Source organism: Reyranella sp., assembly GCF_965229815.1.
Lineage (GTDB): Bacteria > Pseudomonadota > Alphaproteobacteria > Reyranellales > Reyranellaceae > Reyranella.
Genome location: NZ_CBDDJN010000006.1, coordinates 1,178,421 through 1,235,694 on the forward strand (window position 1 = coordinate 1,178,421; position 57,274 = coordinate 1,235,694).

The 57,274-nt window shown below is 69.4% G+C and carries 47 protein-coding genes and 1 tRNA gene (2 of these 48 only partly in view); 24 read left to right on the forward strand and 24 right to left on the reverse strand.

Annotation, left to right across the window (positions count from 1 at the left end):
• Positions 1-1,466, forward strand: partial view of a DHA2 family efflux MFS transporter permease subunit gene (locus tag ACO073_RS17050; RefSeq protein ID WP_421998875.1) — the 3' portion only. Its footprint begins 76 nt before the window's first position; only the last 1,466 of its 1,542 coding nucleotides appear in the window; the start codon falls outside the window, past its left edge; its stop codon occupies positions 1,464-1,466.
• Positions 1,467-1,472: 6 nt separating this feature from the next.
• Here the strand turns inward: ACO073_RS17050 and ACO073_RS17055 are convergent, their stop codons facing one another.
• The 6 genes from ACO073_RS17055 to ACO073_RS17080 all read right to left on the reverse strand — a co-directional run bounded on the left by ACO073_RS17055 (position 1,473) and on the right by ACO073_RS17080 (position 6,361).
• Positions 1,473-1,814 (reverse strand): hypothetical protein, encoded by a 342-nt coding sequence (locus ACO073_RS17055; protein WP_421998876.1) that lies wholly within the window; start codon positions 1,812-1,814, stop codon positions 1,473-1,475.
• Positions 1,815-1,896: 82 nt separating this feature from the next.
• Entirely contained in the window at positions 1,897-2,622 is a 726-nt protein-coding gene (locus tag ACO073_RS17060; RefSeq protein WP_421998877.1) for a CBS domain-containing protein, read from the reverse strand.
• 164 nt (positions 2,623-2,786) lie between these two features.
• On the reverse strand, positions 2,787-3,329 hold the full coding sequence (locus ACO073_RS17065) for a hemerythrin domain-containing protein (RefSeq protein ID WP_421998878.1): 543 nt from the start codon (positions 3,327-3,329) through the stop codon (positions 2,787-2,789).
• Between the two features lie 84 nt (positions 3,330-3,413).
• Positions 3,414-4,364, reverse strand: coding sequence for a hypothetical protein (locus ACO073_RS17070; protein WP_421998879.1), 951 nt, complete (start codon positions 4,362-4,364; stop codon positions 3,414-3,416).
• Positions 4,365-4,568: 204 nt separating this feature from the next.
• Positions 4,569-4,952 (reverse strand): hypothetical protein, encoded by a 384-nt coding sequence (locus ACO073_RS17075; protein WP_421998880.1) that lies wholly within the window; start codon positions 4,950-4,952, stop codon positions 4,569-4,571.
• A 182-nt stretch (positions 4,953-5,134) separates the two neighbouring features.
• Positions 5,135-6,361 (reverse strand): SLC13 family permease, encoded by a 1,227-nt coding sequence (locus tag ACO073_RS17080; protein ID WP_421998881.1) that lies wholly within the window; start codon positions 6,359-6,361, stop codon positions 5,135-5,137.
• Between the two features lie 245 nt (positions 6,362-6,606).
• On the opposite strand from ACO073_RS17080, the gene ACO073_RS17085 reads away from it, so the two are divergent.
• From ACO073_RS17085 to ACO073_RS17105, 5 genes are all read left to right on the forward strand, one after another.
• Positions 6,607-7,812 carry an MFS transporter gene (locus ACO073_RS17085; RefSeq protein ID WP_421998882.1) on the forward strand — a complete coding sequence of 402 codons (1,206 nt, stop codon included), beginning with the start codon at positions 6,607-6,609 and terminating at the stop codon, positions 7,810-7,812.
• Between the two features lie 548 nt (positions 7,813-8,360).
• Entirely contained in the window at positions 8,361-9,080 is a 720-nt protein-coding gene (locus tag ACO073_RS17090) for a hypothetical protein (protein ID WP_421998883.1), read from the forward strand.
• Positions 9,081-9,222: 142 nt separating this feature from the next.
• Complete coding sequence (locus ACO073_RS17095) at positions 9,223-10,146, forward strand: class I SAM-dependent methyltransferase (RefSeq protein WP_421998884.1); 924 nt, start codon at positions 9,223-9,225, stop codon at positions 10,144-10,146.
• Between the two features lie 308 nt (positions 10,147-10,454).
• Positions 10,455-11,426 (forward strand): AraC family transcriptional regulator, encoded by a 972-nt coding sequence (locus ACO073_RS17100; protein ID WP_421998885.1) that lies wholly within the window; start codon positions 10,455-10,457, stop codon positions 11,424-11,426.
• Positions 11,427-11,627: 201 nt separating this feature from the next.
• Positions 11,628-14,417 (forward strand): autotransporter outer membrane beta-barrel domain-containing protein, encoded by a 2,790-nt coding sequence (locus tag ACO073_RS17105; RefSeq protein ID WP_421998886.1) that lies wholly within the window; start codon positions 11,628-11,630, stop codon positions 14,415-14,417.
• A gap of 63 nt (positions 14,418-14,480) precedes the next feature.
• Here the strand turns inward: ACO073_RS17105 and ACO073_RS17110 are convergent.
• From ACO073_RS17110 to ACO073_RS17120, 3 genes are all read right to left on the reverse strand, one after another.
• A tRNA-Glu gene (locus tag ACO073_RS17110) sits at positions 14,481-14,556 on the reverse strand.
• A gap of 45 nt (positions 14,557-14,601) precedes the next feature.
• Entirely contained in the window at positions 14,602-16,422 is a 1,821-nt protein-coding gene (gene recJ / locus ACO073_RS17115; protein ID WP_421998887.1) for a single-stranded-DNA-specific exonuclease RecJ, read from the reverse strand.
• 59 nt (positions 16,423-16,481) lie between these two features.
• Positions 16,482-17,255 (reverse strand): SDR family NAD(P)-dependent oxidoreductase, encoded by a 774-nt coding sequence (locus ACO073_RS17120; RefSeq protein WP_421998888.1) that lies wholly within the window; start codon positions 17,253-17,255, stop codon positions 16,482-16,484.
• Between the two features lie 70 nt (positions 17,256-17,325).
• Here ACO073_RS17120 and ACO073_RS17125 point away from each other — a divergent pair, with 70 nt between their 5' ends.
• A complete protein-coding gene (locus tag ACO073_RS17125) occupies positions 17,326-18,621 on the forward strand; it encodes a tetratricopeptide repeat protein (protein WP_421998889.1) in 1,296 nt (431 codons plus the stop codon).
• A 239-nt stretch (positions 18,622-18,860) separates the two neighbouring features.
• Entirely contained in the window at positions 18,861-19,307 is a 447-nt protein-coding gene (locus ACO073_RS17130; protein ID WP_421998890.1) for an SH3 domain-containing protein, read from the forward strand.
• 44 nt (positions 19,308-19,351) lie between these two features.
• Here the strand turns inward: ACO073_RS17130 and ACO073_RS17135 are convergent, their stop codons facing one another.
• Together ACO073_RS17135 and ACO073_RS17140 are read right to left on the reverse strand one after the other, a co-directional pair.
• Entirely contained in the window at positions 19,352-19,492 is a 141-nt protein-coding gene (locus ACO073_RS17135; protein ID WP_421998891.1) for a hypothetical protein, read from the reverse strand.
• Positions 19,493-19,521: 29 nt separating this feature from the next.
• Complete coding sequence (locus tag ACO073_RS17140; RefSeq protein WP_421998892.1) at positions 19,522-22,704, reverse strand: WD40/YVTN/BNR-like repeat-containing protein; 3,183 nt, start codon at positions 22,702-22,704, stop codon at positions 19,522-19,524.
• Between the two features lie 121 nt (positions 22,705-22,825).
• On the opposite strand from ACO073_RS17140, the gene ACO073_RS17145 reads away from it, so the two are divergent.
• The gene (locus tag ACO073_RS17145) at positions 22,826-24,214 is read left to right on the forward strand and encodes a class-II fumarase/aspartase family protein (RefSeq protein WP_421998893.1); all 1,389 of its coding nucleotides are present in this window, start codon (positions 22,826-22,828) and stop codon (positions 24,212-24,214) included.
• 147 nt (positions 24,215-24,361) lie between these two features.
• Positions 24,362-24,928 (forward strand): hypothetical protein, encoded by a 567-nt coding sequence (locus ACO073_RS17150; protein WP_421998894.1) that lies wholly within the window; start codon positions 24,362-24,364, stop codon positions 24,926-24,928.
• 191 nt (positions 24,929-25,119) lie between these two features.
• Here ACO073_RS17150 and ACO073_RS17155 read toward each other — a convergent pair whose 3' ends face one another.
• The gene (locus ACO073_RS17155) at positions 25,120-25,869 is read right to left on the reverse strand and encodes an SDR family NAD(P)-dependent oxidoreductase (RefSeq protein ID WP_421998895.1); all 750 of its coding nucleotides are present in this window, start codon (positions 25,867-25,869) and stop codon (positions 25,120-25,122) included.
• Between the two features lie 112 nt (positions 25,870-25,981).
• Between ACO073_RS17155 and ACO073_RS17160 the strand changes: the two genes are divergently transcribed.
• Positions 25,982-27,103 carry an amidohydrolase family protein gene (locus ACO073_RS17160; RefSeq protein WP_421998896.1) on the forward strand — a complete coding sequence of 374 codons (1,122 nt, stop codon included), beginning with the start codon at positions 25,982-25,984 and terminating at the stop codon, positions 27,101-27,103.
• Positions 27,104-27,191: 88 nt separating this feature from the next.
• On the opposite strand, the gene ACO073_RS17165 is transcribed toward ACO073_RS17160, so the two are convergent.
• Positions 27,192-28,301, reverse strand: a complete 1,110-nt coding sequence (locus tag ACO073_RS17165) for an amidohydrolase family protein (protein ID WP_421998897.1) — start codon at positions 28,299-28,301, stop codon at positions 27,192-27,194.
• Between the two features lie 101 nt (positions 28,302-28,402).
• Here ACO073_RS17165 and nthA point away from each other — a divergent pair, with 101 nt between their 5' ends.
• The 4 genes from nthA to ACO073_RS17185 are packed head-to-tail and all read left to right on the forward strand — an operon-like array spanning position 28,403 to position 31,117.
• Complete coding sequence (nthA, locus tag ACO073_RS17170; protein WP_421998898.1) at positions 28,403-29,035, forward strand: nitrile hydratase subunit alpha; 633 nt, start codon at positions 28,403-28,405, stop codon at positions 29,033-29,035.
• Positions 29,032-29,688, forward strand: coding sequence for a nitrile hydratase subunit beta (gene nthB, locus ACO073_RS17175; protein ID WP_421998899.1), 657 nt, complete (start codon positions 29,032-29,034; stop codon positions 29,686-29,688). The genes nthA and nthB overlap by 4 nt, the downstream gene beginning before the upstream one ends.
• On the forward strand, positions 29,685-30,050 hold the full coding sequence (locus ACO073_RS17180) for a nitrile hydratase accessory protein (RefSeq protein ID WP_421998900.1): 366 nt from the start codon (positions 29,685-29,687) through the stop codon (positions 30,048-30,050). The genes nthB and ACO073_RS17180 overlap by 4 nt, the downstream gene beginning before the upstream one ends.
• Positions 30,051-30,052: 2 nt before the next feature.
• A complete protein-coding gene (locus ACO073_RS17185; protein ID WP_421998901.1) occupies positions 30,053-31,117 on the forward strand; it encodes an Ldh family oxidoreductase in 1,065 nt (354 codons plus the stop codon).
• Between the two features lie 38 nt (positions 31,118-31,155).
• On the opposite strand, the gene ACO073_RS17190 is transcribed toward ACO073_RS17185, so the two are convergent.
• From ACO073_RS17190 to oxlT, 4 genes are all read right to left on the reverse strand, one after another.
• Positions 31,156-31,917 (reverse strand): hypothetical protein, encoded by a 762-nt coding sequence (locus tag ACO073_RS17190; protein WP_421998902.1) that lies wholly within the window; start codon positions 31,915-31,917, stop codon positions 31,156-31,158.
• A gap of 169 nt (positions 31,918-32,086) precedes the next feature.
• Positions 32,087-33,622: an MFS transporter gene (locus ACO073_RS17195; RefSeq protein WP_421998903.1), complete on the reverse strand. Its 1,536-nt coding sequence runs from the start codon at positions 33,620-33,622 to the stop codon at positions 32,087-32,089.
• Positions 33,609-35,213 (reverse strand): GMC family oxidoreductase, encoded by a 1,605-nt coding sequence (locus ACO073_RS17200; protein WP_421998904.1) that lies wholly within the window; start codon positions 35,211-35,213, stop codon positions 33,609-33,611. The genes ACO073_RS17195 and ACO073_RS17200 overlap by 14 nt, the downstream gene beginning before the upstream one ends.
• 153 nt (positions 35,214-35,366) lie before the next feature.
• Entirely contained in the window at positions 35,367-36,641 is a 1,275-nt protein-coding gene (gene oxlT / locus ACO073_RS17205; protein WP_421998905.1) for an oxalate/formate MFS antiporter, read from the reverse strand.
• Between the two features lie 159 nt (positions 36,642-36,800).
• On the opposite strand from oxlT, the gene ACO073_RS17210 reads away from it, so the two are divergent.
• Together ACO073_RS17210 and ACO073_RS17215 are read left to right on the forward strand one after the other, a co-directional pair.
• Entirely contained in the window at positions 36,801-37,691 is an 891-nt protein-coding gene (locus ACO073_RS17210) for an alpha/beta hydrolase (protein WP_421998906.1), read from the forward strand.
• 54 nt (positions 37,692-37,745) lie between these two features.
• Positions 37,746-41,108: a carboxyl transferase domain-containing protein gene (locus ACO073_RS17215; RefSeq protein ID WP_421998907.1), complete on the forward strand. Its 3,363-nt coding sequence runs from the start codon at positions 37,746-37,748 to the stop codon at positions 41,106-41,108.
• A 290-nt stretch (positions 41,109-41,398) separates the two neighbouring features.
• Here ACO073_RS17215 and ACO073_RS17220 read toward each other — a convergent pair whose 3' ends face one another.
• Both ACO073_RS17220 and ACO073_RS17225 read right to left on the reverse strand, forming a co-directional pair.
• Positions 41,399-41,920, reverse strand: coding sequence for a Zn-ribbon domain-containing OB-fold protein (locus tag ACO073_RS17220; protein ID WP_421998908.1), 522 nt, complete (start codon positions 41,918-41,920; stop codon positions 41,399-41,401).
• 14 nt (positions 41,921-41,934) lie between these two features.
• On the reverse strand, positions 41,935-43,191 hold the full coding sequence (locus ACO073_RS17225) for a thiolase C-terminal domain-containing protein (protein ID WP_421998909.1): 1,257 nt from the start codon (positions 43,189-43,191) through the stop codon (positions 41,935-41,937).
• A gap of 102 nt (positions 43,192-43,293) precedes the next feature.
• Here ACO073_RS17225 and ACO073_RS17230 point away from each other — a divergent pair, with 102 nt between their 5' ends.
• On the forward strand, positions 43,294-44,247 hold the full coding sequence (locus tag ACO073_RS17230; protein WP_421998910.1) for an SMP-30/gluconolactonase/LRE family protein: 954 nt from the start codon (positions 43,294-43,296) through the stop codon (positions 44,245-44,247).
• 144 nt (positions 44,248-44,391) lie between these two features.
• On the opposite strand, the gene ACO073_RS17235 is transcribed toward ACO073_RS17230, so the two are convergent.
• The 3 genes from ACO073_RS17235 to ACO073_RS17245 all read right to left on the reverse strand — a co-directional run bounded on the left by ACO073_RS17235 (position 44,392) and on the right by ACO073_RS17245 (position 48,532).
• Positions 44,392-46,065 (reverse strand): thiamine pyrophosphate-binding protein, encoded by a 1,674-nt coding sequence (locus ACO073_RS17235; RefSeq protein ID WP_421998911.1) that lies wholly within the window; start codon positions 46,063-46,065, stop codon positions 44,392-44,394.
• A gap of 78 nt (positions 46,066-46,143) precedes the next feature.
• Complete coding sequence (locus ACO073_RS17240; RefSeq protein ID WP_421998912.1) at positions 46,144-46,776, reverse strand: nitroreductase family protein; 633 nt, start codon at positions 46,774-46,776, stop codon at positions 46,144-46,146.
• Between the two features lie 82 nt (positions 46,777-46,858).
• Complete coding sequence (locus ACO073_RS17245) at positions 46,859-48,532, reverse strand: N-acyl-D-amino-acid deacylase family protein (RefSeq protein WP_421998913.1); 1,674 nt, start codon at positions 48,530-48,532, stop codon at positions 46,859-46,861.
• Between the two features lie 184 nt (positions 48,533-48,716).
• Between ACO073_RS17245 and ACO073_RS17250 the strand changes: the two genes are divergently transcribed.
• From ACO073_RS17250 to ACO073_RS17265, 4 genes are all read left to right on the forward strand, one after another.
• Positions 48,717-50,714 carry a mechanosensitive ion channel domain-containing protein gene (locus ACO073_RS17250; RefSeq protein ID WP_421998914.1) on the forward strand — a complete coding sequence of 666 codons (1,998 nt, stop codon included), beginning with the start codon at positions 48,717-48,719 and terminating at the stop codon, positions 50,712-50,714.
• Between the two features lie 81 nt (positions 50,715-50,795).
• Positions 50,796-50,963 (forward strand): hypothetical protein, encoded by a 168-nt coding sequence (locus ACO073_RS17255; protein WP_421998915.1) that lies wholly within the window; start codon positions 50,796-50,798, stop codon positions 50,961-50,963.
• Between the two features lie 430 nt (positions 50,964-51,393).
• Positions 51,394-52,377, forward strand: coding sequence for a TAXI family TRAP transporter solute-binding subunit (locus tag ACO073_RS17260; RefSeq protein WP_421998916.1), 984 nt, complete (start codon positions 51,394-51,396; stop codon positions 52,375-52,377).
• A gap of 13 nt (positions 52,378-52,390) precedes the next feature.
• Positions 52,391-54,268 carry a TRAP transporter permease gene (locus ACO073_RS17265; RefSeq protein WP_421998917.1) on the forward strand — a complete coding sequence of 626 codons (1,878 nt, stop codon included), beginning with the start codon at positions 52,391-52,393 and terminating at the stop codon, positions 54,266-54,268.
• Positions 54,269-54,355: 87 nt separating this feature from the next.
• Here the strand turns inward: ACO073_RS17265 and ACO073_RS17270 are convergent, their stop codons facing one another.
• Complete coding sequence (locus ACO073_RS17270) at positions 54,356-55,126, reverse strand: class I SAM-dependent methyltransferase (RefSeq protein ID WP_421998918.1); 771 nt, start codon at positions 55,124-55,126, stop codon at positions 54,356-54,358.
• A 98-nt stretch (positions 55,127-55,224) separates the two neighbouring features.
• Between ACO073_RS17270 and ACO073_RS17275 the strand changes: the two genes are divergently transcribed.
• On the forward strand, positions 55,225-55,878 hold the full coding sequence (locus ACO073_RS17275; protein ID WP_421998919.1) for a 2OG-Fe(II) oxygenase family protein: 654 nt from the start codon (positions 55,225-55,227) through the stop codon (positions 55,876-55,878).
• Between the two features lie 378 nt (positions 55,879-56,256).
• Here ACO073_RS17275 and ACO073_RS17280 read toward each other — a convergent pair whose 3' ends face one another.
• Complete coding sequence (locus tag ACO073_RS17280; protein ID WP_421998920.1) at positions 56,257-56,616, reverse strand: hypothetical protein; 360 nt, start codon at positions 56,614-56,616, stop codon at positions 56,257-56,259.
• Between the two features lie 117 nt (positions 56,617-56,733).
• Here ACO073_RS17280 and ACO073_RS17285 point away from each other — a divergent pair, with 117 nt between their 5' ends.
• Positions 56,734-57,274, forward strand: partial view of a LysR family transcriptional regulator gene (locus ACO073_RS17285; protein WP_421998921.1) — the 5' portion only. The gene runs 344 nt beyond the window's last position; only the first 541 of its 885 coding nucleotides appear in the window; its start codon is at positions 56,734-56,736; its stop codon lies beyond the right edge, outside the window.

Consider the following 57,274-nt stretch of genomic DNA (forward strand, 5'->3'; position numbering starts at 1 on the left):
TGATCCTGATCATGGTGGTGCTGGGATCGACCCTCTACGCCACGACCCTGCTGATCGCCTCCACCCTGCTGCCCCAGATGCAGGGCACGATGTCGGCCACCCAGGACGAGATCGCCTGGACCATGACGTTCAACATCCTGGCCACGGCGGTCATGACTCCGATGACGGGCTGGCTGGCGGGGCGCTTCGGCCGGCGCCAGACGATGACCTGGTCGGTCCTGCTGTTCACGGCGACCACCTTCATGTGCGGCGCCGCGACCTCGCTCGAGACGCTGATCCTGTGGCGCGTGCTGCAGGGCGCGCTCGGCGCGCCGGTGATCCCGCTCTCCCAGACGATCCTGCTCGACGCCTTTCCCAAGCGCCAGCAGGGCCTGGTGACGTCGATCTTCGGCATGGCCGTCGTCATCGGTCCGGTGATCGGGCCGACCCTGGGCGGCCTCCTGTCGGAACTCTACACGTGGCGCTGGGCCTTCTACATGATCGTGCCGGTGGGCGTGATCTCCTTCATCGGCCTGCGCTTCACCCTGCCCCACGACCGCCCGACCGGACGGGTCGCGCTCGACTGGACGGGCTTCCTGTCCCTCGCCGTCGCCATCGCCGGGGTCCAGCTCGTCCTGTCGCGCGGGCAGCGGCTCGACTGGTTCGACTCGGGCGAGATCGTCGTCGAGGCGGCGATCGCCGCCATCGCCTTCTGGATCTTCCTCGCCCACAGCCTGACGACGCCGCGGCCGTTCCTCAACCTCCGGCTTCTCAGGGATCGCAACTACGCACTCGGCCTCATCCTGGTGCTGATCTACGGCATGCTGAACTTCACGCCCATGGTCCTGCTGCCGCCGTTGCTGCAGCAGCATGCCGGCTTCCCGGATTCGCTGATCGGAGAGATCATCGCCGCCCGCGGCGTCGGCGCCACGATCGGCTTCTTTCTCGCGATCTTCGTCGGCAGGATGGATCCGCGCATCGGCATCGGCGGCGGCTTTGTGCTGCAGGCCGTGTCGGGCATATGGCTGATGTCGCTCGACCTGAACGTCGGCACGGCCACGCTGATGGCCAACAGCCTGGTCCAGGGCATCGCCATCGGCGTCATCTGGGTGCCGCTGACGCTCGCCACCTTCGCCACCACCAGCTCGGCCAACCTCGCCGAGGGGACGGCCGTCTACCACCTGCTGCGCAACATAGGCTCGAGCTTCTTCATCTCGATCTGCGTCGCCGAGGTCGTGCGCGCGACCAGCGCCAACTACAGCCGGCTGGTCGAGCTGGTGAACCCCTTCAACCGGTCGCTGCTGATGCCCTGGGTGACGGGCGCCTGGGACCCGGAGACGGTGACGGGGCTTGCCAAGCTGTCCAAGGAGATCGCGCGCCAGTCGGCGATGCTGGGCTACATCAACGCCTTCGGGCTCTACACGCTCGCCTCGGCGCTGGCAGTGCCGCTGGCCCTCCTGGTCGGCAGCCGCTCGCGGGCGCGCTGACTGGCGTCAGGGCTGCGCCGGCAGCTCCTTGAGCGCCTTCTCGGCGACCGGGGTCATCTCCTTGCAGAAGGCCACCTTGTCCTTCTCGACCTCGTCCTCCATCTTCGCATAGGCCTTGTCGAGCTTGCGGTCGGCGATATCGAGCTTCTTCTCGGCCCATTCGATCCAGTAGTCGAGCCGGTTCTCCTGCTCCTTGGTCAGGTCGAGGTCGCAGGCGTCGATGGCGATGGAGACGATGTACAGGCCGAGCAGCATCTCCTCGGCTTCCTTCCGGGTCTGCGCCGAGGCAGGCGACAGCAAGGCCGGCAGCATCCCGAGGCCAACGACAGACGGCAACCAGCGACGCATGAATGTCTCCCCGGCGGCCCCCCGCCGCGGCTGCCACTGTATCACGGGGCGACGTGAGCCCGCCGGCCATTCTTGGTGGGAACTACCGCCGGCGCCATGGCTGCCGACGGGAAGCTGGTACGACCTGCATGTGGTTGTTGACGTCCGTCACGCCCTCGACGCGGCTTGCAGCCGTTGTGCAGGCGTGGTGCGCCGTCTCGTCCACCACCTCGCCCCAGAGGTGGACGACGCCGCCCCGCAGGACCACGTCGAAGCTTCCGCCGAGCGGCACCCCGACCCTGCGAACCGCAATCGTCACCGCTTCGCGGAGGCTGTCGTCATCGACAGACTGTTTCGCCGGCGGCGGCGGCGGCGTCCTGCCCGCCTGGGGCCGCGACATCAGCGCCATGACGAGATCCGCGCGACTGACCAGGCCCACCAGCGCCGAGTCGCGGACGATCGGGATGCTCCGGGTCTTGTGCTTCACGATGAGGTCGGCAATGACGTGAAGCTCGGTGTCCTCGGCCGCCGTGACGACGTCCCGCGTCATGAGGCTCGACACGGCCTGCGCCAGGATCCTGGCATAGTCCTCGGCCAAGGCGCCCTCGTCCTCGAGCTGCGCCCGGAACGTCGACAGTGCGCTGCTGTCGCTCCCCACGACGTGACGGATGAGATCGAATTCCGTCAGCACGCCGACCAGTCCGCCTTGCGCATCGGTGACAGAGATCGTTCCTGCGCCGCTGTTGACCATCATCTTCAAGGCATCGAGAAGCGAGGCCTCCGGTCGGATGGCCGCCGGCTGACGATCCATCACCTCTCTGGCCTTCATCTGCCCCTCCCCTGGTTCTGCCCGCGCCGGCGACATCTACCGCGCCGTGGCGCGCCGATCATGGCGTAATTTTGCCGGCCTGGGGCTTTTCGCAGTCGGGGGACCCAAAACGAAGCAGCCCCGGCCAGAGGCCGGGGCTGCGGAAGCCGGGTGCGGAGTACCGGTCAGGCTGCCGGGGCGTCCAGCGGTTCGCCCTGCACCAGCTTGTGGCCAGTGAAGCTGCGCGTCTGCGGCGGCGGGAGTCGACGCTCGAACTGCGCCATGAGCTCTTCCTTCCGCGCCATCAAGCGCTCGCCGAGGTCGTCGACGTCGAGGCCGGCATCGCGCGCCTGCGCGAACAGGCCCTCGCTGCGACGCTCCTCCTCCTTGACGTGGTGCTTGATCATCTCGGACAGGACCTTGACCTTGGCGTCGTAGAATTCCCCGTCAGCCTTGCTGTCCATGAGCTCGGCGATCAGCACCTTGGCGCCGTCATGCTCGACATAGCCCTCGTCGAGCAGGTCCTCGTCCTCGATCTTGCCCTTGCAGGCCGGATAGAAGATTTCCTCCTCGATGGTCGAATGGACCGACAGCTCGGTGCAGATCTGTTTGACCAGCGCCGCCTTGCGGTCGCTGCGCGCCTTCTCGAACTTCTCGAACAGCTCCTCGACCTTGCGGTGATCGGCCTTGAGGAGAGCGATGGCGTCGGGCTTCTCTTGCGAAGACATGGGGGCCTCTTTCGATCATGGATGGAATGCGGCCGATCAACGGTGCGGAGCGCCAGGCGTTCCGCACCGCCGATCGACTTTCATTCACCAGAAGCGTCGCGAACCGAACAGAACGATCAGCGTGTTCTCGTCGCGATGACGCGCTCCCAGAGCCGCACCGGCACAGGCGGCGGCACAGCCGATCGCCAGCGTCGCGGCAGCCAGGAACGCCGCGATCAGCGTCGCCTTGCGCGCCTGGTCGGCGGCATCGCGCACCTTCTGCTCGGCCGTCTTGAGCTGGGCGTAGGCTTCGTCGACACGCTTCTCCGCCTCGGCCTGAGGCAGGCCGGTCTGCTGCGAGATCAGCTGCGCGAGATAGGTGCGGTCCTTGGCATCGACGGAGTCGTTGCGGGCCGCGAGATTGGCCGCAAGGGTCCGCGCCATCGGCGCCGCCACGTCGGCGCGCGTGACGCGGCCGGCGCCGTCGGGAGCGGCCGCCGCCCCGGGTGCGGGCGCGAGCAGTCGATCGACGGCGTAGTCGGTCGACGAGAGCTGGTTGACGGCCGCCTGACCGAGCGCGGGGTTGGACGCGGCCCCCGCCGTGCCGGCGGCGGCGATGGCCGTCGCCGACTTGGCCGCTGCGTTGACGATGCCGGTCACGCCGGACACGGCCAGGGCCGCGCCGACGACGATACCGATCGCCCAGACGGCGAAGCCGTGACTGCCATCCCGGAAATGCTGCTCGACGCTGTTGCCCTCGACCCACGGACTACGCGTCCGGCCGGCGAGGTAGCCGCCGGCGCCGAACGACGCGACGTGGACAATGGCGATGTAGACGGCGGTGAGGATCAGGACGGCCTTCGCCGAAAGCCCGGCATACGGGTGAGGCGAAACGACGGTCAGGCCGAGGGCGGCGCCAAAGGTGAGCAGCACGACCGAGATCGCGACGGCGGCAAGCGCCCCCAGGATCACCGGCCCCCATTCGAGATAGCGGAAGGCGATCCGGGGCGCCGAGGCTGCCACCGGTGCGATGTCGGTATTTGTGACCACGGCCATGTCAGCCTCCCTCTAGCGCAGGCCAACGAGGGACAGGATGAACATGACGACGACCACGAGGCCGACCAGGTAAATGATGGCGTTCATGACGGTATCTCCTTGTGCGCCGCCGTCGGGGGTGACGCGGCCGCACCCGCCTAACGGACCGCCATTCGCCAAGGTTGCACGATGCGGGCGGGCTCGCCGGCGCTGCCCCGACGATCGTCAGGCCCGCTTCTTCCGCGAAGCGCGGTTGCCGCCACCCGTCGCCGCCTCGCGCAGCGCATCGCGCATCGCCTCGTCGATGACGAACCGGCGTTCCCCGGCGCCGTCACGCGCCGGTTGCGCGTTGACCCAGGCGGCGAGCTGGCCGGCGTCTTCCGCCTTCTCGAAGAGGCAATGGATCTCCGTGGTCTCGGCCGTGCGGACCAGGCCCGTGGCGTAGGTGCCGCGGACGTTCAGCGATTCGATCAGCCGGCGGATGTGGCGCCGAAGCGCCGACAGCTCGGCACCCGACACCTCGTCCGGGAGCAGCCCCGCCACCAGATGACCGCCGGGATGGGCATCCGTGAAGGTCACGAGGTCGAGATGCTGCGCGGCGGGATCCATAAACTGCTCTCCGGGCAAATACACACCCCTTCAACGGGTCGCCCCCTCGTGCCGTTCCGCCCCGATTACCGGACCGGTTCCATGTCACGGCAGTTCGGCGAGGCGCATGCCGGGCGCCGGGCCGTCTTTACGGCGTCCAGATTCCCGCGGGTGCCGCCAGCCTGACCTGTCCGGCGGCCCGCTCACGCGAGCAACAGCAGCCAGCCGGCCGACAGCAGCATGTTCAGGATCGACACCGGCACGCCCGCCCGCGAGAACTCGGCGAGCGAGATCGGCGCGCCGCGTCGGCCCGCCTCCTCGACGACGATGATGCCGGCCAGGCTGCCGAACACCACGATGTTGCTGGCCTGACCCGTGCCCAGCGCCAGCGCCGCGCCGATCAGTTCGGGGTCGCCGCCCTGCACATAGGGAAGGATCAGCAGCACCGCCGGATTGTTGCCGACGATGTCGCTCAGCACGCCCATCGACAGAAACAGGGACAGCGGATGCTGCAGGTCGAGACCCCACGCCCGAATCTCGGCGATGGCGTGCTGCGGCAGGCCGGTGGCGGCCAGCGCGGCGTTCACCACGAACAGGCCGCCCAGCAGGATGAACAGGTTGCCGTCGACATGCTTCATGACGTCGGCCGAGGCGATGCGGCGGTTGAGCAGCAGCAGGGCGCCGGCGCCCAGCGCCACCAGGTCGCGCGGCCAGCCGGTCAGGCAGAAGGCAGCGACGACCGCGACCGTGACGGCCGCCGCCTTGGCCGTCTCCATGAGATCGAGCGGCACGGCCGGCGGCGGCTCGTCGGGGGTCTCGCCGGCCGGCAGCGACCAGCGATTGCGATAGAGCAGGACGAGCACGGCCCACACCGGAACGAGCGAGAGCAGCGACGGCAGCGCCGCCGCGCGCAGGAAACCCACGAACGACAGGTCGAGCGCCTGGGCGATGATCATGTTCTGCGGGCTGCCGATGATCGTGCCCGAGGAGCCCGCGTTGGCGGCGAAGGCGAAGCCCAGCAGGAACGGCGTCGGGTTCAGGCTGCGCGCGAGGCAGAGCTGGACGAGCAGCGGCACCATCGCCACGACGACGACGTCGTTGGTGAGCACGGCGGACAGCAGGCCCGAGACCGCGACAAGGACGGCGAGCAGTCCGGCCGGGCCGACCGGGAGCGCGGCCGCCCGCGCCGCCGCCCAGGCATAGAAGCCCGAGACTGCGAAGGCGCCCGACACGATCATCAGGCCGAACAGCAGGGCCATGGTGGGAAAGCTGACCGCCGCCCACGCCGCGTCCGGCGTGATCTCCCCGAACACCAGCATGGCGATGGCGCCGAGCAGCGCCGCGCCCGTGCGGTCGACGCGAAATCCCGGCAGGCGTCCGACCGCCATGGCGAGGTAGGTCGCGAGGAAGATGACGACGGTGAGGGTCACCGTTCTCCCCGTCCGGCCACGCCGCAGTCGGCGCGACAGGCTTGCAAGAGCGTCGTCATGGGTTCGTTACAGTGAGACGGTTCACGAGACTGCAGACACGATGAAGGACCCTACCACGCCCAACAGGGTCGATCACGGCACCTCGCCGGGGAGCGTGACGCGGCCGACGGAACCCGGAGCGCGCCGCGCCGATCGGTGCCAACGCACACATTCCTGGCGGGCCTTTTGCCTGTAGGTTGCGGGCGATGGAGGTCGGCAGAGTGGTTCTTTCGCGCATCGATCCCGGGAAGTACGCCGTCGGCGCATCGGCCGCGATGCTCGCGGTCATCATCGGCGTCCTGGCCAACGGTCTCACGGCCTTCGTCGTGCCGATGGAGCAGGCCGAAGGCTGGACGCGCGCCAGCATCACCGGGATCAATTCGGCGGGGCTTGTCGGCCTGGCGGTCGGATCCGTGGTCATGCCGCTGCTGGCCAGAAACTGGACCATGCGCTCCATCGCCATGGTCTCGGCCGTGACGACGGGCTTCTGCCTCATCCTGTCCTCGCAGGCGACCGCGCCCTGGCTCCTGTATGCGCTGTTCTTCGTGGCAGGCGCGCTGGGCAGCGGGACCGTCTTCGCCCCGATCTTCGTCTATGTCGGATCCTGGTTCCCGCGGGCGGCCGGACTGGCCATCGGCATCACCGCGGCCGGCCAGGCTCTGGGCCAGGGCGGCGTGCCCTTCGTTGCCGCGTGGCTGATCGAAGCCGGTGGCTGGCGTCAGGCGATGCTCGTCCTGGGCCTGTTCGCGTGCCTGCTGGTCCCCCTCGGCGCCTTCCTGCGGCAACCACCCGCGGCGTCAGCCGCGGCCTCCATGCCCGAGCCGCCGATCGCCGGCGAGGTCGCGGTGCCCCTCCTCGCGCTGGCCGTGTTCCTGTGCTGCACCTGCATGGCGGTGCCCCTGATGCACGCCATGCCGCTGATGATCGGCTGCGGCATCGCGCCGATCGATGCCGGATCGGTCATGCTGGTGATGCTGGTGGCCGCGATCGCCGGCCGCATCGCCTATGGAAAGCTCTGCGACCTGATCGATGCCAAGCTGTCCTGGCTGCTGGCGTCGGCGCTCCAGACGGTGGGCGTGCTCGCCTTCCTGCACTTCGAGAGCCTCGGCGGCTTTCTGGTCTTCGGCATCGTCTATGGCTTCGCCTACGCCGGCGTGATGACCTCGCTCCTCGTTGCCACGCGGGTGCTGACGCCGGTCGAGAACAAGGCGCTGTGGATGGGCGTGGTCATCTCCGTGGCCTGGCTCGGCCATGCGTTCGGCGGGTTCCAGGCGGCCCTGAGCTTCGACATTGCCGACGCCTACGGGCCAGGCTTCGTCATCGGCGCTCTCGCGGGCGTCGGCAACCTTCTCACCGTCGGCCTGCTGCTATGGCTGGCCCGTCCGCCCGCACGGCCGCCGGCCCTCGCCTAAAGCACGATGAGATTGGCTGGAAACAGCCAATCTCATCGTGCCCTCCGGCAACCTACGACAGTCGTGCGCGCGGATGAGATGAGGTGGAATCGCACGCGATTCCACCTCATCTCATCCCGCTGTAGAGGCGCGGGCGGGCAACGACCAGCCGCTCAGGCTGCGGCTCAATTCACCTCACAGTCCCGTGTTGCGAAGGCTCGTCGCCTTGTGGAGGGGAGTCGCCGGTGGGATGATTGAGACCAGGCCAGCAAATGGTTGAGCCGAAGGCGGCTGCAACCCGGGGACATCGATGATTGTAAGGTTTCTGCTGTTGGCGCTGCTCCTGGGGACGGCCGTTGGCTGCGGCCCGCCGGAGCCTTGCCCCTGGGACTGCACCCGCCAACGGGCGCCCTGAGATCGGGCCATAGCGGGCGAACGACGTCGACGCTCCGGCCCGCATGATGGGGTGACAATCGGCTGCGCGCCGGCCGGCGTTGCCGGGCCCAGGGTCGCCATTCGCCGGATGTTGCCCCGTGAGCGCCGCCCGACCGCCCGCTATGGTCGCAGCGATGAGCCTTCTGCTCGCTCTTCTCGCCGGCGCCGCGGGCTGCGGCCTCGGCTTCCTGGCTGGCGCAGCCGCCGCCTCCGTGCTCGCTCCGCTGCTCGGCATCACGGGCTTCGAAGGAGCGTCGGGCTATTTCGCCGTGTTCATCGGCGGGCCGATCGGCGCCATTCTCGGCTTCGTTGCCGGCGCCGTGCTTGTCCTGCGCCGCCGGAGCCCCACGGGCCGCGGTGCGATAGCCGGACGACTGGCCCTCGTCGCGGCCGGTTTCGTGGGGCTGGCCGCCGCAGGGCTCGGCGCGATGTGGTTCATGCGTCCGGTCATCGAAACCAATGGGCCGGCCCCGCAACTGGCCTTCGAGATCCGGCTGCCGCCCGGCACCGACCCGCCCGGGGCCAAGGGCTATGCGATCGAGCTGCAGACCAGCCGGAATCGCATGCCCGGCCGCCTCGAACCGCCCCGCCGGCAGGACGGCCGCGCCGTGATCGTGGGCAACGTCGAGATTTACTACCGCACCTGGCAGCGCACGCTCGTCCTCACCACGCCCGACAGGACCGATGTGCTGTTCGAGATCAGGCTTGGGCTGAGCCCCGCCTCCAGCGCAGCCTTCGGCGCCTGGCAGCCAGCGAGCTATGTCGCCGAGCCCGGCAAGGACACGGCAAGACCCGCCCGCCCCTCCGACGGCTACGAAATCCGCTACCGCACCGTTCGGACCGGCGAGGAGTGAGGGCGCAACCGGCGAGAGGACCGCCGGTCCTGCAAGAGCCAACGACTGCACGCGGGTTAGCCAAAGAAGATTTCCTCTCCCTCTCCGGGACTGGAGACTGGCGCCATTCCGCAAAGAGGTCGGGCCCGGTTGGGTTGAAATCATGCTACTGCCAGCGCGCTCCAGGGATCAGCAGGACGATGAAGGCGAATGCCCCGCCTGCGCGTCGCGACAAGGTCGGGTCAGGAGCGGCGGGCGTGATGAACCGGTCATCCTCTGCGAGCAGTGCGGCACGACATTCTACAAGAGACCGATCAAGCAGAAGCACGACTACGGGACCTACTACCCCTATCTGGACGGCTATGACGACCGCGAGTACCTCGCGCAGCTCGACCTCAGGCGATCGCGCTTCCTGTCCCAGCTTCGGGAGATCGAAGGCCTGAATCCACCCGGACGGCGGCTCGTCGACTTCGGTGCGGGGCCCGGATATTTCTGTGCCATTGCCCGAGAGGCGGGATGGGATGCCGCGGGGATCGACAGCTCCCATGTGGCCGCCGACGCCGGCAGCACGGCGTTCCAGGTGCCCTTCGTTTCCCTGGAAGACCTCGAAGATGGCAGCTGTTCGGTCATCACCGCCTTCCACGTCATCGAACACCTGGACGATCCAGCGGCGATCCTCAGGAAGCTGCACGGCAAGCTCAAGCCCGGCGGCATTCTCGTCGTCCACGTCCCGAACCGCGAGAGCTTGAGCTCGCTGATCGGCTTCTGGTGCAAGCGGATGCTCGGGCGCCCGGTGACCCGGTCGGGCTGCCTGTACTATCCCGAGCATCTCACGGGGTTCACGGAGTCCGGCCTGATCGCCTGCGCGTCACGCGCGCGATTCGCGGCCGTGCGCATGCGCGAGTGTTCCCTGTTCAGCCGACACTACGATTCATGGCTGATTCCGACATACCTGTCGGGGCTGAAGCGGCGCCCCCTGATGGGAGCGTGGCGCCTGTCCAGACTGATGCTGAGCGGCCTTATCGATCTGATCGGGGAGCCCATCGGCCGTGGCGACTGGCTGGTCGCACATTTTCGGTCGCAGTAGCCCCTTCCAAGTGTAATCGCTTCGTTCACGGTTAATCGACTCTCTCCAAGAGTCTACTTTCTTGAAGAACCCTGATCGTCCGCGAGATCGTGGTGCCCCTCTCGCGCTGGCTGTGATCGCGTGGCTGGCTCGCCCGCGCGCCGGCCGACCCTCGCTTGGTGTTACCGAGGCCTGCGCGCGACCTCGGCAATCGACCGCGCTCACCCCCATGCCCGTCAGCCGCATTCAAGGTCGACATCTTTGCCCTGACAGGGCAGCATTCTCGCGCTGACAAGGCAAGAAAATGCCAAAGTGATCCGGCGCCACCAATGTCGATCTTCATCAGAAACGAAGTCCGTGGCGGAGTGGCACGACCCTCCGGCAACGCAAGGATGTTTCAGCTCACCGAAGCTTTCCGGTTCGACCATGCCAAGCACGGAAAGATGGTCGAGGACATCGCGACGATTGGGAATCTCGAGGTCGCGCGCGTTCGTTCCACCGGTCACTTCATTTCCCTACGCGAGGCTGAAAAGCTTACCGTACTGCTGCCCATATCCGGTCAGCTCGAGGTCGAAACATCGAAAAGGTCATGGGTCGCCGAACCACAAGCGGGTCTTCTTTTTGCGCCCAATCGCCGCGCGACCCGGGCTCGATCCGCCCACGGTGCCCATTTCGAGGCAAACGTGCTGCTGCTGCCGGAATTCGTGGTCCGCGAAGAAGTCCGCCGGGCGGGAATGCGCGTTGTCCGGCCGGACATTGAATGTCACTTCGAATCGACGCAGCCCTCTCAAGGCTTCCCCAGCCTTCAACGTTACCTCGGCTACCTGATTCAGGAATTGTCGCGTCCGGGAAGCCTGCTGGCCCAACCAAGAGTCCAGCACATCGCAAGCGGGCTCGCACTCGAGCAGTTGATCGCGGTGCTGAAGGATTGCGGCGCCCTATCGGATGGCAATAGCTCGCCGTTTTCGTCCCTCCGGCAAGTCAAAGCGGCAGAGAGCTATATTCGCGAGCACTACGCGACAATTGGATCGATGAACGAGGTCGCCCAGGCTGTGGGCGTCGGCCTCCGCAGCCTACAAGTTTCGTTCCAAAGCGCGATAGGCATGACTCCGAGGGAAAGGCTCATGCAAGTCCGTTTAGACCATGCCCGGCAGGCTCTGCTGCGGTCCGAAGCTGGCATCACAGTCGCCAGCGTGGCCATGCAAGTGGGCTTCACGCACCTGGGTCGCTTCTCGACGCTCTACCGGAGGGTCTTCGACGAAAGTCCGTCCACCAGCCTGAAGCGCTCGCTAACCCGGTGATCAGCCACTTCGCATTCGCAAGGCGGATAGATCGCTTGCTGTGTTGGAAGTAAAGGGGGCTGCGGGCGACGCGCCAAAATCAAGCGGTTGAAAGTAGTGGATGACCTAGTGGGCGGGCAGAGGCGACGATCCAGGGCTGTACGCCACGAGTTGCTTGCCAGTGCGGCATTCACGGCGGCGGCCGCGCTCTCCTGGCCCGTCATGGCGCAAGATGCGACCTGGAATGCCACGGCTACCGTGGCAGGCCCCGTGGCCGGAACGTTCGACTTCAACGCCGCCGCCAACTGGACACCAGGGGCAGTGCCGACCGGAACCGCTTCCTTTGGCGCAACTACCACGCCGAACCTGTCCTTCTCGACCAGCACGACTCTCGGCGGTTTGACGTTGAATGCCGGCGCATCGGACTACACGTTCACCCATACAAACTCCGTTCCATCCGCTTCGGTTCGCATCGACGGAGCCGGCATCGTGGTCAACGGCGGCAGCGTCACGATAATCAACGATGTTGGCTCCGGGGCGCACGTCTTCACCTTCGCCGGCTCAAGCACGGCTGGAAACGCGAGCATAACAAACAATCGCTTATTCAACTTTACCAACTCGGCAACGGCGGGGAACGCCACGATCACGAACAACGGTACTATGGCTTTTGCGAGCGCTGCCACAGCGGGCAATGCGAATATCATAAACAACCAGTTCCTCAATTTCACGGGATCAGCGTCGGCAGGCAGCGCATTCATAGCAAACAGGTCGGGCGGGACAGTCCGTTTCTCCGTCTCGTCCACGGTCGACAATGCCACCATTGTCAATGATGGCGGATCGACCATCTTCGTCGACACTTCATCAGGGGGAACGGCACGACTTATCGCCAACGGCGCGGGCTCGGTGGATTTCTCAGGCCTGACTGCGACCGGCACGACGGCCGGCTCATTCGAGGGTTCGGGTAGCTTCCTGCTCGGAGCTAAGTCGATCACGGTCGGCGGCAACAACCTTTCAACCACGGTGAGCGGCGTCATTCAGGACGGTGGCATCGGCGGCGGCACCGGGGGCTCGCTGACCAAGATTGGGTCGGGCGCGCTCACGCTGACGGGCGCCAACACCTACTCGGGCGGCACGACGATCAATTCGGGACTGATCAACTTTTCAGCGTTGAACAATTTCGGCAGCGGCCCGGTGACGTTGAACGGCGGCGGGCTGCAATGGGCGCCCGGCAACACAACAGACATATCCTCGCAGCTTGCCCCCCTTGGCGCGGGAGGCGGCATATTTGATACCAACGGCAACAACGTCGTCCTGGCCAGTGTGCTTAGTGGCGCCGGCGGCCTTACAAAGCAGGGCAGCGGCGTGCTATCGCTTAACGGCGCCAACACCTACACCGGCCCGACGACCGTCAATGCCGGAACGCTGGCGGTGAATGGGAGCCTCGCGAGCACGGTGACCGTCAACGGCGGCGGTACGTTGGGCGGCACTGGCACGATCGGCGGCGTGGCAATGAGCGGCGGCGTGATCAACCCGGGAAACTCGATCGGCTCGCTGACTGTCGGCGGCAACTTTGTGCAGAACGGCGGCACCTACCAGGTCGAGGCCAATGCTCAGGGCCAGAGCGATCGCATCAACGTCGGCGGCACGGCGAGCATCGGCGGCGGGGCAACCGTCCAAGTGCTGGCGCAGCCCGGCAGCTACAATCCCAGCCGTAGCGGCACGACCTACACCATCCTGCGGGCGAACGGCGGCGTCAGCGGCACCTACTCGGGTGTAACCAGCAACTTCGCCTTCCTGACACCCGGCCTCAGCTACGACGCCAACGACGTATTCCTGACTTTGGTACTGAACAGCTTCTTCATCGGCGGCGCCACCTCCAACCAGCGCGCCGTCGGAACTGCCCTCGACCAAAGCATCGGCGCGGCCAGCGGCGACTATCTCGACGTGCTCCACAGCGTCGCCAGTCTCAGCACTAGCCAGGGGCCATTGGCGCTGGACGCCATCAGTGGCCAGCAATATGCCGGGTTCGCAAATGCCATGGTGCAGGGCGCGCAGCTCTTCATGAGCAACTTCGCCAACCGCGCCCGCGCCCCCGCCGGCGGCGGCAGCACCAGGGTGGCCTTGGCCGAGGCCTGCGACATCGCCTGCGACGTCACCACACCCGCCTTGTGGAGCGCCTGGGGCGGCGCCGTCGGCGGGACCGGCACCATCGCTGGAAGCAACAATGCCGGAACGTTCACCTACAGCGTCGGCGGCTTCGCCGGCGGCCTCGACCGCAAGTTCACTGAGAACTTCCTTGCCGGCGTCACCGTCGGCTACCAGACTGGTGGTCAGTGGACCGGCGGCTTAGCCGGCCGCAGCGTCACCGACACTGTTCTGGCCGGCCTCTACGGCAGCTTCACCCAAGGCCCCGTCTACGTGGATGCGCTGGCGGCCTATGCCTACAACTCCAATCAGATGTGGCGCAGCATCGGCATCCCAGGCCTGCAGCCACGGACCGCCTATGGCAAGACAGGAGCCAACCAGTTCCTGGGCCAGATCGAAGGCGGCTATCGCTTCGAGCTTGGCGGCGCAGCGAGCTACTACGTAACGCCGTTCGCCCTGCTGCAGGGATCGACGGCCAGTCAGAATGCCTTCACCGAGACCGGTGCCCAGTCGCTCAACCTGAGCGTGGCGCAGCAAACGTCGGGTTCACTGCGCACCATATTCGGCGCACAGCTGGGCGCCGATCTCGACGTTGGGCTGCGCAGCAGGATTGCCTCGCAACTGCGCTTGGGCTGGAGCCATGACTATGCCGATACCGGCCGCCCGGTGACGGCTTCCTTCGCGGGGGCGCCTGCCACGCCCTTCACGGTGCTCGGCGCATCGCCCACGCGCGATGCTGCCGTGATCGGCTTCTCCGCCAGCACCGACATCGCCGAGGCTCTGGGAGTCTATGTCCGCTATGAGGGCACGATCGGCGGTCAGGACTCGAGCCACGCCCTGATCGCCGGTCTGCGCATGACGTGGTGAAACCCCTGCCGCCGTGATCCTGTGGGCGACCATCGACGCCCCCTGCGCCTTCTGCAACTCTCTTGGCGTCCCCAACGGGATTCGAACCCGTGTTACCAACGTGAAAGGCTGGTGTCCTAGGCCTCTAGACGATGGGGACGAGGCGGCGGAGAGCGGGTGCTAGTAGCGGCTCGCGCCCGGCAAATCAAGCCAGCACGGAGCCGGCGGCGGCCGCGGCATCGTCGATCTGCAGCCGGACCCCTTCCCGCCCGCCGTAACGGTCGATTCGCAGGGCGCCCGCGACATGCAGGATGGGCCGCGCCGGGTCCATCAGGGCGGACCCGAGAGGCGTCTGGCCGGCCCGGAAGGCGATGGCCTCGACGCGGCCGCGGTCGGCGCCGACCAGCGTGCAGCGGATGTGCCCCTCGCCCACCGGCTGGGCGTGCGCCACGCGGACCGAGGTGAGCGCGAAGCGCGGCAGGGCGTTGCCCGCCCCGAACGGCCCGGCCTGCTCGATCATGCCGATCAGGTCCAGGGTCGCCGCGCCGGGCGACAGGGCCGCGTCGATGCCGAGCTCGCGGACCGGCGGCGCCTGCCCAAGCTGGGGAGCGATGCGCGCGTCGAGGAAGCGGGCGAGCTCCGGCAGCGCCGTGCGGGTCACTGTCAGCCCGGCCGCCATGGCATGGCCGCCGCCGTTGACCAGCAGCCCGGCCTGGCGGGCCGCGATCACCGCGGCGCCGAGGTCGACGCCCTTCACCGAGCGTCCCGATCCCTTGCCCACCTCGCCGTCGAGGCCGATCACGAAGGCCGGCCGGCCGTAGCGCTCGACCAACCGGCTGGCGACGATGCCGATGACGCCGACATGCCAGCCCTCGCTCTCGACCACGAGGGCCGAGGGCAGCCCCTCGCGGTCGGGACCGTAGAGGCCCTCGATGCGGGCGATTGCCTGGTCGAGCACCGACCGCTCAATGGCGCGGCGCTCGGCGTTGAACTCGTCCAGCCGCAGCGCCAGGGCGCCGACCTCCTCGAAATCGTCGCTGGCCAACAGCCGCGCGCCGAGATCGGCCTGCCCGACCCGCCCGCCGGCATTGACGCGCGGTCCCATCATGAAGCCGAGATGATAGGCGCCGGGCGGCTCGCGCAGGCGCGCGATGTCGGCCAGCGCCGCAAGGCCGACGTTGCGCCGCTCGGCCATGACCTTGAGGCCCTGGCGCACCAGGGCGCGGTTGACGCCGGTGAGCGGCACGACATCGCAGACCGTGCCCAGCGCCACCAGGTCGAGCCACTGGCGCAGGTCGGGCTCGGGCCGCGCCTCGCCGTACCATCCCGCCGCGCGCAGGGCGCGGTTGACGCCGACGGCCAGCAGGAAGGCGACGCCCACGGCGGCCATCTGCTTGTGCGGGCTGTCGTCGTCGAGCCGGTTGGGATCGACCACCGCGATCGCCTCGGGCAGCGCCGCCTCGGCCATGTGATGGTCGATGACGATCATGTCGAGGCCGGCCCGGCGCGCCTCGGCCAGCGGCTCGAAGGCGGTGACGCCGCAGTCGACCGTCACCACGACCGACGCGCCCTCGGCCTTCAGCCTGAGCAGCGCGGCGGCGTTGGGCCCGTAGCCTTCCTTGCGGCGGTCGGGGATGTAGGTCGTGATGGTCGCGCCGACGGCGCGGAAGAAGCGCATCAGCAGCGCCGCGGAGGTGGCGCCGTCGACATCGTAGTCGCCGAACACGACGATCCTCTCGCCCCCGCGCACGGCCGTCACCAGACGCTCGACGGCCGCGTCCATGTCGCGGAGATGCGACGGATCGGGCAGGAACCTGCGCAGCGTCGGCTCGAGGAAGTCGGGCACGTTCTCGAGCGCGACCTCGCGGGCGGCCAGCAGGCGGCAGACCGCGTCGGGCAGTCCGTGGCGCTGGGCCATGGCCAGCGCCGTGCGCTCGTCGCCGAGCCGGGCCGCCCAGCGGCGCCCGGTCAGGGACCGTTCGATGCCGAGGAAGGCGGCGCGCGGCGCGCGGGAATCGACAGACATGGCGGCACCATAGCCTGCCCGCCTGTGGACACCATGATCCGTGTCAGGCGGGCGCTGTATCAGGCGGCCTTGCCCAGCCCGACGCGGCCGCGGAAGGCGTCGTCGCGCATCGAGGCGTCCTGCCCCGCCAGGTCGTCGCCGGCCGGGGTGCAGAGATAGACCAGGCCGCGCACGGCATCCGCCACGGGCGACAGCTCGCCGCGCGGGATGCGGCTGATGACGTTCATGCCGGAAGCGCGAATCTTCACCTGCATGTCGGTGTCGATGGTGCCGGGCGAGAAGCCGAAGGCGCGGATGCCCCTGCCTTCCGTCTCGAGCGCGATGGCGCGGGTGAACATGAAGAGCCCCGCCTTGCCCGAGCAGTAGGCGCTCCAGCCCTCGAGCGGCCGGTAGGCGGCGCCGGAGGAGACGTTGACGATCCGGCCGCCGCCGGCCGAGAGCATGCCCGGCAGCACCGCGCGCACCGCATTGTAGGCGCCGATGAGGTTGATCGAGATGTTCTGCGCCCAGGCCGCCGGATCGGACGTCGCGATCTCGGCGATCGGATCGATGACGCCGGCATTGTTCACCAGGATGTCGAGACCGCCCAGGCGCTTGCGCGTGTCGGCCGCCAGCGCCTCGACCGCGGCATAGTCCGCCACGTCGCAGGCCGCGGATTCGGCGCGACCGCCCTGCGAGACGATCTCGCACGCCACGCTGCCCGCCAGCGCGCCGTCGCGCGCCACCAGCATGACCGATGCGCCGGCCTTCGCCAGCGCCCGCGCCACGCCCTCGCCCAGGCCGCGGCTGGCGCCGGTCACGAGGGCCACCTTTCCCTTCAATTCGCTGGACACGCGACTTCCTCCCCCCGATGACTGAGCGGTCAGCAATAACATCGGCGTTCGGCCGGAGGAAACCGCCATCATGCTTACCGACCGCTACGGGTTGCCCCTGACCACCACCTCCACCGCGGCGCGCGACGCCTATGTCGCGGGCGTCGACTGCGTGCTATCGGCTGCATACGGCGATGCCGCGCACCTGGCGCGCGCGATCGAGGCCGATCCCGACTTCGCGCTGGCCCATGTCGCCCTCGCCCGGGCGCGCTTCCTGGTGGCCGACGTGGCGACGGCGCGCAAGGAAGCCGCGCGGGCGCGCGAGCTGGCCGCCGGCACGACCGAGCGCGAGCAGGCCCATATCGATGCGCTCTGCCTCGCCATCGAGGGCAAGCCCGTCGATTCGCTGGCCGCGACGCGCGCCCATCTCGCCAGGCATCCGCGCGATGCCATGGTGGCGGCGCCGGCGACCGGCGTGTTCGGCCTGATCGGATTCTCAGGCCGCCAGGAGCGCGAGCCCGAGCAGGTGGCGTTCCTCGACGCCCTCGAACCGCATCTGCGCGACGACTGGTGGTTCCAGGCCGTCCATGCCTTCGCCCTCGAGGAGATGGGCCGCCTCGACGAGGCGCTCGACCTGATCGAGCGCAGCATGGCGCAGAACCCGGCCAATGCGCACGGCGCCCACATCAAGGCGCATGTCCTCTACGAGCGCGGCGAGGATCGAAAGGCGCTCGACTATCTCGACGCGTGGCTGCCGACTTACGCCCGCGAAGGGCTGATGCACTGCCACATCTCGTGGCACGTCGCCCTGTCCGCCCTCGTCCTCGGCGAGACCGACCGGGCCTGGCAGGTCTACCGGGAGCAGGTCCATCCTGGCGGGGCCTGGGGTCCGGCGCTGAACGTCGCGACCGACGCGCCGGCCTTCCTGTGGCGCGCCGAGCTCGCCGGCCTGCCGCGCCGCCCCGACCTGTGGCGCGAGGTCCGCGACTACGCGAGGACCTCGTTCCCCAAGTCGGGCATCGCCTTCGTCGACGTCCATCGGGCGCTGGCGCATGTCGCGGCCGGCGACAGCGAGGGGATCGCCGCCATCGTGAGCGACCTCCGGGAACGCGCCGCCGCCGGCCGCTCGCCGGCGGGCGACGTCGTCCCGCGGCTCGCCGCCGGCCTCGACGCCTACGGCCGCGGCGACTGGGCCGCCGCCATCGCCTCGCTCGAGCCGGCCCTGGCCGAGACGGTGCGCATCGGCGGCAGCCGCGCGCAGCGCGACCTCGTCGAGAACACGCTGCTCGCCGCCTACCTCAAGGCCGGACGGACCGACGATGCGCGGCGCCTCGTGGACGCGCATCTCGACCGCCGCCCGTCGGTGCCGGTGAGCGGCCTGTCCTGAGCGAACCGGAGCGGGCCGCGACCTATGCGCGGTTGACGCCGCGCCGGCAGGCAGGGCATTTTTCACCATCAGCGTAACGAGCCGCGGAAAACGCGGCCGGCCCGCGTGGCCGACGAGCGGCGATCCAGTCGTCGTCGGCACGCAAGCGGCATTCAGTCGATGGTTCCGTGGGCCGTGGCCTCGCAAGGGCGCCGCGGTCGCGATCCCTTCCTGTCCCCCTCCGAGAAAGGATCCAGACGATGACTTTCCTCCGTCGCCCCCTGCACCTCGTGTCGGCCCTTCTGCTGATGATCTCCCCGTCGGTGGCAGCGCAGCAGATGGTCAGCGTGGCCGGCAAGGAGGTGAACCTGCGATCGGGCCCCGGCACGAAACATTCCGCCGAATGGATCCTGAGCCAGGGCTATCCGCTGCGCGTCGTCAGCCGGCGCGGCGACTGGCTCCAGGTCAGCGACTTCGAGAACGATCGCGGCTGGATCTTCCGCAGGCTGACCAGCAGCACGCCCTACCACATCGTCAAGGTGAAGATCGCCAACCTGCGCAGCTCGCCCACCACGCGCAGCCGCATCCTGGCCAAGCTGAGCTACGGCGACATCGTCAAGACGCTCGGCCGCCAGAGCGGCTGGGTGAAGGTCCAGCGCGAGGGCCGGCGCGGCTGGGTGTCGCGCAACCTGCTCTGGGGCTGGTAGCGGCCGCGATCAGCCGCGCGGCCGAGTCGTCGGGCCGTCCCCGATCAGCGGCGCGGTCGCCGGCGCGCGATGCGAACGTAGACGATCACGGCGAGCACCGCGGCGAGTGCGGCCAGCCACAGGATCTCGGTCGACCCGTCGCCATTGTCCGGCGACAGGCCGAACAGCTTTTCGATGAAGTCCACGCGTCCTCCCTTTCCTCTCTTGCGTCATCCTATCCTGTCGCCACACGGCCCACACCAGCTTTGGCGCAGGCCGCATCGAGCTCGGCGATGTCGCCGGCGACCAGCGCCTCGAACCGTGCGACCTCGCGGTCCACCCGGTCCATGACCTCGCGCGACACCGCCCGCGTCTGGCTGGTCGGCGCGGCGTCCGCGGTGGTCGTCATGGAGATCATGTCGAACAGCGTGTCGTTGAGGCCGGCCGGATTGCGCAGCACGTCGCGCACCGACTTGCGCTGCGGATCGACCATGATGCCCTCGATCGCCGCCAACTTGCGGTCGATGGCGGCGGCGCGGCGGCGCAGCGCCTGGCCGGCCTTGCCGGTGCCCCCGGCGATGGCGGCCAGCCCCCGCCGGGCCCGGCGCAGCCGGTTGAGCGCCTCCTTCAGCCGCGACAGCGAGGCCACCAGCTCCTTGTGCAGGGCGAACTGCGCGGCGTAGTCGGCCTCGCTCGCCGGCAGGCGCGGATCCTTGACCACCTCGAACCGCGCCGAGTGGACCCGGCCGCCCGCGGCGAGCTCGACCCCGTAGCTGCCCGGCACCACGGTCGGACCCGGCGGGTTCTCCGGATCGGGCACCAGCGGCTTGGGGCGCGGCGGCGCCAGCGCGTAGTCGATCCGGGTCGGCCCCGGATACTTCATGTCCCAGACGAAGCGGTTCAGCCCCGCCCTGGTGCCCGGCCGCCGCGCCGGCGCCAGCGCCTTGTCGTCGCTGGCGAAGGACGCGATCTTCCGGCCGGAGGCCTCGCGGAACGTCAGCACGACCGGCTCCTCGGGCTCCTTCGCCAGCCAGTAGTGCACGATCGCGCCGTTGGGCGGGTTCTCGCCGACGTCGAGATGCTCGCGCGTCCGCGTACCGTCCGGCCGGTCGACCATCACCGTGCTGCCGTCGATGCCGAAGGCCGGCCCGTAGGCGATGCCGGTGCGCACGTTGGCGCCGGCGCTCCAGTGCAGCTTGGTCCGCACCGTGCGCCGCGGCGCGAACAGCCGAGTCGTTCGCCGCCCGTCGGCCAGGCCGCGCAGCGCCGTCACGTCGTCGAGGATCCAGAACGAGCGCCCGTGGGTGGCGGCCACCAGGTCGCAGTCCTTGAGCTTGAGGTCGTAGACCGGCACCACCGGCAGCCCGCCGCCCATGCGCGTCCAGGTCGCCCCGTCGTCGAGGCTGAAATGGATGCCCGTCTCCGTGCCGACATAGAGCAGGCCGGGCGCCCCCGGATCGGCGCGGACGACGCGCGTGATCTCGTCGGCCGGCAGGTTGCCGTTGATCGCCTTCCAGCTCCGGCCGCCGTTGCTGCTGCGAAAGAGGTACGGGCGGTAGTCGCCCAGCTTGTAGCGCGTCGCGGCGAGATAGATCGTGTCCGGGTCGTGCGCCGAGACCTCGACGCAGCCGACATAGGCCAGTTCGGGCATCGCCTTCGGGGTGACGTTCTTCCAGCTCTCCCCGCCGTCGCGGGTCACGTGCACGAGCCCGTCGTCGGTCGAGGCCCAGATCTCGTCCCGCCGATTCGGCGATTCGACGACGCAGGCGCAGGTCGCATGGACCTCCGCGCCGGCGCTCTCGCGGGTGATCGGGCCGCCGGAATGGCCCTGCCGCGTCCGGTCGTTGAGGCTGAGATCGGGCGAGATGCGCTGCCAGCTCATGCCTTCGTCGCGGGTTCGGAACACGCAGTTGCCGCCGGCATAGAGCGTGCCGGGATCGTGGGGCGAGAAGACGATCGGGAAGGTCCAGGCAAAGCGGTACTTGAGGTCCTTGGGCGCGATGCCGGTCGATTCCTCGGGCCACACGTTGACGAGCTGGATCTGGCGCGTGCGATGGTCGTAGCGCTGCAGCGCGCCGGCGCCGCCCGGGCTCGAGCCGATCGCGCCGACATAGACGATGTTGTGGTCGCGCGGGTCGACGGCGATGAAGCCCGATTCGCCGGTGCCCGGATAGGAGCAGTCGGCCAGGGTGATGACGCCCCACTCCGAGGCGCTCGGCACCGAGATCGAGGTATTGTCCTGCTGGGTGCCGTAGACCCGGTAGGGATACTGGTCGTCGATGTCGATGCGGTAGAACTGCGCCGTCTTCTGATTGTAGATCGTCGACCACGACTCGCCGCCGTTGAACGACACGTTGGCGCCGCCGTCGTTGCCCTCGATCATGCGCGTTGAATCGCGCGGGTCGATCCACAGGTCGTGATTGTCGCCGTGCCGCGTCGTGACCTCGGCGAAGCTCGCCCCGCCGTCGGTCGACTTCCACATCTGCAGGTTGGTCACGTACACGGTGTCGGCGTGGCCGGTGTCGGCGAAGACGTGCGTGTAGTACCAGGGCCGATGCATGAGATCGCGGTTGGCCGAGACCTGGGTCCAGCGCGCCCCGTGGTCGTCGGAGCGGTAGAGGCCGGTCTTGTCGCCCTCGGCCTCGATCAGCGCCCAGACGCGGCCGCTGCGCACCGGCGACACCGCGACGCCGATCTTGCCCAGCATCCCTTCCGGCAGCCCGGCATGGCGGGAGATCTCCTGCCAGGTATCGCCGCCATCGTCGCTGCGGAACAGGCCGCTGCCCGGGCCGCCGCTCGAGATGTTCCAGAAGTTCCGCCGCGCCTCCCACATCGAGGCGTAGAGGATGCGCGGGTTCGCGAGATCCATGCTGAGGTCGATCGCGCCCGCGACGTCGCTGCGGTAGAGGATGCGCTCCCAGGTCCGGCCGCCGTCGCGCGAGCGGTAGACGCCGCGTTCCTCGTTGGGACCGAACACGTCGCCCAGGGCGGCGACGTAGACGAGGTCGGGATCGCGCGGATGGATGCAGATGCGGCCGACGAACTTGCTGCCGCGCAGCCCGACATTCGTCCATGTCCGGCCGGCGTCGGTCGAGCGGTAGACGCCGTCGCCCCAGGACACGTCGAGGCGGATCGCGGTCTCGCCCGTCCCGGCATAGATCACGTTGGGATCGGAGGGCGCGACGGCGATCGAGCCCACGGCGGCGCTGCCCATGAAGCCGTCGGAGACGCAGCGCCAGAACACGCCGCCATCGACCGTCTTCCAGATCCCGCCGGCGCAGGCACCGAAATAGAAGACCATGCGGTTGACGGGATCGCCGGCGACGGCGACGACGCGGCCGCCGCGCGGCGGGCCGATGCAACGCCATTTGAGTGCGTCAAAGCTCGCCGCGTCTGGCGAAGTGTCCCTCGATGTCATGGCGGCGGCTTTGTCTCTCGTCCGGTTTCGTCCGACCGTAGCAGGCGGGCACGGACATGCAATCGGCTTTGACACCCCGCCGCGGCCCGGCATCCTGTCGGGCGGAGGAGCTTCACCCGAGATGACAACCCCGCAGGACACGCTGCCGACCGCGACCCGGGTCGCCGACCCGGGCATCCGCGCCCTCTACGCCCAGGAGAATCGCTGGCAGGCCTGGCTCGATGTCGAGGCGGCGCTGGCCCATGCCCAGACCGAGCTGGGGATCGTCCCGCCCGACGCCGCCACAGCGATCGCGGCCAAGTCGCGCCTCGACCTGCTCGACCGCGGCCGCATCGACGAGGGCTTCGCCCGCACCGGCCACACGCTGGTGCCGCTGGTGTGGGAACTGGCCCGCGTCGTCGGCGAGCCGCACGGCGGCTGGGTCCACTGGGGCGCCACGACCCAGAACATCACGCAGACCGGCGACCTCCTGGTGCTGCGCCAGGCGCACGGCATCATCCTGCGCCAGATCGGCGAGCTCCTCGCCGCCATGGCCGACCTCGCCGAGCGCACCGCCGGCATGACGATGGCCGGCCGCACGCACGGCCAGCACGCCGTGCCCGCGACCTTCGGCTACAAGGTCGCCGTCTGGATCGACGAGCTGCTGCGCCATGTCGAGCGGCTGCAGCAGGCGGCCCCTCGCCTGTTCGTCGCCATGCTGGGCGGCGGCGCCGGCACCTTCGCCTCGCTCGGCCGCCAGGGCCCACCGGTCCAGGCCGGCATCGCGCGCCGGCTGGGCTTCGGCTCCATGGAAGTGCCCTCGCGCGCGCTGGGCGACCATCTCGCCGAGAATGTCTGCCTGCTCGGCCTGCTGGCCGCGACCGGCGGCAAGATCGGGCGCGAAATATACACGCTGATGAAGACCGAGTTCGGCGAGGTCGAGGAGCCGGTGCCGCCGGGCACCGTCGGCAGCTCGACCATGCCGCAGAAGCGCAATCCCAAGCTCTGCCAGGACGTCATCGCCGCCGCCGCCGAGATCCGCAGCCAGGTGCCGCTGGCGCTGGAGGCGATGACCACGGAGCACGAGGCCGACCGCACGACCTCCCTCATGATGGACACCGCGGAAGCCCGCGCCTGCATCGCCACCGGCGACATGCTGGCCCGGCTGGGCGAGATCGTGCGCGGGCTGAAGGTCGATCCTGAGCGCATGCGCGCCAACCTCGACCTCGGCGGCGGGCTGATCATGGCGGAGGCCGTGATGCTCGACCTCGGCGCCGCCATCGGCCGGCAGCACGCGCACGACGTCGTCTACGACGCCGCGCAGGCGGCCTTCGTCGAGGGCAGGCCCTTCTCCGACCTGCTGGCGGCCGACGCGCGCCTGACGCGGCACATGGACCGCGCGGCGATCGACCGGCTGCTCGACCCGACAGCCTATACCGGCCTGTGCGCCGACATGGCCCGCGACAGCGCGGTCCGTGCCCGCACCGCGGCGGCCGGGCTCGTCGCGTCGCCGTCGGCGATGCGCCCGTGACCGACGGCTATTTCGGTCGCGCAGCTTCTCCTCGCACCCTCCACTTCCCTCGCCCGGATCGTGCGCGTTCAAGCCACTTTACGATCACGTGATTTGCCCGGAGCCGCCCCGCGGCGTCTGGTGGACGCCGACAAAGAGGTCCCCACCATGCGTCAGCTCCGTCGTCTGGTCCTCGCCGTGCTGGCCCTGCTCGCCCTGCCCGTCGCGGGCTTCGCCGCGGTGATCGGCGGCGCCTACCACGCGCCGCAGTACGACTATCGCGAATTCTTCGCGGCGACCGACGGCAAGTATTTCCAGGTCGTCCTGGACGGCAATCCCTTCCCGGGCATGGATCCGGCGACCGTCGCCCGCGACCTGCTGCCCCTGATGCAGGCGGCCAAGCCGCGGCCCGCGTTGCGGTTCGTCTACGACAAGCCGTCGCCGCCGCCCAGCCCCGACTACCGCCTCGTGCTGGTGTTCGACCCGGCGCTGAACCTCAACGCCGATCCGGTGTGCGCCGGGCAGCCGGCGCGCTTTCGGCCCGGCACGCCCGGCCGCTTCTACGTCTATGCGATCTACTGCCGGAACGACCGCGCGCTATCCCAGACCACGGCCTGGACCGACGCGACCGGCCCCACCGACCCGCGCATCGAGCGGCTGTTCCGCGAGCTCTTCCCGGTGATCTTCAGCGAGCAGCAGAACCGCTATGCCTTCAACGATCCGATGCTGCGCTGACGGAAGGTCAAGGCCTCCCGCGCCCCGCGGCGGAGGCCGATCGCAGCGCCGCCGAGCGGCGCTGGATGGACGTGCCCGAACTCAAGCTCTGAAATCGTCATTGCTGGGAGCGCGCCACTCCAGTGGCGCCTCTTCGCGGTGCGGCAAACTTCGCATGAGCGCCACTGGTGTGGCGCGCCCCCAGCAGAGGACTAATGAAACGTCCGACCTGAATCGATGACGATGGTCTGGCCGGTCATGGTGTTGGTCCGGCACATGGTCACGACCTGGTCGGCGCAGTCGTCCTTGTCGGCGGCCTTGCCCAGCAGCGAGGCCTTGCGGCCGGTCTCGACCTGCTCGGGGCGCAGGTTCGCCGTGGCGCGCGTCCCCTCCAGCAGGCCGGGCGCGACGCAGTTCACCAGCACCTCGGGTGCGAGCGCCACGGCCATGCACTTGGTGAGATGGATCAGCCCGGCCTTGGAGACCGCATAGGCGATCGACGAGCCGGTCGGGCCCAGTCCCGCCACCGAGGAGATGTTGATGATGCGCCCTTCCCCCTGCTTCTTCATCACCGGCGCCACCGCCTTGGTGGCGAGCATCGGTCCGGTGAGGTTGATGTCGATGATCTTGGTCCATTCCTCGTAGGTGAGATCGTCGAGGTCCCTGAACGGGATCGCCTTGTTGTAGGCGGCGTCGTTCACCAGGATGTCGAGTCGCCCGAAGCGCTTCACCACGTCGTCCACCATCGCCTGCACCTGCTCGCGCTGCGTCACGTCGCAGGCGAAGGCCGCCGCACCGACCTGGTGCTTTTCCAGGTCGCGCGCCACGCCCTCGGCCTGCTCCCGGCTGCGCGCGTAGACGACGGCGACGTGGCAGCCCTGCGCCGCCAGGGCGTGGCAGATGCGCTGCCCCAGCCCGCCATTGCCGCCGGTGACCACGGCGACCTTCCCCTTCAGCTCCATGCGTTTCCTCCCTGCCTTCCGGACGACACCCTAGAGCCTGCTTACCGCCGGTGGAACGAGGTCGTAGACTGGGCGCCAAGGAGCCGCCCGCGACGGCGGCCGTGGAGGGAACATGAGCCGCGCCTACAACGCGATCGATGCCGACGGCCACATCCTGGAGCCGTTCACCCTGTGGAACGACTACCTCGATCCCCGCTACCGCGAGCGCGCGCCCCGTCTGGTTCGGGACGACAATGGCCGCGAGAAGCTGCTGCTCGAGGAGAAGCTGCTGGGCAGCCGCGCCGGCTTCGGGGGCATCGGCGGAGTCGGCGCCCGCCAGGGCATCGTCGCGGCCGATTCCATGGACTACAAGGACGGGCGCAAGGGCGGCTTCGACCCGCATGCGCGCATTCCCGACATGGACCTCGACGGCATCGACGCCGCCTTCCTCTATCCCAGCCTCGGCCTGTTCATCGGGTCGATCGAGGACCCGGCCTTCGCCGCCGCCATGTGCCGGGCCTACAATCGCTGGCTGGCCGACTACTGCAGGCCCTATCCCGACCGCCTGTTCGGCATCGCCATGCTGCCCCTGCAGTCGATCGACGCCGCCATCGAGGAGATGCGCTTCGCGCGCCGGGAGCTCGGCTTTCGCGGCGGCTTCCTGCGGCCCAATCCCTACAACGGCCGCAAGCTCCACGATCCCGACTATGCGCCGTTCTGGACGGCGGCCGAGGAGCTCGACTTCTGCATCGGCATCCACGAGGGCGGCAACAGCGGCATGCCGACGGTCGGCATCGACCGCTTCGACGGACGGGGTGCGCAGCACATCATCTCGCACACGATGGAAATGATGCTCGCGGCCATGAGCTTCATCTGGGGCGGCATCTGCGAGCGCCATCCCAGGCTGCGCGTCGGCTTTCTCGAATCGGGCGGCGGCTGGATCGCGCCCTGGCTCGACCGCATGGACCGTCATTTCGACGACAAGGGCTTCAACGATTCGGGCCTCACGATGCGGCCGAGTGACATCTTCCGCCGCAACTGCTGGATCTCGTTCGAGCCGGTCGAGGGATCGATCGGGGCGCTGGCCGACTATATCGGGCCGCACAGGATCCTGTGGGCGACCGACTATCCCCATCGCGACGGCTTCTTCCCCGGCGCGCCGCAGATGCTGAAGGAACGGATGAAGGGCCTGTCGCCCCAGTCGCAGCGCGCCGTCATGGCCGGCGGGGCGATGGGGTTCTACGGGCTGCATTGAATCGTCGTCCTGAGCGAAGCGAAGGATCTCATGCCGGTTGCAAGCGGCGATGGGGTCCTTCGCTGCGCTCAGGACGACAGAGTGGCGGCTAAGGCTTGATCCCCATCAGCTTCGCCGCCGTGCCGCCGAGGATGGCGACGCGCTCGTCGTCGCTCAGGCCCGGCGTCGACAGCACCAGGTCGACCTCGGTGCTGGTCCAGGGGAACGGATAGTCGGTGCCGACCATGATCTGGCCGGGGCCAGTCTCGGCGATCAGATGGCGCAGCGCCTCGGGGGTGAACACGATCGTGTCGAAGAAGAGCTGGCCGTCCTTGAGATAGGCCGTCGGCTTCTTCTTCGGCAGCGGCCCGACCCGATTGGGAAACGTGCGGATCACCGCGTCCGAGCGGTTGGCATAGGATGGCAGGAAGCCGCCGCCATGGGCGGCGCAGATCCTGAGGCCGGGGAAGCGGTCGAGCGTGCCCTCGAAGATCAGGTGCGACAGCGCGATCGCCGTTTCCAGCGGGTTGCCGATCGTGTTGGTCAGCAGGCCGCTGCCGCCGAGCCGGCCGCTGGGCTCGAGCTCGCGCGTGCCTTGCGGGTGCATGAAGACCAGCACGCCGAGTTCCTCGCACTTCGCCCAGAAGGGATGGAACTTGGGATCGGCAAGCTCGAGGCCGGCGACGCTGCCGCCGACGCCGACGCCGCGGAAGCCGAGCTTCTTCACCGCATGCTCGACCTGTTCGGCCGCCAGCTCGGGATGCTGCAGCGCAGCGGTGGCGAAGGCGACGAAGCGGTCGGGATTGGCGGCGCAGAACTCGACCAGCGTCTCGTTCTGGATCCGGATCAGCTCGGCGGCCGCATCGCGCTCCGCCCGGTACCAGTAGGGATTGATGCTGAGCGCCTCGACGTCGATCCCCTGCGCGTCCATCGCCGCGATGCGCACGCTGGTATCGTCCATCAGCAGGCCGGGCGCCTCCAGCGGATGCTTGATGACGGCCATCGCCTGGGGCACGCAGCAATGGGCGTGGATGTCGATGGTCTTGACCCGCTTGCCGTTGACCACGACCTCGCGCCGGCGCGGATGGGCATGGTCGTGCCCCGTCGGTGAGCCCGTCGGAAGTGAGGCCGCGGCCGCTGCCTGCAGGTCACAGCCCGTGAAGACGATCGGCGGCGGCATCGCCGGGGCGCTGGCGGGCAGATTTTCGGCTGTCGACATGGGTCCCTCCGCGGCCGGCCAGCGGCCCCGGCGAACCTACACCGCCTTGATCGCCGAGTCGCCTCGGCTACGATACGGCCGTCCGTTCGGGAGTTCCGTCCATGTCATCCCACGATCATAATCATGACCACGAGCACGGCTCGGAAATGTCGGAGCAGCAGCTCCGCGTCCGCGCCCTCGAAACCATCCTGACCGAAAAAGGCTATGTCGATCCGGCCGGCCTCGATGCCATCGTAGAGACCTACGAGACCAAGGTCGGTCCGCGCAACGGTGCGATGGTCGTGGCCAGAGCCTGGAGCGATCCCGCCTTCAAGCAGGCCCTGCTCAAGGACGCCACGGCCGCCGTCAGCACGCTCGGCCATGTCAGCCGCGTCGGCGACCATCTGGTCGCGGTCGAGAATACGCCGCAGCGCCACAACATGATCGTCTGCACGCTGTGCTCCTGCTACCCTTGGGAGATGCTCGGCCTTCCGCCGGTCTGGTACAAGTCGGCGCCCTACCGCTCGCGCGCCGTCAAGGACCCGCGCGGCGTGCTCGCCGACTTCGGCGTAACGCTGGCGAAGGACACGGAGGTCCGCGTCTGGGACTCGACGGCGGAGACCCGCTTCCTGGTGCTGCCCATGCGCCCGCCCGGGACCGAGGGCTGGAGCGAGGAGCAGCTCGCCGACCTCGTGACTCGCGATTCGATGATCGGCACCGGACTTGCGCGCGACCCGTCGGAGGTCACGCAATGAACGGCGTGCATGACATGGGCGGCATGGACGGCTTCGGCAAGGTCGAGGTCGAGAAGGACGAGCCGCCCTTCCACGAGACCTGGGAGGGCCGCGTCCTCGCGATGCAGCGCTCGATGGGCTACGCGGGCGCCTGGCACATCGACGACGGGCGCTTCGCCCAAGAGACTCTGCCGCCGCGTACCTATCTCGGCGCGTCCTACTACTGGCGCTGGGCGCTCGGGATGGAGAAGAACCTGCTCGAGCGCGGCCTGGTTACCCAGGAGGAGCTCGATGCCGGCCATTCCCTGAAGCCCGGCCGGAAGCTCTCGCGCACGCTGACCGAGGAGGTCGTGAAGGCCGGGCTGACGCGCAACACGTACTTCCGCCAGCAGCAGGCGCCCGCCCGCTTCAAGCGGGGCGACCGGGTGCGCACCCGGAACATCAACCCGCTCGGCCACACCCGCCTGCCGCGCTACGCCCGCGACAAGGAGGGCACGGTCGAGCTGATCCACGGCTGCCACGCCTATCCGGACTCGGTCGCCTCCAACAAGGGCGACGATCCGCAGTGGCTCTACACCGTGGTGTTCGACGGGCGCGAGATCTGGGGACCGAACTGCGATCCCACGCTCACCGTGTCGATCGACGCCTTCGAGCCCTATCTCGACCCGGCATGACCGACCGCGCCCCGATTCCCGTCCCCGGCATCCCCTGCGATGCCGAGGGTCCGGTGTTCCGCGAGCCCTGGGAGGCCCAGGCCTTCGCCATGACCCTGGCACTGCACCAGCGCGGCATCTTCACCTGGCCCGAATGGGCCGAGGCGCTCGGCACCGAGATCAAGCGCGCCCAGGCCGCCGGCGATCCCGACACCGGCCAGACCTACTACCGGCACTGGCTGGCCGCGCTGGAGCGGCTGGTCGCCGACAAGGGTGTCGCCGACACCGCCACCCAGGCGCGCTACCAGCATGCCTGGGAACATGCCGTCCACCGCACGCCGCACGGCGCGCCCATCGAGCTGCAGCCCCAGGATTTCGACTGACCATGCCCGCGTCCTACGACACTCATCGGCGACAGCTCGAGCTCATCCTGCGCGCCTGGGGCATGGCCGAACCGACCGCCGCCAGCACCGCCGAGATCATGAGCTGGGCCGACCTGCACGGCATCGACACGCACGGCATCTCGATGGTGCCGGTCTATGACGAGCGCCGTCGCGGCGGGAAGATCGACATGCGCGCCGAGCCGGACGTGCAGCGCCAGACCCCGGTCTCGGCGCTGATCGACGGCCGCGGCGGCCTGGGACACGCCAATGCCCGCCGCGCCATGGAACTCGCCATCGAGAAGGCGAAGACCTCCGGCATCGGCGTCGCCGCCGTGCGCAACTCGGCGCATTTCGGCGCCTGCGGCTTCTATGCGCTGATGGCGGTCGAGGCCGGGCTGATCGGCATGGTCACGACGTCGGCGAGCGGCATCCAGGTCTCGCCGACCCACGGCGCCCATGCCCGCCTCGGCACCGATCCGATCGCCTTCGGCGCGCCGGGCAAGCCGGGCGAGCCGTTCCTGCTCGACATGGCGACGACAACCGTCGCCGCCGGCAAGATCCGCAACAAGGCCAACGAGAACCTGCCCACCCCGCCGGGCTGGCTGGTGACCGCCGAGGGCAAGCCCAGCACCGACCCGCGCGAGGTCTCCAAGGGCGGCTTCATGACGCCGCTCGGCGGCACGCCCGAGGGCAGCAGCCACAAGGGCTACGGCCTGGCGGCGATGGTGAACATCCTGTCCTCGGCGCTGTCCGGCGCCACGATGATCACCGACCCGCAGCACACGAAGAAGCCGGGCACGATGGACATCGGCCATTTCCTGCTCGCGATGGACCCCGGCCTGTTCCGCGACGCCGCCGACTTCCGGGCCGACGTCGCCGCCTTCTGCGACACGCTGCGCGCCAGCCGGCCAGCCGATCCGGCGCGCCCCGTGATGGTCGCCGGCGATCCCGAGCGGCGCACCGCCGCCCAGAGGCTCGAGACCGGCATCCCGGTCGGGCCCAACCTCCTGGCCAAGGTGCGCGAAGTCGCCGTCGCTTCCGGCGCCCCGTGGATCATGGACGGCTGAGCCGTCGGATCATGGACGGCTGAGCCGGCGCAGCCGGCCTACAGGTACTTTGCCGGCCGGATAATGGCACGCCACATGTGCGCGACCGGGCTGTTGTCGAAGCCGAGCCCCTCCTCGGGCTGGCGGAAGTTGCGGCCGATGATGTCGGTGAACTCGTCGAGCTCGACATGCAGGTTGGGATCGAACGAGTAGATGTCGTGCAGCGTGATCTGGCGGCCCGACATGTACCATCTGTGGTTCCGCATCCGCTTGTAGTCCTCGTCGATATACGGGTCGGGACGATAGTCCTCGCCGAACAGCGTGACGTAGGATTGCGGGTATTCGTAGCCGACCGAGTCGTCGGCGTAGAAGCGCAGCACCTGGTGGGCGCGGATCGCCCACGTCACCTCCTCGTCGACATAGGGCTCGACGAGCTGGGCGCCCCAGTAGCCGTGGTCGCCACGGATGAAGCCGACGACGGCGATGTCGTGCAGCAGGCAGGCCAGCACCATCTTCTCCGGCAGGCCGGCGGTGACGGCATGGCGGGCGCTCTGCAGCAGGTGCATCGACGGGCCGAAGCGCAGGCGGAAGAAGTCGATCAGGGTCGGCTTCTCGGGCATGGCCGGCAGGCGCGGATCGTCGCCCATCAGCACATGGGCGCCCGGCCTTGCCTTCATGATGGCGCCGACATTGGGAAAGGGACCGGTGTCGCCCTCGGCCAGCATGTGCAGGCGGGACTTGGCAACGATGAGGTCGAGCTCCCTTGCCTGCTCGGCCTCGAGGGCGTCGGCGCGCTGCGACAGGCTCATGGCAACGGTCATGGCACGTCTCCTCGTTGTTGGTTGCGAGGAGCCTAGCACGCCGGCGCCGCCCGGGCATCCCGGCTGGGACCAGATCGCCTCTTTGGAGCGCGGACCTCCAGGTCCGCTCACGATCATGGTGCGGACCTGGAGGTCCGCGCTCCGACGTGCAGAGTGGCGCGCTCCCGGGTCAGAGCTCGACCGTCCCCGGATCGCGCTCGCGCCGCGGCACGGTGCGCAGCACCGAGAGGCCGGCGGCCACGACGGCAAAGACGATCAGCATCAGGAGCACGTGGCCGCTGCCGGCGACGAGCTGCGCCGGCGACGCATCGACCGTGCTGACACCCTCGCCCGCCGCGCGCAGCGAGAGGGCGAGCACGGCCGAGCTGCTGGCGATGCCGGCGCTTATGCCGAGAAAGCGGACGACGTTCACGATGCTGCCGGCCTCGCCGGTCTGCTCCTCCGGCGCCGTCGCCATGATGGCGCTGCTGTTGGGCGACACGAACAGCCCCTGCCCGATGCCGAACAGGCCGAGCCCCAGCATCACTTCCGGCAGGTGCAAGACCGTGCCGTCGAGGAAGAGGTAGAGCACGGCCAGTCCCGCGGCGCAGAGCGCCATGCCGGCGGTCGTGGCCGTGCGGGCGCCGAAGCGGTCGTAGAGGACGCCGCCGAGCGGCGCCAGCAGGCCCAGCATGACGGGGACGATCGAGAGCCGCAGGCCCGCCGCCAGCGCCGAATCGCCGTACACACGGACCAGCGTGAACGGGATGAGGAAGAACACGCCGAACAGAGTCGCATAGGACAGGAAGTTCGTGACGTTGCCGACCACGAAGGCGCCGCGCGTGAGCAGCTCGAAGTCGATCAGCGGCGTGGTCGCCCGGCGCTCGACCCGGACGAACACGATCAACAGGACGACCGCTGCCGCGCCACAGGCCAGGAAGGCCGGCGACGTCGGTCCCCAGGCATGGGCCTGGTTCAGCATGGTGACCAGCGCCGTGAGCGCTGGCGCGATCAACAGCGCGCCCTTCCAGTCGAAGCGCCCGCCGGCGGCGAGATGGTGCGTCTGGGGCAGCACGAACCAGCCCATCAGGGCGCCGGCCAGGCCCACCGGCACGTTGACCCAGAACGCCCAGTGCCAGTCGAGCGTATCGAGGATCACGCCGCCGATCGCCGGTCCCGCGCCGAGCCCGATCGCCTGCGCCGCCGACTGGAGCCCCAGCGCCCGTCCCCGCTGCTCGGGCCCGGCGGCCAGGACGACGATGGCGATGCTGTTGGCCGTCAAGAGAGCCGCGCCGACGCCCTGCAGCACGCGGAAGGCGATGAGCTCGGGCAGACTGGTCGCCAGGCCGCACAGCGCCGAGCCGATGACGAAGACGACGAAGGCGGACGTGTAGAGGAGCTTGCGGCCGATCATGTCGGCCAGCCGTCCGAACACCGGCATGAAGGCCGCCATGGTCAGAATGTAGGCGACCGCGACCCAGCTCACGACGTTCAGGGAAACGCCGAAGTCCGCCTCGAGCCGCGGCAGCAGCATCTGGGTCATGCTGGCGTCGACCTGGCCCATGAAGGCACCGATGCAGACCGTGCCGACGACGAGCCAGCGATAGGACGGCAGGCGCGCGACCGCGGGCAGCGGCGGCGGCTCGTGGCCGGACAGCACGGCCGCTCTGAGGGCGGCGAAAGACGCTGGTCCCGGCCCGGCCGGATCGCCGTCAGCCGGCGGCATCTGCCAGCACCATGTCCGCCGCCTTCTCGCCGATCATGATCGACGGCGCGTTGGTGTTGCCCGAGGTCAGGGTCGGCATGATCGAGGCGTCGGCGACGCGCAGCCCCTGCACCCCGTGGACGCGCAGCCGGGCGTCGACCACGGCGAGAGGATCCGATCCCATCTTGCAGGTGCCGACCGGATGATAGGTCGTCTCGGCGACCGCCCGGACCCAGTCGAGAATCTCGGAGTCGGTCGTGCGGTTGGGACCGGGCGCGGCCTCGGCCACCTGCAGCGGCGCCATGGCCTTCGCGGTCATGATGGCCCGCGCGATCCGCACGGCCCGCACCGTCAGTTCGCCGTCGACCGGTGCCGACAGGAAGTTGAAGTTGATCGACGGCGGGATGCGCGGATCGGCCGACACGACATGGATGTGGCCCCGGCTCTCGGGCCGCATCGGATGGGCGTAGCAGGTGACGCCCGACTGGCGGGCAATGCGCGGGCCGCGCGGGCCGGGCTCGGTGAACATCGGCACCCAGCCCAACAGCAGGTCGGGCGCGGCCAGCCCCTCGCGCGAGCGTACGAAGGCTCGCATCGGCGCCCCGACCATGGCCAGGAGACCGTCGCGGCGCACGGCATAGCGCAACGCCTGCCGCGCCAGGCCCAGCCCGCGGGCCGTGTCATTGTAGGTGATCCCGCGCGCGCCGACCGTCCAGCGGGTGCGCGGCGCATAATGGTCGCGCAGGTTCTCGCCGACGCCCGGCAGCGCATGACGCACCGCGATGCCGAGCCCGCGCAGCCGGTCGGGCTGGCCGATGCCCGAGAGTTCGAGGAGCTGCGGCGAGTTGATCGAGCCGCCGCTCACCACGATGTCGCGCGCGGCCCGCGCCTCGCGGTCGCCGCCCGGCACGCTGTAGCGCACGCCGGTACAGCGTGTGCCATCGAACACCAGTCCGGTGGCGAGCGCGCCGGTCTCGATGCGCAGGTTGGGCCGCCGGCGCGCCGGCTCGAGATAGCACTGGGCCGTGCTCATGCGCCGGCCGCCGGCGATCGTCGCCTGGCTCATGGCGATGCCGTCCTGGTGCGCGCCGTTGTAGTCGGGGTTGTAGGCAATGCCGACCTCGGCGGCGGCGGCGATCACCGCCTGGAAGAAGGCTTCGCGCGGCTGGGGATTGGTGACCCGAAGCGGCCCCTCGCGCCCGCGATAGGTGTCGTCCCCTTCCCCGGCGTAGCTTTCCATGCGCTTGAAGAAGGGCAGCACGTCGCCGTAGCTCCAGCCCTGGTTGCCGAGCTGCGCCCAGGTGTCGAAGTCCTGCGCCTGGCCGCGCACGAAGGCGAGGCCGTTGATGGCGCTCGAGCCGCCGAGCAGCCGGCCCCGCGGCACCGGGATGCGCCGGCCGCTGGTGGCCGCTTCGGGCTCCGAACTGTACAGCCAGTTGGCGGCCGGATTGGTCAGCAGGCGAGCGTAGCCGACCGGCAGGCGCGACCACGGATTGCTCGCCGGGCCCGCCTCCAGCAGCAGGACGCGGTGACGTGGATCGACCGACAGCCGGCTCGCCACCACGGCGCCCGCCGAGCCGGCACCGACCACGATGAAGTCGTAGGTGTTCATGGGGCGCTAGGTCCGCCTGTAGCGTGGTGACTTGAGATCAATCACCATCTTGCTGGAGGCGCGCCACTCCGTGCCGCTCATGGGATCTCGATACGAAGACGCGCCACGGAATGGCGCGCCCCCAGCAATGAGTCGATCCAATGTCATCACGCGCTACGCCGCCACGGCGACGCTCTTGAGTCGCGCGGCCCGCATCGGCCGCAGCACGAAGATCGCCAGGATGGCCGCAACGACGTTCATGCCCACAGCGACGGCGAACACCGTCTGCCAGCTTCCCGTCGCCATCACGACGGGTTCGACCAGGGGCACCAGGATGGCGGCCAACCCCTTGGCCGTATGCAGCATGCCGGCATTCGTCGTGGCGAAGGCCGAGCCGAAATAGTCGGTGCAGGCCGACGGAAAGAGGCTCGCCACCTCGCCCCAGGCGAAGAACACCGTGCTGGCCAGCAGCACGAACAGAACGGGGTGGTCGCCCCAGCGCGCAAAGGCGAAGATGCTGGCCGCCCCGAGTGAGAAAGCCAGGAACATCGCGTTCTCGCGACCGATATAGTCGGACAGCCACCCGCACAGGGGTCGCGCCACGCCGTTGGCGATGCGGTCGAGGGTGAGCGCGAAGGTGAGCGCCGGCAGCGTCACGCCCAGCAGCGTGACGTCGACGTCGGCGATCCTGAAGTCGATGGCGATGGTGGCGAGATGCGCGGTGAAGGTGAGGCCCGCCGCCGTCACCAGCAGCGACATCACGAACAGAAGCCAGAACAGTGGTGACTGCAGCACCTCGCGCGGCGCGAAGTCGCGGACGGACTGGGGAACGTGCGGTGCCGGCAGCACGAGGCCTTTCGCCGGCTTAACCAGCAGCAAAGAGGCCAACACGACCACGATGCCCTGCCCCAACCCGAACCACAGGAAGGCGGCCTCGAAACCGTGGACCTCGATCGTGGCGTGCAGCGGTATCACGGTCAGGCCCGATCCGAAGCCGTAGCCCGCGACCGTCAAGCCTGCCGCCAGCCCTCGGCGGTCGGGAAACCATTTCAGGGCGTTGCCGAGGCAGGTGCCGTAGACGCAGCCGGCGCCGATCCCGCCCAGCGCTGCGCCGAGATAGAGCAGCGCCAGCGAATCGGCGACCGAGTTCAGGCTCCAGGCCACCGCGACCAGCACGCCGCCCAGCAGGGCGACCGGCCGCGGGCCGAACCGGTCGACGAACCAGCCCTCGAAGGGCACGAGCCAGGTCTCGGTCAGGATGAAGATGGTGAAGGCGACCTGGATGGCGGCTCGGCCCCAGGCGTACTTTTCGTCGATGGGGTGCACGAAGAGCGTCCAGCCGTGCTGGAGGCTGGAGATCATCACCATGCAGACGATGCCGGCCGCCAGCTGCAGCCAGCGATTGTTCAGCAGCCCGGTCGACCGGCGACCGGAATCGGAAAGGACCATGCGACCGTCATTCTAGCGCTAGTTTTGCGCTTGGACATCGATTCCCGCGGCGGCCCGTTTCACAGGCCGGACACGGAACCGCAACATGCCCCCGCCAGCCTTGCCGCGCGGCGGCGACTGTCGGAAGGTCGCTGAAACGATTTCGGAGGAATGCGATCCATGACGGCTTCCCAGCTCGACAACCTCGTCGGCCTGCTGCGCGCCCGCCCGACGCCCGACGACCGCGATGTCGCGGCCGCGCGGGCCCGCTTCGAGAAGATGGCGGACTTCCTGGGCGGCGCGCCCGACGCGATCTGCGAGGCGGTGGATGCCGGCGGCGTGCCGGCCGAATGGGTGATGGCGCCGGGCGGCGATCCCCGCCGCGCGGTGCTCTACCTGCACGGCGGCGGCTATGCCATCGGCTCGATCAACACCCATCGCCGGCTGGCCTACGACCTCTCGGCCGCCTCGGGCGCCCGCGTGCTGGTGATCGACTACCGGCTGGCGCCCGAGCATCCCTTCCCCGCCGCCGTCGACGACGCCGCCGCGGCCTGGAGCTGGCTGCTGGAACAGGGCCTTGCCCCGAACCGGCTGGCGGTCGCGGGCGATTCGGCGGGCGGCGGCCTCACCATCGCCACCCTGGTCAACCTGCGCGACCGCAAGCTCGGCCTGCCGGCCTGCGCCGCGGCGATCTCGCCCTGGGTCGATCTCGAAGGCGTGGGCAACAGCATCACCGCGCGCGCGGCGCAGGATCCGATGGTGCAGAAGCCGGGCCTCTCGTGGATGGCGGAGATGTACCTCGCGGGCAAGGACGCGAAGGCGCCGCTCGCCGCGCCGCTGCACGCCGACCTTGCCGGCCTGCCGCCGGTGCTGGTCCAGGTCGGTACCGCCGAGACCCTGCTCGACGACGCGACCCGGATCGCCGAGAAGCTCCACGCCGCCGGCGTCGATGTCCGGCTGTCGGTCTGGCCGAACATGGTGCACGTCTTCCCGCTGTTCGCCCCGGTCCTGTCGGAGGGTCGGGACGGCTGCATCGAGATCGGCACCTTCATTCGCGCCAGGACGGCCTGACGCGTCCAGCGGCACGGCCCGGCGCGTCTACCGACAGCCCCAGTGAGGACCGCGATGTTCAAACGTGTCCTGATCGCCAACCGCGGCGAGATCGCCATTCGCATCGCCCGGGCGGCCTCGTCGCTCGGCATCGACTCCGCCGCGGTGTTCACGGCCGCCGATTCGGCATCCTTGCACACCAAGCTCGCCGGGACGGCGCATGAGATCGGTGCAGGCGGCGATGCGGTGCGCGGCTACCTCGACATCGACGCCGTCATCGCCGCGGCCAAGGCGAGCGGCGCGGACTGCGTCCATCCCGGCTATGGCTTTCTGTCGGAGAATGCCCGTTTCGCCGAGCGCTGCGCCGCCGAGGGCCTCACCTTCGTCGGCCCCTCGCCCGCCAGCCTGAAGCTTTTCGGCGACAAGGTCGCCGCGCGCGCGTTCGCGCAGGAGCAGGGCATTCCGGTCGTGCCCGGTGCGCCCAAGCTCGCCTCGGCGGCGGAGGCACGGTCCGTCGCCCAGTCCATCGGCTACCCGGTGATGCTCAAGGCCGCGGCCGGCGGCGGCGGGCGCGGCATGCGTCTCGTGTCCCGCCCGGAGGAAATGGACGAGGCCTTCGCCCGCTGCCAGGGCGAGGCCGAAGCCGCGTTCGGGGACAGCGCGCTGTTCCTCGAGAAGATCGTCCCCCGGCCGCGCCACATCGAGGTCCAGGTGCTGGGCGACGGCCACGGCAACGTCGTGCATCTCTTCGAGCGCGATTGCTCCGTCCAGTTGCGCAACCAGAAGGTCGTCGAGGTGGCGCCGGCGCCGAACCTCGACCCGGCCCTGCGCCGGCGCATCCTCGACGACGCCGTGACCCTCGCCCGCGCCGCGGGCTACGCCAATGCCGGCACCGTCGAGTTCCTGGTCGCGCCCGAGACCGGCGAGCACTTCTTCATCGAGTGCAATCCGCGCATCCAGGTCGAGCACACCATCACCGAGCAGGTCATGGGCCTGGATCTGGTCGAGACGCAGTTCCGCATCGCCGCCGGTGGCACCCTGGAGGCGCTGGGCCTCGCCGACCAGACGGCGGTCGGCACGCCGCGCGGCTTCGCCATCCAGGCCCGCGTGGTAGCGCAGGGCGCCGGCACGCTCACGGCCTACCGCGAACCCACGGGGCCCGGCGTCCGCGTCGACGCCTGCGGCTATGTCGGGCTGGCCCCGCCGCCGCAGTTCGATCCGCTGCTGGCCAAGCTGATCTGCCAGTCGAGCTCGTCGGGCAGCTTCACCTCGGCCGTCGAGCGCACCGAGCGCGCCCTCGACGAGTTCCAGATCGTGGGCGTCCCGACCAACCGCGACCAGCTGCGCGCCATCCTGGCCCACGCCGAGTTCCGCGCCGGCAATGCGCGCACCACGCTGCTGGCCGACGCGCTGGAAGCGCCGCGGAGCAAGTCGGGCACCCTGTCGTTCCTCGACCAGCAGGCCGCCGCGCTGGGGCGCGGCGCTGCCAAGGCAGCGCCACCGCGCCCGCTGCCGGTGCCGCCCGGCCATGAGGCAGTCGAGAGCCCCCACGCCGGCTCCCTGGTCGACATCAAGGTGCGGGAGGGCGGCCAGATCCGGGCGGGCGATCCCCTGTTCGTCGTCAGTGCGATGAAGATGGAGACATCCGTCACGGCCCCCTGTGCCGGCGTCGTCGCGGCGCTGGCGCCGCTTTCCGTCGGCGACGCGGTCGACGGCAGCCAGATCCTCGCAATCATCCGGCCGCTGGCCGGCGCTGCACGACCCGTCCAGGCCTTGAGCCCCGACGAGAGCTGGCAGCCGATGCTGGACAAGGTCGCCGCCCTGCAGGCGATCGCGCACCAGCGGCTGGCGCCCGGCTCGGCCGATCCCGGCGTGGTGCGCCAGCGCAACCGGCGCAAGCTCACCTGCCGCGAGCGCATCGACGCCCTGCTCGACCCCGGCAGCTTCCGCGAGGTCGGCAGCCTGGCGGGCTTCGCGAGCTTCGACGAAGATGGCAACGTCGCGGAGTTCACGCCGGCCAGCCATGTCGGCGGCCAGGGCCGCATCGACGGCCGCGCCTGCATCGTCTGCGCCGACGATTTCACCTCGCGCGGCGGCCACGCCGACGGCGCGATCGGCCAGAAGTCGCGCTATCTCGACAAGCTCGCGATCGAGCTGCGCGCGCCGTCGATCCGCCTGCTCGACGGCTCATCCGGCGGCGGCAGTGTGGCCACCATGGTGCCCAAGCAGGACGGCTCCGCGTCGGTCAAGGAGAGCACCGGCGCGATCAAGGCCGGGCGGCCGCGGGTGGTGGGCGGCGGCGGCTCGTTCCTGCCGGGCCATCTCGGCAGCACCTTCTACACCGAGCAGCTCGCCACCGTGCCGGTGGTCAACCTGCTGCTGGGCAGCGTGGTCGGCATCGGCGCCGCCAAGGCCGTGCTGGGCCACTTCTCGGTGATGGTGCGCGACATCTCGCAGCTCTTCGTCGCCGGGCCACCGGTGGTCAGCCACGCCATGGGCTACGACGTCACCAAGGAGGATCTCGGCGGCTGGCACATTCACTGCCGCAACGGGTCGGTCGACAACCTCGCCGAAAGCGAGGAGGACGCGATGGCGCAGACGCGGCGCTTCCTGTCCTACCTGCCGCCCAGCGTCCACGAGGCGCCGCCGGTCACGCGGTGCGCCGACCCGGCCGACCGCCGCGAGGAGGAGCTCCTGACCCTGGTGCCGCGCAAGCGCACGGCAACTTTCGACATCCGCCGCGCCATCCGCCTGATCGCCGACAGGGACTCGTTCTTCGAGATCGGTCCGCTGTGGGGGACCGACCAGGTCGCCGGTTTCATCCGCATGAACGGCTTCCCGATGGGCGTCATCGCCTCGGACAGCCGGCACGTGAACGGCGGCGCCCTGACCGCCGACGGCTGCGACAAGCTCAGGCGCCACATCGATCTCTGCGACCTCTTCCACCTGCCGCTGCTGAACCTGGTCGACAATCCGGGCTTCGCCGTCGGGATCGAGCACGAGATCGCCGGGACCATCCGCAAGGGCGGCGAATGGATGGTGGCCTTCGCCCAGGTCACGATGCCGATCTACACCGTGCTGATGCGGCGCAGCTTCGGCGTCGCGGGCAACAACTATGCGACGCCGCGCTCGGCGGTGTCGACGCGCATCGCCTGGCCGTCGGCCGACGTCGGCGGCATCCCGCCCGAGGGCGGCATCGAGGCGGCCTACAAGCGCCAGCTCGCCGAGTCGGCCGATCCCGCCGCGCTCCGGGCCGAGATCAATGCCCGCATCGAAAGCGTGCGCGGCCCGATCGAACCGCTCAACCGCTTCGAGGTCGAGGAGATGGCCGACCCGCGCGACACGCGCCGGCTGGTCTGCGAGTGGATCCCCGACGCCTGGCGCATCGTCAGCCAGCCATCACGCCTGGTGCCGCGGCCGCTGCAGTTCAGGCCGTAGTCTTGCCCGACCGCGGGCCTCCACTTCTGTCGTCCTGAGCGCAGCGAAGGACCTCATCGCCGCCTGCAACCGGCATGAGATCCTTCGCTACGCTCAGGATGACAGGAAGCGGCAAGCCGGCGCACGGCTGGCCGACGAGGATCACCGAGCCTCAAGGCTCGCCCCCATCTGTCGTCCTGAGCGCAGCGCCTGCCCTGAGCGTGGCCGAAGGGAAGGACCTCATCGCCGCTTGCAACCGGCATGAGATCCTTCGCTGCGCTCAGGATGACGGCGCGGTGACCGCCGCGCCGTCACTCCTGCGGGTAGCGCCACGGCTTGGCGGGCTGCTTGGCGTCCTCGTCGATCGTCCAGTGCGGGATGGCGAGCCCCGGCGCCACGTCGGCGAAGACCATGCGCACGCGCATGCCGATGCCGACGCGCTTCACCATGTCGGGCGGCGCCAGCGTGCCGTCCGCGGTCGTGAGGTTGCCCGCGACCCGCAGCGCCTCCTGCTCGCTCGGCTTGCCCTTCTGGATATCGAGGTCGACGAGCAGAATGAGATAGGGCGTGTGCGCCTTGAAGGCCGGCTGGATGGCGTGATGGACCTCAGTATAGGAATGCACCGCGCCCTTGCCCTCGACCGGCACCCATTGCGAGCGCGGGCTCATGCACCACGGGCAGGCCGTGGTCGGCGGATAGCGCAGCAGGCTGCAGGCCTCGCACTTCTGCAGGTGGAAGTCGTGCGCCGCGCAGTGCCTGAAGAAGGCGAGGTTCTCGACGTCGAGATCGTTGATCTCGAGCGGCATGCCGAGATAGGTGCCCTGGATTCCCATCGTCCCCTCCCCGCTCAGCCGCGCCGCATGACCATGGCCGAGCCCGTGCCGGGATTGGCCCAGCCCAGGTTGGCGGTCAGCTCCACGTTCTTGACCTGGCGGCAGCCGCCCTCGCGATAGTCGTAGGTGTGCCGGCGCTTGCCGTCCGGCCCGACCGGGCAGGAATCGTCGGCGTCGTGCCGGAGCTGGCGCACGTTCTCGATCACCATGTTGAGCCCGTGCGTGTAGCCCTCGCAGAGATGGCCGCCGCTGGTGTTGTTGGGCCGCCGGCCGCCCAGCCGGATCGTGCCGTCGCTGACATACGCGCCGCCCTCGCCCTTCTTGCAGAAGCCGTAATCCTCGAGCTGCAGCATGGTGGTGAAGGTGAAGGCGTCGTAGGAGCCCGTGACGTCGATGTCCTCGGGACCGACCCCGGCATTGGGCCACAGGATGTCGCGCGCATAGTGGCCGGCCACGGTCGAGATCGGCCCATGCTGGTAGTGCATGTCGGTGCGCGGCTTGCTGCAGCGGCCGACGACCCCGCGGATCAGCGCCGGCGGATGGCGGCAGTCGCGCGCCCGATCCGCGCGGGTGACGATCAGCGCCGTGCCGTTGTCGGTCTCGACGCAACAGTCGAGCAGGTGCAACGGCTTGCAGATGAAGCGGCTGTTCAGCACGTCGTCGACCGTGTAGCGCTGCTTGTAGAAGGCCTTGGGATTGTTCGAGGCGTGCTCGCTGTGGATCGCCTTGACCGCCGCCACCTGCTCGGGCCGCGTGCCGTAATCGTGCATGTGGCGCATGAAGGTCGGCGCGAACATCTGGCCGGCGCTCTGCCAGCCGTAGGCCCGCATGTGCAGCGCGTCGCCCGACACCGGCGCCGCGGCGCGCGCGCCGGTGCCGCCGATGCGTACCTGGGAGAAGCCGTTCATGGCGCGGAAGATCACGACGGCCTTGCACATGCCGGCTTCCATCAGGCCCATCGCCATGCCGACCAGCGCCTCGGTCGAGGACCCGCCGCCGAACACGTCCATGTAGAAGTTGAGCCTGAGCCCGAGATCGCCGGCGATGAAGGTCGAGAAGGTCGAATCGCCGGACTGGTAGCTCAGCATGCCGTCGATGTCGGCGGCCTTCAGCCCGGCATCCTCGATGGCGTTGCGCACGGCCCAGGTCCCGAGCGCGCGGGTCGTGATCCCCGAGCCGCGGGTGTAGGTCGTCTCGCCCACGCCCACGATGGCGTACTTGTCGCGCAGGTACTTCGGACTCGTAGTGTCGGTCTCGGCCGGCATCGGCATGGCGTCCTCCCTTTGCTTGACCGTTGGAGGATACAATACGACGGTGCGCGACAAACGGCGCCGCCTGCTGTCCGCAGTGCGGCTCAACCGGAGGACCGTCAGGTGAGCCCAAATCCGTTGCGCTGGGAATCGCAGGCGCCGATCCGCTATCCCGATCCCGACATCGTCGTTCTCGATCCCCGCTTCCGCCACCTCGTCGTGCCGATGGCCGCGATCGAGCGCATCGCCACCGGCTTTCGCTTCACCGAGGGGCCGGCCTGGTATGGCGACGGGCGCTACCTGCTGTTCTCCGACATTCCCAACGACGCGCTGCTGCGCTGGGACGAGATCACCGGCGCCACGGCCACGCTGCGCCAGCCGGCGGGCTATCCCGACGGGAACACGCGCGACCGCCAGGGCCGCCTGGTCACCTGCGAGCTCGGCAGCCGCACGCTGACGCGCACCGAGCATGACGGCACGGTGACGGTGCTGGCCGCCTCGTTCGAGGGCACGCGGCTCACCGGGCCCAACGATGTGATCGTGAAGTCCGACAGCACGATCTGGTTCAGCGACAACGGCGCGGGCATCCGCGGCAACTATCTCGGCGACAAGGCGCCGAAGGAGATGCCCTATCGCGTCTACCGGCTCGATCCCGCGACGGGCTCGCTCACTGTCGCGATCGACGACATGGAGCGTCCCAACGGGCTCTGCTTCTCGCCGGACGAAAAGCGCCTCTACGTGGTCGATACGCCCGACGGCACGCGCGTCACCCGCGTCTACGACATGGTCGACGGCGTGCCGAAGAACGGCCGGCTGTTCTTCGACCAGACGCCGGGCTTCGCCGACGGTATCCGCTGCGACACCGAGGGCAATGTCTGGGCCGGTTTCTCCGGCGGCGAGGGCGAGGATGGCGTCGCGGTCTTCGCACCCGACGGCACGCTGATCGGCCGCATCCTGCTGCCCGAGCGCTGCGCCAACCTGTGCTTCGGCGGCCGCAAGCGCAACCGCCTGTTCATGACCGCGAGCCAGTCGGTCTATGCGCTCTACGTCGAGGCGATCGGCGTCGCGGGCGGTTAGGCCTTCCTCCCCAGCGAAGCTGGGGAGGCGTCGCCGTCATACGGCGACGGAGGGGTCATGAGCATCATCACTGGCGCTCATGCCCCCTCCGCCCCTTCGGGCACCTCCCCAACGCGGAGTCCGCGTTGGGGAGGAAGGCGGCCGTCAGTGTTTCCTCGTTTCAAATTCGTGGAACTCGCTCATGAAGGGCGCGGCCACGGCGGCGTTCAGCTTGCAGTCGAGGAACACCGGGCCGTCGGGCTTCGCCAGCAGCGGAGCGGCCTTCTTCAGGTCGTCCAGCGTGCGGATGGTCAGAGCCTGGAAGCCGAAGGCCTCGGCGATCGGCGCATAGTCGACGTCGGGGAATACCGACTTGGCCACCGGCAGGTCGCGCATCTTGAGGAAGTGCAGCTCCGCCCCGTAGGCACAGTCGTTCATCAGGACGATGACCAGCGGCAGGTCCTCGCGCACCACGGTCTCGAGTTCGCCCATGGTCATCAGGAAGCCGCCGTCGCCGATCACCAGCACCGTGGTCTCGTCGGGCCTCGCCCGGGCGACGCCCAGCGCGGTGCCGAAGCCCAGCCCGATCGAGGCGAAGTCGCTGGTGAGCTTGAAGCGGCCGGGATCGGGCACCGAGAGATAGGGCACGATGCCGAGGAAGTTGCCGGCGTCGTAGACCAGATTGCGGCGGGCCGGTAGCAAGGTCTCCAGCGCCACGCCGAGCGCCCGCGGATCGAGCGTGCGGGCCGTGTTGGCCGGCTCGAAGTCGCGGGCGATGTCGAAGCCCGCGAGGAAGCCCAGCGTCTCCTCCGAGCGGAACGGCCGGTCGGCGTTCGAGCCCGGCGGCAGCGCCTCGAGCAGCGCCTGGGCCGCCAGCTTCGCGTCGCCGACGACCGAAACGTCGGCCGGATGCCAGCGCCCGATATGGCCGGCATCGGTGTCGACCTGGATCAGCGGCACCTTGGGCAGCGAATGGCCGAAGCTCATGGTGAGCAGGTTGAGCCCGGCGCCGAACACCACGACCGCATCGGCCTGGTCGACCATGCGCCGCGCCGCCGAATGGGAGAAGGAGCCGACGATGCCGAGATTGGCGGGATGGCCGCGGAACATGTCCTTGCCGCGCGCCGAGGTGGCGAGCAGCGCGCCGATGCGGTCGCCGAGCCGGACGATCTCTTCCTTCGCGCCGGCACGATGGGCACCGAGCCCGGCCAGGATCAGCGGCTTGCGGCTCTGGCGCAGCAGCGCCGCCGCCGCCTCGATGGCCTGCGGCCGCGGCGCCGCCGGCGGGCGGTCAGCCGGCAGCGCCGGAGGCGGCGCCGAGGCGCCCTCCTCCATCGCCGCGAGCTGGACGTTGACCGGCAGCAGCAGCGCCGCCGCGCCGCCCTGCATCGCGGCCCGCGCGGCATCGGCCAGTGCGCCACGTGCGGTCCGCGGGCTCGACGCCACGAAGGTGCGCAGGCCGGCCGAGCTCAGCACGCCGGTGGCATTGAAGCCCTTGTAGTCGGGGCCGATCCCGTTCGGCGCGCCCGACGGCGTCGAGGCCTCGCCGAAGATGATCAGCACGCGCGAGCCGGTGCGGCTGGCATAGGTCGCGGCGTGCAGCCCGTTGGCGGTCGCCGGCCCACGCCCGATCACCGCCACGCCCAGCCCGTCGGTCGCATAGGCGTAGCCCTCGGCCATGGCGATGGCGGCGTTCTCGTGCCGCGCGCCGTAGAAGCGGATGCCGGAACTGTCGATGGCGGTGGCGAACACCGCCGTGTCGTCGCTCATCAAGCCGAAGACCTCGCGCACGCCCAGCGCCTTGAGGTCGTCGACCAGCGCCTCGTAGGTCGCGGTCATGGTCGGTCTCCTGTCATGTGAGTGGCGGACACGGTGCCGCTGTCATCCCGAGCGAAGTGACAGTCTTGCCGGGGCCGCCTACGGCAGGGCCGCGAACGGCTGGCCCCACTTGTCCTGGTAGACGAACTCCTTCATCGCGCCGCGGCCGACGGGACCGAACTTGCCCATCGGATAGCCGATCGGGAGGATGGCGTAGGAATGGACGCCCTCGGGCAGGCCGAGCGCCGCATCGGCCTCCTTCTCGAAGATCATGTGGCGCGTGGTCAGCGTCGTGCCGAGCCCCAGCGCGCGGCAGGCCAGGATCATGTTCTGCACCGCCGGATAGATCGACGAGCCGGACATGCGGTTGGGAGCCGCGCCGTCCTCCAGGCAGGCGACGATCCAGACCGGCGCCTCGTGGTAGTGGTCGGTGAGGTACTCCACGGCAGCGTGCTGGCGGCGGTACTTCTCCGCGTCGCTGCCCGGCGGGGGCGCGCTCGAGCTGTAGCGCGGACCGATGACCTCGTCGTAGGCCTTCTTGTAGATGACCTGGACGGCCTTCTTGATCTTGGGATCCTTGACCACAAGGAAGCGCCATTTCTGGTTGTTGCCGCCGTTCGGCGCGTAGAGGCCCGCGCGCAGCACCTTCGCGATCAGCTCGTCGGGCACGGGATCCGGCTTGAGACGCCGCATCGCACGGCACGATTCCATGATCTCGAACAGCTCGGGCATGTCTCTTCTCTCCTTGGAGCGCGGACCTCCAGGTCCGCTCATGACTCTTGAAGGGCGGACCTGGAGGTCCGCGCTCCGATGATCAGCCGCGCAGCACCTGGCCGGCCTTGGCCTCGGTCAGCGTGCCCTGGTCCCAGGTCACGGCGCCGTTGACGATCGTGTACTCGACGCCCCTCGAGGGCATGACGATGCGCTTGGCGCCGCCCGGCAGGTCGTAGCGGCGCTCGCCGTGGTTCTTCGAGCCGATGCTGGCGGGATCGAAGATCGCGACGTCGGCCGGCGCTCCCTTGGCCAGGCGGCCGCGGTCGGCGAGGCCGAACAGGTCGGCCGGGTCGGAGGTGAGCTTGCGCACTCCTTCCTCCAGGGTGATCGCCTCCTTCTCGCGAACCCAGGTCCCCAGGAGGTAGGTCGGGTAGCCGGCGTCACACAGCATGTCGACATGGGCGCCGCCGTCGCCCAGCGCCATCAGGATGGATTTGTTGTTCAGGAGCTCGCGCATGCGGTCCTCGCGCGTGTTCCACGACGCCATGGTGAGCTCGCACTCGAGATCGTCGGCCAGCACCAGGTCGAGGAAGGCGTCGACGCCGTCCTTGCCCTGCTCCTGCGCGATCTGGGCCACCGACTTGCCCTCCCACTGCTTGAGCGCCGGATTGCGCACGTTGTAGACGCCGATGCGGCCCCAGTTGCTGAAGCCGGTCGGGTTCTTCAGGTCCTCGCGGAACTGGTTGCGGAAGGCGGGATCGGCATAGACGCGCTTGTTCGCCTCCTTCGACATGTCGGCGAACACCCGCTTCCAGGCCGGAAAGGCGGCGAAGGCGAACGGGTTCTTCATGTCGACCTCGCGGGTCAGCGGCAACGGCGAGGTCTGCGGCCGCGCGCCCTTGGCGATCATCGGCGCGGCGCGGCGCAGCGTGTCGCGCACCGCCTCGGGAATGTCGTCGCGGTCGAACAGGGCGATGAAGGTCACCGGCCGGCCGCTCTCCTCCAGCAGGAAGTCGAGCAGCTCGCACTGGTCCTGCTCCAGCACGCCGACCTGGCGGGTGAGCGCGATCTCGATCGCGCCCTTGCCGCGCCGCTTGAGCTGGTTGGCGTAGGCCTTCATCTCCTCGCGGCTGGCGTTGCGGCAGGCCAGCGGTTTGCCCTCGAAGCCCATGTGCTGGTTGAGCGTCGTCGAGGAGAAGCCGAGCGCGCCGGCATCGACCGCCTCGCCGATCAGGGAGGCGATCTTCGCGGTCTCCTCCGGCGTCGCGGCGCGCTCCATCGAGGCCTCGCCCATCACGTAGTGGCGGAACGGGGTGAGCGGCGCGATGAAGGCGAGGTTGAGCGAAGGCTTGCGCGCCGCCGCGGCGTCCATGAACTGCGGGAAGGTCTCCCAGTCCCAGGTGATGCCCTTGTTCAGCACGTCGAACGGGATGCCCTCGACGTTCACCAGGTCGCGCATGGCGATCTCGCGCGTCTCGGGCTTGCAGGGCGCGATGCCGACGCCGCAATTGCCCATCACCACGCTGGTGACACCGTGCCACGACGAGGGCGTGACCGCGCCGTCCCAGCAGATCTGGGCGTCGTAGTGGGTATGGGGATCGACGAAGCCGGGGGCCACCACCAGCCCGTCGGCGTCGATCGTGCGCTTCGCGGACTCGCTGACCTTGCCGATCTCGGCCACCTTGCCGCCGGCGATCGCGACATCGGCCTGATAGCGCGGGGCGCCCGTGCCATCGACCACGATGCCGTTCCTGATGACGAGATCGTAGCTCATCGTTTCCTCCGGTTGGTTGACGGGAATCCTACACCGGGCGCGGCGGCCCGCACGCATGCGAAATGCAGGCCCGAGGCTCCCGTTTGCGGGGCCCTTCCGCCGGCGCGGCGCGGCTGGCGGGCGGCCGCCATCTTGCCTAGAGTGGCCCGACGCTTTCGGGGGATCGATGACACAATCATTGCGGGTGACGTTGGGCAGCTTCGGCGGCCTGGCGTTCTGGGCCGCGAGCCCGGCGCTCGCCCAGGCCACCGCGGCGCCGGCCGGCGGCACCTTCCTGCACACGATCACCGAGCGGCTCGAGCACACGCTGCGGCACGGCCCCGCCCTCGCCGAGCACCTGGCGCTCCTCCCCGGCCTGCTGGGCGGCCGCGCCCTTCTCCTCCTGGCGGTGCTGGTCGCCGCCGGCCTGCTGGCCGAGGCGGTCTTCCGCGCGGTGCTGCAACGCCTGGTCCTGCGGCGCGGCGGCACCGACGGGGCGGAGTCCTTCCGCACCGTCGCGGTCGCGGCGCTGATCGATCTCGGGGCGCTGGTGGCGCTGTGGCTGGCCGGCCGCGCCGTGCTGGCCGAGCTCGGCGATCCGCAGTCCATGGCGGGCCAGCTCGGCCGCCAGGTCCTGATGGGCCTGGTTCACTGGCGGGCCTTCGGCCTGCTGTTCCGAATCTGGCTGCGGCCCGCCGTGCCGGGCGCCCGCTTCGCGCCGGTCGACGACGCCATGGCGCGGCGGCTGCTGCTCGGCCTCAACCTCATGATCCTGCTGCCGCTCACCGCCGACAGGCTCGAGCAGGCGCTGCTGACGACGGGCGCCGGCGCCCATGCCACGGCCGTCGCCATCCTCTTCTGGGGCACCGCCGTCTCGCTCGCGCTGCTCGCCATCGTCTGGACCCGCCGCCACGACATGGCGGCCTGGCTCGCCGCCATGGTCTCCGAAGGCGCGCTGGCGCGGAAGCTCAAGCTCGACGCGGCGCGCAACTGGTGGATCCTCGCCCTCGCCTTCTATGCCGCGACCGGGCTGGCCGAGCTCTGGGGCGAGCTGGCGGGGAGCGACACGGCCGCCGACGGCATGGACACGATCGAAACGGCGCTGATCGCGCTGCTCCTGTTCGAGACGGCGATGTACCGCTTCACGCGCCACATCCGGACCGAGCTGCCGATGGCCGGCGACGTCGTCTCCGACTGCCTGCGGCTGGCCGTCCGCCTCTACATCGTGATCGTGATCGCGGGCGCCCTGATGGTGCGGGTGCTGGGCGCCGAGACGCCCGAGGCCTGGGCCGTGCACGACCGCGGCGCCAAGATGGCGGCGCTGACCGCGGTCGTCATCTACGCCTTCTGGCGCTTCCTGCGCTTCCGCATGGATTCCTACATCGCCGCCAACCCGCTGCCCTCGGCCGACGTGAGCGGCACGGCCGAGGACGAGGTCCGCGTCGCCGCCTCGCGTCTGCGCACCCTGATGCCGCTGCTGCGCGTCGTGTCCGGCGTCACCATCGCCATCTTCGGCACGCTGCTCGTCCTGTCCGAGCTCGGCGTCAACATCACGCCGCTGATCGCCGGCGCCTCGGTGCTGGGCCTCGCCGTGTCCTTCGGCAGCCAGTCGCTGGTGCGCGACGTCGTGTCGGGCGTGTTCTTCCTGGCCGAGGATTCCTTCCGCATCGGCGAGTATGTCGACTGCAGCAAGGTGAAGGGCGTCGTCGAGGGCTTCAGCGTGCGCTGCCTGAAGCTGCGCCACCAGAACGGCCAGCTTCACATCGTGCCGTTCGGCCAGGTCGGCCATATCACCAACTTCAGCCGCGACTGGACCGTCATCAAGTTCAACCTCGCCTTCGCCCCCGGCACCGACGTCGAGCTGCTGCGCAGGACGGTGAAGAAGATCGGCCTCGACCTGATGGAGGATCCGACCCTCAAGCCCATCCTGATCCAGCCGCTCAAGATGCAGGGCGTCGTCGACATCAAGGACAGCCAGCTCATCGTCCGCTTCAAGTTCATGGCCAAGCCCAAGAACCCGAGCCAGGTCCAGCGCCTGGCGATCCGGCGCATGTACGACGCCTTCCCGGCGCTCGGCATCCGCTTCGCCCAGCCGGTCTTCCCCTTCGCCATGCCGGGCGCCGCGATGCCCGGCGCGCCAGTTCCGGCGCCGCCCGCCGTTCCGGCGCCGCCGCCCGCGGCCGAGGTCAAGGCCGCGGAGTGAGCCCGGCCCTCAACCGTCGGTGGTCCGCATCCGATTGACCGGCGCCGCCTCCGGGCCGATCATCGATCGAGGGAGGACACGATGGCCCTGACCTACATCCTCTGCCTCGTCGGCGCCGCCGTGATCATCGGGTTGGGCAAGCCCCTGATGGACCGCCTGCTGCGGAGGATCTGGCCGCTGTCGCCGCGCCAGCAAGAGGCCGAACACTTCCTCGAACAGGCCCGTCGCCGCGTCGACCGCCTGCGCTGACGGAACCGCGAAGGTCCAAAGCGGGTTGGACTTTCCGGCGTTGACAGCGGCGGCACATGGTGGCTCGATTCGCGGAGGCCACTGGACACGGAGGTCTTGCATGCTTCCACCGGGTCAACGGGCCGCGATGATTGCCGAGGCAGGCGTTCGGGCATCGGCATAGCGGCACCTCGCGAACGGCACGCCGGGAGCGGCCCCCACGGGTCGCATCAGTCGGGCGAGACCCACCTTCGGCCGCTCCCGACGCGCAGTCTTCTGTCCCCCGATCGTCGCCCTGCGCCGCGGTTTCTCCCCATCCCCGTTTGACAGTGCGCGTGAACGCCCGCTAGCTTTCCGGCAGGCAGAAGAAACGTGTTGCCCGTCCTCCCGACCGCCGGTTGGCGCTTCGGGACGGCGAGGACGATGCGGCTTCGGCCGACGGGAGGAAAAGATGGCAAACCAGATGTCGGGCGCCCGGCGCCTCGCGTGCGTTCTGCTTTCCGCGTCCCTCGCCGCCCTCGCCTCTGCCGCCCAGGCGCAGAAGGCCGAGGTCGTGTTCAGCGCCGGCCCGACCGGCGGCAGCTGGACACCGCTTGCGGCATCGATCTCTCAGGTCGTCCACAGCCGCGATCCGGACCTCACCGTGCAGGTCGAGCCGGGCGCCGCCCTGGTCAACATGGAGAAGCTGCGCACCGACAAGGCCGACATCGGCTGGTCGATGACGACGGTCGTCGCCGACGCCCGCGGCGGTGTCGGCCAGTTCGCCGGCAAGCCGACGGACAAGGCGCTGTTCGTCGCCAACTTCTACCCCAACGTCTGGCAGCTCGTGGTGCCGGCGGGCAGCGACATCAAGAGCGTCAAGGACCTCAAGGGCAAGCCGGTGGCGCTGCCGGCGCGCGGCAACACCAGCCTGGCCGCCGGCTGGGAGTACGTGCTCAAGATCAACGGCATGACGCTGGCCGATCTCGGCCCCAAGAGCTACGGCCCGGTCGCCTCCAACGCCGAGGCGGTGAAGAACCGCCAGGCCATGGCCGCCGGCTGGTTCACCGTCGTCCCCGGCTCGTTCGTCCTCGACCTCGGCTCGACCATGCCGCTGCGCATGCTGGGCATCACCGAGGCCGAGTTCGACGCGCTGAAGAAGATCAACGCCGGCTTCGCCCGCTACACGGTGAAGCCCGGCGTCTACAAGGACCAGGGCATCGAGGCCGCGGTCAACACCTTCCAGTCGCCGACCATCCTCATGGCCTCCTCGCGCGTGCCGCCCGAGGTGATCTATCGCCTGACCAAGGCGATCGTCGAGGGACGCGGCGAGTTCGCCAACGTCGTCAAGGTGATGAAGGACGTCACGCCGGCCGACATGGCGACCAACTTCGACATCCCCTACCACCCGGGCGCCGAGAAGTACTTTCGCGAAGCGGGGCTGCTGAAGAAGTAGCGGGAGGCGGGCGATGCGCAAGCTCGCCGGCTATGCCGGTCTGGTGGTGGGCATCGTGGCGGTCGCGATGTCCGCCTACCACATCTACGTGCGGCTGACGATCTACGCGCCCGACCAGCAGGCCCTGCTGTTCATCACGCTGGGCTTCAGCCTGGTCCTGTCGTTCCTCGTCTGGCCGGCCCGCGGCGAGCGCACGAAGGAGCGCATCCCGTGGTCCGACCTCGGCCTGGCGCTGCTGTCGCTCGCCTGCGTCGGCTACATGCTGGTGCGCTACGACTACATCGTGAACCGCTTCCCGACCGCCGATTCGCTGTCGACGCTCGACATGGCGGTCGGCATCACCGGCATGCTGCTGGTGCTGGAGGCGACGCGCCGCACCATCGGCGCCTCGCTGCCCATCGTGGCCCTGGTCTTCCTCGTCTACGCCCTGGCCGGGCAGGGCATGCCGGGCTTCCTGCACCATCGCGGCCTCACCGCCGAGGTCACGGTCGACCAGAGCTGGTTCACCACCGAGGGCGTGTTCGGCGTGCCCCTGTCCGTCGCCGCGACCTACGTCATCCTGTTCATCATCTTCGGCACCTTCCTCGAGCGCTCGGGCGCCGGCCAGTTCTTCATGAACTTCGCCAACGCCATCGCCGGCGGCGCGCGCGGCGGCCCCGGCAAGGTCGCCGTGGTCTCGTCCAGCATGTTCGGCACGATCTCCGGCTCGGCCGTCGCCAACGTCATGGTCGACGGCTGGCTCACCATCCCGATGATGAAGAAGACCGGCTTCAAGCCCGAGGCCGCGGCGGCGATCGAGGCGGTGGCCTCGACCGGCGGCCAGATCATGCCGCCGATCATGGGCGCGGCGGCCTTCGTCATGGCCGAGTTCCTGGGCGCCAGCTACACCGATGTCATGATCGCCGCGGCGATCCCGGCGCTGTTCTACTACGGCGCCCTGTTCGCGGCGATCCACTTCAACGCCGTGCGCTCGGGCCTGAAGGGGCTGCCGCGCGAGGAGCTGCCGATCCTGCGCGAGATCATGGTCCGGCAGGCCCATCTCTTCCTGCCGGTGATCGTGCTGCTCGGCCTGCTGCTGCTGGGCTTCACGCCGACCTACGGCGCCATCATCGCCACCGCCGCCCTGATCGTCATCTCCTGGATCCGGCCCTCCACCGGCCTCAGGCCGCTCGCCTGCATCGAGGCGCTGCGCGACGGCGCCCTCAACACCGTGCCCGTGGCCATGGCCTGCGCCAGCGCCGGCATCGTGATCGGCATCGTGCTGCAGACCGGGCTGGCGCTGCGCTTCACCGCCTTCCTGATCGACTTCACCTACGGCCAGCTCCTGATCGCGCTGCTGATCACCATGGTGGCCGGCGTGATCCTCGGCATGGGCATGCCGACGACGCCCGCGTACATCATGCAGGCGGCGCTCCTGGTGCCGGCCCTCATGAAGCTCGGCGTCGAGCCGATGGCCGCCCACATGTTCGCCTTCTACTTCTCCTGCCTGTCGGCCGTGACGCCGCCGGTCGCGCTCGCCGTCTATGCCGCCGCCTCGATCGGCGGCGCGAGCCTTTGGGGATCGGGCGTGCAGGCCGTGAAGTTCGCCGCCGCCGGGTTCATCGTGCCCTTCTTCTTCGTCTTCAACCCGGCGCTGCTCTTCTCCGGCTCGTGGGACGAGATCCTGCGCGCCATCGTCACCGGCACGATCGGCGTCATCGCCCTCGCCGCCGCGATGGAGGGCTTCCTGCTGCGGGCCGCCGGCTGGGTGGAACGCGCCCTGCTGCTGGCCGCCGCCTTCCTGCTGATCGATCCCGATGCGCTGACCGACGCGATCGGCCTCGTCCTGCTCGCGGTCGCGGTGGCGAGCCAGAAGCTGCGCGCCGTCGAGAGTCCCCGTCCGGCGGAGTGAGACCATGGACCGCGCCCAGCTCGCCGTGCTGACCCTGATCGCCGCGATCGTGCTCGGCGGCACGATCGCCTACGGCGTGATGCGGATCTACGCCTGAGGGAAGGTGCGCGCCCCGGCCAGCGCCAGCCGGATCGTCCCGCGCCGGCGGTCGACGGCCGCCCCGTGGCGCGCCGCGAGGTCGAGCAGCAGGCGGTTGTGGGCGAGGATCTCGGCCCCCGACGCATCGCGGCCGAACTCGGGATTGAGCTTGAGGTCGATCGTGCCGGGATAGCGGAGCTGGTTCGCGACGAGATCGTTCAGGAAGAAGCGCCACTCCTCCAGCGACCAGTAGACGCGCCGCCCGCCCTCGTCCGGCCTGTCGTTGAACGTGACGTCGTGGGCGACGACGAGATCGAAGCGCGCCGCCGGCGCCGGCAGCTTTCTTCCCGGCTCGACGCGGAACACCGTGCGCTCCACCCCGAGACAGTCGGCGATGCCCTGGTAGACGGGATTGTCGATGTCGAGCGCCACGACCTCGTGGCCGAGGAAGCGGCAGACGAAGGGGAAATGCCCGCCGCCGGTCCCGATGTCGAGGATGCGGCGGCGCGGTCCCTCGTGCAGGCCGAGCGCCCGCGCCACCATCAGCTTCTGCAGCGTGTAGAAGGCGACGTCGAGATACTTGTAGCCCGCCACCGCCGAGGCCTGCCCGCTCGCCGCTTCATGCTCCCGGCGCAGCCGCTCGAGGCGGTCCGCATCGACCGTCGCGATCAGAGCCCGCAGCGTCTCCACGATCTCGCGACGCCGGGGACGCCAGCGCAGCGTCCGCTCGACGGTCGCGAGGCGCTCGGAGAGCGGGCTTGTCGGGTCGGCCTGCGTCATTTCACGGTTCCACGGCCGGTCATTGCAGCAGCGAAAGAATGTCTCGACAAGCGAGAGGGACGCCTGCACAAACCGTGCAACGGAAAGGGGGCTTGAGCATGATTGGACACACCAGCGTTCAGGAATTCTTTCCGACGCCCGTCTGGACGATCGACCTCAAGCCGCCGGCCGCCCAGCAGCTGAACGGGCAGCTTCTCGACGATCTCGAGCGCCTGACCTCGCCGCGTCCCCACGATCTCGAGGTCGGCGGCTTCTGGCAGACCCAGACCGACATGCACGTCCGCCCCGAGTTCGCCGAGCTCACCAAGTTCCTGCGCAGCGCCATCAAGGCGGCGCTCGACTTCCTGCAGGTCGAGTATCGCGACTACGAGATCACGGCCTGCTGGGCGAATTTCGGCCCGCCCGGCAGCGGCCACAGCCGCCACACCCATCCCAACAACTATTTCAGCGGCGTCTACTACGTGCGCACGCCGCCCGGCGCCGACACGATCGACTTCTTCGACCCCCGGCCCGGCGCCGCCACCATGATGCCGCGCACGCGCCAGCTCACCCGCTTCAACGGCAACCGCATGACGGTGAAGGTCCATCCCGGACGGCTGATCATCTTCCCCTCCTGGCTGCTGCATGGCGTGCCGGTCAACCCGACCAACCAGGAGCGCGTCAGCATCGCCTTCAACGTCATGTTCAGCGAATTCACCGAATCGATGGCCGTGCCCATGCGGCCGGGCAACCTGCCCTTCCGGACGCCCTGACCCCGGCCGCCGGCGGCCCGCCGAACCGGTGCCGAGCCGGCGCCCGGTGACACCCAACGATCACGTGCAGCCGGCCCGCCGCTGCGCTAGGCTCGCCCCGGTCGTGGCCGCCCCGACGGGGGCCGCGCCCTGCCCTTCGCGTACCGCCTCTCCCCCTGGTCTGACTGGATGGAGGACGACGATGAAGCACTTCCTCGAAATCGCAGGTTCGTTCGCGGTCGGCGCGGCCGTGATCCTCGGCATCGGGCTCGCGATCGCCGCCGGCTCCTCGGGACTGGAGCTCATCGCCCTGAGGTGAGGCCGGCCGGGTGAGGTCGGCATCGCCGCCCCGGGCCTGAGCCCCACGGCATGCGAGACCGTCCCCTGGCCTCGACAGCACTATTTCCGCGGCTCTTCCTTGAGCTCGATCATGATCACGTGGGTCGGCGTGTCGCCGACGTTCGCGCCGATATGCGTCTGTTCCTCCGACCACATCGCGTCGCCGGCCTTGAACTCGCGGGCCAGGACCTTGCCATCGGGCAGCGTGATCGTGCGCTTGAAGGGCCCGAGCGCGTACAGCACGAAGGCAGGATGATGGTGCCGGTGGGTCTTCTGACCCGGCAGGTCCCGGTACTCCAGCACGCGGACGCGATCGTTCTCCAGGATCACCCTGTACTTGTCGCCGTCGGTCTCGACCGGATTCTGCGCATGGGCGGCCGCCGAAGCCAGGCACGCCGCAAGGAAGGCTATCGACCTCATTGTTCCTCCACTCGGTCCTCCCATCCTGCGCGGGCGCCGACGCCGTTCCAGTCCGCAAGATTGCAAAAGGGAGCCGCAGAAGTGCATAGTCGGTGCACGCAGAACGACCGGTAGACGGTGTTTGACTGGAACGACCTGAAGTACCTGCTCGCCGTCGCCCGCCATGGCAGCACGCTGGCGGCCGCCCGCGCCCTCGATGTCAACCAGTCGACCGTGCAGCGGCATGTCGCCGAGCTGGAGGCGCAGCTGTCCCTCCGCTTCTTCGAGCGGCTGCCGGCCGGCTATAAGCTCACCGAGACCGGCCAGGCCGTGCTCGGTGCCGCAGAGAATGTGGCGGCCGCCATCGCCGACCTCGAGCGGGCGTTCCACGACGTCTCGCGCCCCAGCATTCTTCGCCTGACCTGCCCCGAGCCCATCGCGATCAGGCTGGCGCGATCGGGCCTGCTGGAGCGCTTTCACGGAGCCAACCCCGGCATCCGCCTCGAATTCGTCCTCGCCGATCGCTATGTCGATCTGTCGAAGGGCGAGGCCGACGTCGCCCTGCGCTCCGGCGACACCGTGGCGGATCTCGTCGGCCGCAAGGTCGCGGATTCCATCTGGGCCGTCTATGCCAGCCGCGCCTATGTCGAGCAGCATGGCGCGCCGGCGTCGGTCGAGG

What these genes read in the sequence shown, in the direction of transcription:
- ACO073_RS17160 (WP_421998896.1), top strand. Translation starts at nt 25,982, where the DNA reads ATGAGCCGCGCCTACAACGCGATCGATGCCGACGGCCACATCCTGGAG.
- ACO073_RS17235 (WP_421998911.1), bottom strand. Translation starts at nt 46,065, where the DNA reads ATGACCGCGACCTACGAGGCGCTGGTCGACGACCTCAAGGCGCTGGGC.
- ACO073_RS17265 (WP_421998917.1), top strand. Translation starts at nt 52,391, where the DNA reads ATGCGCAAGCTCGCCGGCTATGCCGGTCTGGTGGTGGGCATCGTGGCG.
- ACO073_RS17245 (WP_421998913.1), bottom strand. Translation starts at nt 48,532, where the DNA reads ATGAGCTACGATCTCGTCATCAGGAACGGCATCGTGGTCGATGGCACG.
- ACO073_RS17070 (WP_421998879.1), bottom strand. Translation starts at nt 4,364, where the DNA reads ATGGCCGTGGTCACAAATACCGACATCGCACCGGTGGCAGCCTCGGCG.
- ACO073_RS17165 (WP_421998897.1), bottom strand. Translation starts at nt 28,301, where the DNA reads ATGTCGACAGCCGAAAATCTGCCCGCCAGCGCCCCGGCGATGCCGCCG.
- ACO073_RS17075 (WP_421998880.1), bottom strand. Translation starts at nt 4,952, where the DNA reads ATGGATCCCGCCGCGCAGCATCTCGACCTCGTGACCTTCACGGATGCC.
- ACO073_RS17200 (WP_421998904.1), bottom strand. Translation starts at nt 35,213, where the DNA reads ATGAACACCTACGACTTCATCGTGGTCGGTGCCGGCTCGGCGGGCGCC.
- ACO073_RS17155 (WP_421998895.1), bottom strand. Translation starts at nt 25,869, where the DNA reads ATGGAGCTGAAGGGGAAGGTCGCCGTGGTCACCGGCGGCAATGGCGGG.
- ACO073_RS17125 (WP_421998889.1), top strand. Translation starts at nt 17,326, where the DNA reads ATGCTTACCGACCGCTACGGGTTGCCCCTGACCACCACCTCCACCGCG.
- ACO073_RS17100 (WP_421998885.1), top strand. Translation starts at nt 10,455, where the DNA reads ATGTCGATCTTCATCAGAAACGAAGTCCGTGGCGGAGTGGCACGACCC.
- ACO073_RS17280 (WP_421998920.1), bottom strand. Translation starts at nt 56,616, where the DNA reads ATGAGGTCGATAGCCTTCCTTGCGGCGTGCCTGGCTTCGGCGGCCGCC.
- ACO073_RS17195 (WP_421998903.1), bottom strand. Translation starts at nt 33,622, where the DNA reads ATGCCGCCGGCTGACGGCGATCCGGCCGGGCCGGGACCAGCGTCTTTC.
- oxlT (WP_421998905.1), bottom strand. Translation starts at nt 36,641, where the DNA reads ATGGTCCTTTCCGATTCCGGTCGCCGGTCGACCGGGCTGCTGAACAAT.
- ACO073_RS17275 (WP_421998919.1), top strand. Translation starts at nt 55,225, where the DNA reads ATGATTGGACACACCAGCGTTCAGGAATTCTTTCCGACGCCCGTCTGG.
- ACO073_RS17270 (WP_421998918.1), bottom strand. Translation starts at nt 55,126, where the DNA reads ATGACGCAGGCCGACCCGACAAGCCCGCTCTCCGAGCGCCTCGCGACC.
- ACO073_RS17215 (WP_421998907.1), top strand. Translation starts at nt 37,746, where the DNA reads ATGTTCAAACGTGTCCTGATCGCCAACCGCGGCGAGATCGCCATTCGC.
- ACO073_RS17255 (WP_421998915.1), top strand. Translation starts at nt 50,796, where the DNA reads ATGGCCCTGACCTACATCCTCTGCCTCGTCGGCGCCGCCGTGATCATC.
- recJ (WP_421998887.1), bottom strand. Translation starts at nt 16,422, where the DNA reads ATGTCTGTCGATTCCCGCGCGCCGCGCGCCGCCTTCCTCGGCATCGAA.
- ACO073_RS17190 (WP_421998902.1), bottom strand. Translation starts at nt 31,917, where the DNA reads ATGACCGTTGCCATGAGCCTGTCGCAGCGCGCCGACGCCCTCGAGGCC.
- ACO073_RS17240 (WP_421998912.1), bottom strand. Translation starts at nt 46,776, where the DNA reads ATGCCCGAGCTGTTCGAGATCATGGAATCGTGCCGTGCGATGCGGCGT.
- ACO073_RS17065 (WP_421998878.1), bottom strand. Translation starts at nt 3,329, where the DNA reads ATGTCTTCGCAAGAGAAGCCCGACGCCATCGCTCTCCTCAAGGCCGAT.
- ACO073_RS17220 (WP_421998908.1), bottom strand. Translation starts at nt 41,920, where the DNA reads ATGGGAATCCAGGGCACCTATCTCGGCATGCCGCTCGAGATCAACGAT.
- ACO073_RS17180 (WP_421998900.1), top strand. Translation starts at nt 29,685, where the DNA reads ATGACCGACCGCGCCCCGATTCCCGTCCCCGGCATCCCCTGCGATGCC.
- nthB (WP_421998899.1), top strand. Translation starts at nt 29,032, where the DNA reads ATGAACGGCGTGCATGACATGGGCGGCATGGACGGCTTCGGCAAGGTC.
- ACO073_RS17095 (WP_421998884.1), top strand. Translation starts at nt 9,223, where the DNA reads ATGCTACTGCCAGCGCGCTCCAGGGATCAGCAGGACGATGAAGGCGAA.
- ACO073_RS17090 (WP_421998883.1), top strand. Translation starts at nt 8,361, where the DNA reads ATGAGCCTTCTGCTCGCTCTTCTCGCCGGCGCCGCGGGCTGCGGCCTC.
- ACO073_RS17085 (WP_421998882.1), top strand. Translation starts at nt 6,607, where the DNA reads ATGGAGGTCGGCAGAGTGGTTCTTTCGCGCATCGATCCCGGGAAGTAC.
- ACO073_RS17150 (WP_421998894.1), top strand. Translation starts at nt 24,362, where the DNA reads ATGCGTCAGCTCCGTCGTCTGGTCCTCGCCGTGCTGGCCCTGCTCGCC.
- ACO073_RS17225 (WP_421998909.1), bottom strand. Translation starts at nt 43,191, where the DNA reads ATGCCGATGCCGGCCGAGACCGACACTACGAGTCCGAAGTACCTGCGC.
- ACO073_RS17145 (WP_421998893.1), top strand. Translation starts at nt 22,826, where the DNA reads ATGACAACCCCGCAGGACACGCTGCCGACCGCGACCCGGGTCGCCGAC.
- ACO073_RS17185 (WP_421998901.1), top strand. Translation starts at nt 30,053, where the DNA reads ATGCCCGCGTCCTACGACACTCATCGGCGACAGCTCGAGCTCATCCTG.
- ACO073_RS17140 (WP_421998892.1), bottom strand. Translation starts at nt 22,704, where the DNA reads ATGACATCGAGGGACACTTCGCCAGACGCGGCGAGCTTTGACGCACTC.
- ACO073_RS17060 (WP_421998877.1), bottom strand. Translation starts at nt 2,622, where the DNA reads ATGAAGGCCAGAGAGGTGATGGATCGTCAGCCGGCGGCCATCCGACCG.
- ACO073_RS17210 (WP_421998906.1), top strand. Translation starts at nt 36,801, where the DNA reads ATGACGGCTTCCCAGCTCGACAACCTCGTCGGCCTGCTGCGCGCCCGC.
- nthA (WP_421998898.1), top strand. Translation starts at nt 28,403, where the DNA reads ATGTCATCCCACGATCATAATCATGACCACGAGCACGGCTCGGAAATG.
- ACO073_RS17130 (WP_421998890.1), top strand. Translation starts at nt 18,861, where the DNA reads ATGACTTTCCTCCGTCGCCCCCTGCACCTCGTGTCGGCCCTTCTGCTG.
- ACO073_RS17055 (WP_421998876.1), bottom strand. Translation starts at nt 1,814, where the DNA reads ATGCGTCGCTGGTTGCCGTCTGTCGTTGGCCTCGGGATGCTGCCGGCC.
- ACO073_RS17105 (WP_421998886.1), top strand. Translation starts at nt 11,628, where the DNA reads ATGGCGCAAGATGCGACCTGGAATGCCACGGCTACCGTGGCAGGCCCC.
- ACO073_RS17260 (WP_421998916.1), top strand. Translation starts at nt 51,394, where the DNA reads ATGGCAAACCAGATGTCGGGCGCCCGGCGCCTCGCGTGCGTTCTGCTT.